Here is a 57,671-nt window from a genome sequence, read left to right as displayed (position 1 = left end):
CCAGCGCTTTGGCAGGCTAATATTCTTTAGCCGACGGAACGCATCCGAGGCTTTTTACAGTTGCCTATAAAAGGAGAAGGGAAAACTATAGTATTCAAACAAATTCAATTATACCAATTCTATTATTAATCTAAAATGCGGAATAAAACATTTATAATTGTTCTGACAGTTATTGTATCGGCACTTTGCCTTTACTACCTGTCTTTCTCTTTTGTTGCCCGCAGTGTGCAGAATAATGCTGAAGCGTATGCTACGGATGCACAAGGCAATTTAAATCCTGCAAAACTGCAGAATTACCTCGATTCTGTTTCGCGGGAGCCTGTTTACATGGGCATGACCTATCAGGAGGTAAAAGAAAACGAACTTGGCCTTGGCCTCGACCTGAAAGGCGGTATGCACGTGGTGCTGGAGGTGTCTCCGGTGGAGATTATCCGCTCTATGTCCGGCAACAGCAAAGACCCTAACTTCCTGAAGGCCCTTAACCGTGCACAGGAATTGCAAAAAAACAGCCAAGCGCGCTTTACAACTCTTTTTGCAGAGGCTTATCGTGAAGTTGAGCCAGATGGCCGCCTGAGCCGCATCTTCTCTAACACTGCGAACCGTGGCAGAATCAGCTACGAGTCTACGAACGAGGAGGTTGTTGAAGTAATTGAAAAAGAGGTTGATGATGCCATTGATCGCTCTTTTAACATCCTGCGCACGCGTATTGACAGATTTGGTGTTACACAGCCAAACATTCAGCGCCTGGAAGGTACAGGCCGTATTCAGATTGAGTTACCGGGTATCGACAACCCGGACCGCGTACGCAACCTGTTGCAGGGCATGGCAAACCTCGAGTTCTGGGAAGTATGGTCTCCACAGGAGTTCAGCCCTTACTTTGCTCAGTTGGGCCAGTACCTGAATGAGCAGCAGCGCGCCGGTAACCTGAACATTGCAACCGATAACACTACTACTCCACAAAATGCTACTGGCAATGCAGCCGTTGTTAGAGACGATACAGATGTGTTGGCACAGGCTGCTGTAACAGATTCTGCCGTTACAGATACTACTGCCATCGCTTCTACACAAACAGACAGCGCTGCAGCAGTTGCGGCAACTTCCACACTTGACTCTTTGGCTAACGCGCAGCAAAATAATGTGCTAGCTAGTCTGTTTACACAAATGCCTAGTGGCATCGGTGCGAACGTACGCGATACAGCCCAAATCAACGATATCCTCAGCCGCCCGGAAGTACGCGGCATGTTCCCTTCTAACATGAAGTTCCTGTGGAGTGTGAAGCCAATTTCAGGTGATAACCGCCAGGATTTTGTGGAGTTCTACGCTATAAAAAGAGGCCGCGGTGGCGACGCCCCATTAACAGGCGAGGCTATCAACGATGCACGTCAGGACTTCGACCAGACAGGCCGCCCGGAAATCAGCATGACGATGAACCCAACAGGAGCTAAGAAATGGGCTCGCCTGACAGGTGATAACGTGGGCCGCCAAGTAGCTATCGTGCTGGATAACTATGTGTATTCTGCACCAGTGGTACAAGGTGAGATTTCGGGCGGTAGCTCTTCTATCTCCGGTAACTTTACTATAGAAGAAGCGCAGGACTTAGCAAACATTCTGAAAGCTGGTAAAATGCCAGCTCCAACACGCATTGTGGAAGAAGCCGTAGTAGGTCCTTCTCTTGGCCAGGAAGCCATTAACCAAGGACTGATTTCTACTTTGGCTGGTTTCGCTATCGTGGTTATCTTTATGATTGCTTACTACAGCCGTGGCGGTTTTATTGCTGACCTGGCCCTTCTTTTCAACGTGTTCTTTATCCTGGGTGTGCTGGCACAGTTTAATGCTGCGCTTACACTACCTGGTATCGCAGGTATTGTGCTTACGTTAGGTATGGCCGTGGATGCGAACGTACTGATATTTGAGCGTATGCGGGAAGAGTCTTTGAAAGGACTGTCGATGCGTGAGATCATCAACAAAGGGTATGACAAAGCTTTCAGTACCATTTTGGATGCGAACGTTACAACATTCCTTGTAGGCTTTATCCTTTATTTCTTCGGTTCCGGTCCTGTTAAAGGCTTCGCTATTACGCTGATGATCGGTATTGTAACGTCGTTCTTTACATCAGTATTCATCTCAAGAGTGTTTGTTGAGAATGCTTTCAAGAGAGGTGGTAAGCTGTCGTTCTCGACGCTGATTTCCGGTAAAATGTTCAGGAATATCAAGTTTGATGTGATGGCGTACAGAAAGCCAGCTTATGCCTTTTCTGTGGCAATATTGGCTTTTGGATTTGTAGCGATGTACATCAACGGTGGCCCTAACCTGGGTGTTGACTTCAAAGGTGGTCGTTCTTATGTAATAGAGCTTGATCAGGCTGTTCCGGCATCTGATGTACGTACTGCCCTGGCAGATGATTTCCAGGAGGCGGGTACTGAGGTGAAAACCTATGACACGCCTAACCGCTTGAAAGTTACAACGAGCTGGTTGGCAGATGATGAAAGTACACAGGCAGATGAGCAGGTAAAAGCAGCTTTGATGAGTGGCCTGGAGGAGTACGGCAATTTGAACCCGGAAATACTAAGTTCTTCTAAAGTAGGTGCCACTATAGCCGATGACATTCAGAACACTGCTTTGATTGCGATGCTGCTGGCCTTGGTAGGTATCTTCCTATACGTAATGCTTCGATTCAGAAAATGGCAGTTTTCCCTTGGAGGCGTGGTAGCCTTGTTGCACGACGCCCTGATGATTATAGCCGTATTCTCTATCCTGGACCTGTTTGGTATCTCTTATGAGATTGACCAGGTGTTCATTGCTGCGGTGCTAACCATTATCGGTTTCTCAATCAATGATACCGTGGTAATCTTTGACCGTGTGCGGGAGTACATGTATGATAATCCACGTGCCCACGTGAGAGAGATAGTGAACCCAGCCCTGATCAGCACCTTTAGCCGTACCATTATCACTTCCCTGACATTATTCCTGGTGGTTGTGATTCTGTTCTTCTTTGGTGGCGAAGTTCTTCGTGGCTTCTCACTGGCAATGATTATCGGTGTACTAGCCGGTACTTACTCTTCCCTGTTTATCGCTACTCCAATTGTAGTAGATACTATGAAGGATGAGGAAACGCCAGTTGCTTCAGCGCAGGTTGCACAGTCAGCTCGCTAAGAGACACAGGTATAAAAACAGAAAAGCCCGGAGCATATGCTCCGGGCTTTTCTGTTTTTATACCTTTCGTGTTACGACAAAACGAGCTGGCACCAGCAAGTTAAACATCGTGCAAAAGAAGAAGCCAGCTCCGTGAGGGGCTGGCTTCTTCTTTTATACTAGTGCTTGTACTTAAACGGTAATACCATCCGCAACAACTTCTCTCACTTCTGGCACCATGCGCTTCAACAGGTTCTCGATACCTGACTTCAGCGTAACAGTGGCAGACGGGCAACCGCTGCATGAACCTTGCAGGAATACAGTTACAACGCCATCGTGGTAAGACTTAAAGGTGATGTTACCACCATCCTGCTCAACAGCCGGACGCACATAGTTCTCCAACAGGTCAATTACTTTCTTAGAGATTTCCGCATCTTCTGCGGATGCTTCGCCGTCAGTAGCGGTAGTCTCTGGCTTGTTAACGGTAAAACCTTCGTTAAATGCCGGCCCGCCAGCCTCTGTATAAGACTTAAGGAAAGTGCGCAATTCCGGTATCAGCTTCACCCACTCTATATCTGAGCTTTTCGTAACCGTAACGAAGTTGCTCGCGATGAAAACACGTGATACATAGTCAAAGTTGAAAAGCTCCTGCGCCAGCGGCGACTCCAAAGCGCTTTCCAAAGTAGGATAATCCACGCTCTGGCCGTCTGGCAACAGTTGCACGTTCATCACAAACTTCATTGACTCAGGATTCGGGTTGGCTTCTGCGTATACAGAAACTACTTTTTCTTTATTTTCTATCATGATATTTCTCTGTTTTATATTAAAACCTAAGGCTATACCTTTAAGTTTCCAAAATTAGTCAATATTTCTGAGAAGTAGCAAAGCAGCACTTGTTGCCCGAACGGCAGTTAACAAACTCAAAGCTGTTGTAGCTCCTGCTCGGGTAATTAATGAAAGCTTCTATCTCAACTGCTAAGCACCATACATTCAGAAAGCAGTACAACTGATTATGCCTGATGATACAGCTTTAGCAACAGTCTGATACATGCAGATTCCTGTTTTCAGCACAAAAAACCTTCTTATTTTCTTAAGTATAAATCTCTGCCAATAAGGTTTAAAAGCTGCGTTTATACGTATAATCACACTTATTTTTATAGTTTCGTCTACTTAAAGCTCTTTTCCCAGTACTATTTTTGACGTATAGCGTATCTAACACCTTATATTGAATTCAAGTTTTAACGATACAACATATCATGGAAAGAGAAGATATAAAGAGAGAAGCAGATAAAGAACAGGTAAAGGAAACTATCTCTGATATCCAGAACAAGTCAAACTCATCAGCAAAGCCCTCAGATGGAAAGAATGATGATGTGGTTAAAGATGAAAACATACCTGTAACTTATATCGACACTGAACCGAAGGATATCCCCATAAAGCATTAGCAATAATTGTACATAAAAGATTGCTTCGGATACACGTAGAACCTGCTCAAGGAGATCGATTTTACGTGTGTCCGAAGCAAAAATCTCTCCTCATACAGGGCGAACTCACTCTTTTACGTTTACTCCAACTGCCAGAAGTATTGGCATCCAGGCCAGAGCGGCAGCTTTCAGCAGTTAGGTTTGATTAGCTAATTACTTCAGAAAACGTATCTTTGCACCGCAAGCAAATTTGAACTGACGTAACACCGCATTTCCTAAACATGCTAACCAATTTCATTCTGCTGGCGCAGGCCCAGCATGCGCTTCCGATTTTCCTGATAATACCTTTCCTGTTTCTGATTGGCATGATAGCCGCCGGCCCTATCTTCTTTGGGCACTTTTGGGAACACAACTATAAGACCGTAGCCGTAGTGCTTGGCTTAACGGTGCTGCTCTACTACCTGTTTGCCCTCGGAGACTATCATATGCCGGCACACACGCTTGCTGAATATATTACTTTTGCAACCCTGCTCAGTTCGCTTTACATAGCCGCAGGCGGTATTTACTTAAACATAAATGCCAATGCTACTCCGGCTATGAATGTGGCCTTGGTGGCAGTGGGAGCTGTATTGGCTAACTTCATCGGTACTACAGGCGCTTCGCTTCTACTTATTCGCCCGTTCATCAGGCTTAACGTGCATCGTATTAAGCCTTACCAGATCATTTTCTTCATCTTTATAGTAAGTAATGCCGGTGGTCTGCTTACCCCGCTTGGCGATCCTCCCCTGTTCATCGGTTTTATAAAGGGTGTGCCTTTCTTTTGGACATTAATTCACCTGTTTACCCCCTGGGTGCTGTCTATAATACTGCTTTGCTTGCTTTTCTTCCTGGTTGACAGGCGCAACAAAGAAACAGCATTTACACCGCGCCCGGAAGTAGTAGCTAAAAACGAGGCGAAAACTGAATTCCACTTTAGCGGCAAACGCAACCTGTTCTGGTTAGCAATTATAATTGGTGCTGTATTTCTGGACCCGAACGTAATAGATGGCCTGCCTCATATTTACTACGACGGCAACAAGTTTTCATTCCTGCGCGAAATCATTCAGTTGACTGCTGCCTTTATGTGCTACCGCTTTTCCAATAAGACGGCGCTGGCTGGAAACAAGTTTAACTTCCACCCTATCCTGGAGGTAGTGTTCCTGTTCTTCGGCATCTTCTTCACAATGATGCCGGCCCTGCAGCTTTCTGCTGAGATTGCCTCTGCACCGCAGTATGCACAATTCATCACACCTAACTTCCTGTACTGGGTAACTGGTTCGCTTTCCGGCTTCCTCGACAATGCACCGACATATGCGAACTTCCTGTCGCTGGCAATGGCTAAATACGACATGGCGCAGAACATGCCGGTAGATGTTAAACAGTTTGCCACAGGCACCTCTGCCGCAGGCCTGGATACGCTTATCGAATTAGAAGCCATTTCTTTAGCTGCCGTGCTTTTCGGAGCCTTTACCTATATTGGTAACGGTCCTAACTTTATGGTAAAAGCGATTGCTGAAAGCGCAGGCATTAATATGCCTACTTTCTTTGGCTATATCCTGCGTTACTCTATCCCGTTCCTGCTGCCAATTCTGGTACTGGTTTGGTTCCTGGTAGTCCATCTCCGGATATTCTAAAAGCACGTACTCATCACACATAAACGCCACGCTGGAAACAGAGTGGCGTTTTTGCTTTAGGCAATTAATTCCAGGATTCTTACTTTTCTTACCTATAGTAACCGCTATTGATGTATGACAAAGCTAAATAAACTTGATTGGGTCCGTTGCAGTACAACCCCATCCTACATGGACCGCTGATGGATGCGAACGACAATGCCAGACATGGTGTACAGCAACAAATGCATCACCTGAATGGCAGGCACATGTTCATGAACAACATCAGGCTTTTTGGGGTACCTATCAGATGAAGCTGCTAAAATGCGAAAAGCCTCCTGCAGGTAAAACACCATGCAGGAGGCTTAAAAAAACCTGTTGCATTTTCTCAGGAGAAACCCACAGCTATACCTTATTTGCCTGCTGCCGCATCAGGAAATCTGCCAGCACAAGTGCGGCCATAGCATCCACGATGGGCACGGCGCGTGGCAACACGCATGGATCGTGGCGGCCTTTGCCCTTCAGGGTGATGTCTTCTCCTGTATCGTTAATGGTTTGCTGTGGCTGCAGGATAGTGGCTACAGGTTTAAAGGCTACATTAAAGTAAATGTCCTGGCCATTGCTGATGCCACCCTGTATACCGCCGGAGTAGTTCGTACGGGTACGAATGTTGCCTTCCTCATCGGTGTAGAACTGGTCGTTATGCTCTGAACCGCGCATTTTCACACCTTCAAAGCCGCTGCCGTACTCAAAGCCTTTCACAGCATTGATGCTGAGCATGGCCTTGCCCAACTCCGCGTGCAGCTTATCGAAAACAGGCTCTCCTAAACCGGCTGGTACGCCCTGTATCACGCAGCTTACTACGCCGCCAATCGTGTCCTGACTGTCGCGTGCTTCTTCTATCAGGCCTATCATGCGGGAGGCTGTGGCACCGTCAGGGCAGCGCACGATATTGGAGTCAATCTGGTTCAGGTCGAGCTCGGTATATGGCTTTTGCAGTTTTATCTTGCCCACCTGCGACACGTATGACTTCACGCTGATGCCGTGCTTCTCCAGTAGTTTGGCCGCCAGAGCACCTGCTGCCACGCGGGCCACCGTTTCGCGGGCTGAGCTGCGGCCGCCACCGCGGTAATCGCGGGTACCATATTTGGCGGTGTAGGTATAATCCGCGTGCGACGGGCGGAAAGCATGCTGTATATGACTGTAGTCGTGGCTGTGCTGGTCCTTGTTGTTCACCACCATCGAAATGGGTGTGCCTTGTGTCCTGCCTTCAAAGATACCGGACTGTACCGTTACCTTGTCCTCCTCCTTACGGGGTGTTGTAATGGCAGACTGCCCCGGGCGCCTGCGATCCAGTGCATGCTGAATTTCCTCCAGGTTCACCTCCAGGCCGGCCGGGCAGCCATCTATAATAACGCCCACAGCCGCACCATGCGATTCACCAAAAGTAGTTATGCGGAAAAGCTTTCCGTACGTGTTGCTCATATTCTATTTCTTTAGGAAAACGAAGGCTGATATCAGAAGTAATATTAGCAGAATAATGGTTGTGTAGCGCTTTATCGTGTCGAAAAAGTGTACATCCACCAGTGTATTGTCTTCGTTCTCGATGATATTATAAAATGATCCTAAATCTCTGGTTAGGACTAACGCATTGCTGCCGTTAGCACCCGTAATCTGCACCTGCAGCGAAGGCCGCAGCGTATCGTAGGCTGCCGTTGTTGGGTTAAAGTAAATCCACTGCAGCATGTTATCTATATTGTATTGCCCCGGCTCCCGTGGCAGTACAGTGTAGGCAAAGGTTTTAGACCCCACCACTCTACCGGAGCGCTTTGTTACATCCTGCCGCACATCGGGCGGGTAAAACTCCAGCCCTGGCGGCACTTCCGGCGCAGGAGGCATGATGGCAGCCAGATTACCCTCTCCGTTTACTTCGAAAAGATAAGTAAAACTTTTGTTTGCAGCCACTCTTTTCTTCGACAGGCTCTCAGTTAAGGTATAGTTACCGACCGGCACGACATCGCGCAGCGGGTGAGGAGGCAGTTCCTTCACTGGTATCATCCGCTCCCGGGAGTAAAATGTCTTATAGCCTTCCTGCCGGTCTTCTGCCAGCAGGCTCGGGTTTTTCGCTACCCTATACTTAATCATCTGCAACTTCAGCTGCGGAAAGCGCAGCGGCTCCAGGTTTAGCGGGTACAGCACCGACTCGTATAATTTAAAGCGAAGGTATGGCTCCCCCTGCACGGTAACGTTTTCTGGAGTAATCTCTGTGAAATCAAACGCCTCCTCCCAGGTATTTGGCTGCTTCAGTTGCCGCACAATTATGGAGAGTTGATTAGCAAAGTCGTAGAAGTCGAGCAGTTGCTGGTCTGTTTCTGCCAGGTAAAAGTACAGCACCACGTTCACGCCCTCCCCCACAAACACCTCCTTTTTATCTGTGTATATGGTCAGGAAAGCATTGTCGTCTTTGTCAATAAATTCAGGTTCATCGGCTGCAACAGGGGTATCATCCTCCGAGATAAGATCAGGCACGTTTACCTGCTGAGGGACATTCAACTGCATTGGAGTCACCTCTATCGCCATTCCCTTCGACTGTACCGTTTGTCCATTCACCTCCATAGAGAAAGGTCTCAGCGCATACTCCCCCTCCTCCAGTGCCGCATAGTTTTGCGTGATGGTAAGAATAGTGGTGGTTTTACCCCCTGTTATAATCGTTTTGGTGGAAGAGTACTTGTTGCTTCTTTTAAAGCCTTCTATTTCCGGGAAAGGAGTGTACTCCTTTAGCTGCTGATCCTGCAGCTTAACAGAGATGGTATAGTATTGGTTTAGGGGTAATGGGCTCTTGCCTAACTCAAGGCTAATCTGCTGCGCCAGGACTGGCACAACAGAGGCAACGCAGAGAAGAAACAAAAGGATAAAGAGCCGCATAAGCAGATGCCGCTGGGGCACAACCAAATTATAATTCACAATAGGCAAATTTAATAAACTAAAGCACTTACAGGTAAGTGTATTCAAAAACTGCACCGCAGTTGGGCCAGATACACCCTGCGTCCGCACCGCAATTTAGTGGCCAAAAATCTAAGTACAGAGAACATTTCTGGCTGATAATGTTTTAAACCTCTTCCCCTTCTTTTGTAGTTCTTCCACCTGCTGGTTTACCCTTCGTCTCTGCTGATATACTCCTTTGATAAAGGCTTATTATAATAATATACAGCTTTTAGGCTAAATCCTATCTTTCTCTATATGAGCGTATTAATGTCTGAACTTCTGCTTAAAATGTTCCTGTTGCTACATATTATCTAAAAAATTTTACATAAATTTGTAAGTGACCACTTACTTTTGTAATTTTGAGACGTATAAATAAGGCACCCGCAAAAAAATACACGTTAACTTAAAGTTTACACATAACAATGCTTGAGTACATTAAGACAATTTTATTAAAAGTAAGTTTTGATAAAATGCTGTTTGAGAAAGAGTTAAGAAAGGCTTTTAAAGTTCTGCCAACAGAAGAACTGCAGCAACTTAAACAGTGGTGCTACGATCAGTTCTCTGGAATGTATCTCGTTATTCTAAACAAGGTATTCACCAGAGCAAAGGTGGCTTAGGCTAAGGAAATCTTAATCTGGTTGTTGCTCCACAAAGTGGATGTTACGCAGCAAACCACTATAACCAGTGCGCTTTACAGCTGACTTCTTAAACAGCTGCGAAAAAACCTCCTGCGTCAGCTCCTGCCAATCATTTACCTTCATTTCTCTCAGGTGAGGATGCGGCGCAAAAGCGGGCTCGTTGTGCGGTTTGCTAAAGCGGTTCCAGGGGCACACATCCTGGCAGATGTCACAGCCAAACACCCAGTTTCCAAATTTTCCATGCATCTCCTGCGGCAATTGGTCTTTTAGCTCAATTGTAAAATAGGAGATGCATTTACTTCCATCCACTACATAAGGCTCTGTAATCGCACCTGTTGGGCAGGCATCCAGGCAGCGCGTACAGGAGCCGCAGTAGTCTTTGATAGGGCCGTCCGGCTCCAGTTCCAGGTCAATGATCAGCTCCGCGATAAAGTAGAAGCTGCCCACTTGTGGCGTGATGAGGTTGCTGTTTTTGCCCACCCAGCCCAGGCCACTTTTCTTCGCCCAAGCCTTGTCCAGCACTGGGGCAGAATCCACAAAGCAGCGGCCGCCTACTTCTCCTATTTCTTCATTTATGTAGTGCAGCAGTTCTTTAAGCTTGTCTTTGATGACGAAGTGATAATCCGTACCGTACGCATACTTGGAAATCTTATAGGTATCCTCCTCCGCCTGTGTCTCCTCTGGAAAGTAGTTCAGCAACAGCGACACCACCGACTTCGCCCCCTCTACCAGAAGGCGCGGGTCCAGGCGCTTGTCGAAGTGGTTCTCCATGTAGTGCATCTGCCCGTGCATGTTCTGGTTGAGCCAGCGCTCCAGGCGCGGCGCCTCCTCCTCCAGAAACTCAGCCCTGGACACGCCACAGTACATGAACCCCAACTCTTTCGCCTTCTGCTTTATCAGGTGCGTGTATTTCTCTTTATTCAAAACGTATCATTCAAATCGGAGCTTCTGTTCCTCAACAAATTTAAGATAAAATAAATCCACAACCTGCAAGCACTTGCAGGAACTGCGCACACTGTAAGGTTTTTAGAGTATGTAGCTGTTGATGAGAACACACAACTACAGCGGGTGAAAGTGAGAGTAGAATAAATACAAAAAAGCAGGCCCAAAGCCTGCTTCTTAAGTAAACATAATCACAAACAACTATTAATTTTCAGCCTGATCAAATAAGCCGCCTCCTGTAACCTGCTGCGGCGGTATTTTGCCTAAGTGTCTGTAAGCGGCCTCCGTTGCCTCACGGCCACGGGCGGTACGCTTGATATAGCCTTCCTGGATCAGGAACGGCTCGTACACTTCTTCGATAGTCTCGGCCTCTTCGCCACATGCCGTTGCAATGGTAGAAATACCCACAGGACCGCCTTTGTATTTATCGATGATACAAAGCAGGATGCGTTTGTCCATGTCATCAAGGCCGTTGTGGTCTACATCCAGCGCATGCAGGGCAAACTTCGCAATGTCTACTGATATGGTTCCATCGCCTTTTACCTGCGCAAAGTCGCGGGTACGGCGCAGGAGGTTGTTAGCAATCCGCGGTGTACCCCGGCTGCGGCGGGCAATCTCGAAGGCAGCATCATCATGTATAGGCGCACCCAGCAACATCGACGAACGCTTCACAATAGATGTCAGCAGTTCAGAGTCATAGTACTCCAGGCGGCTGTTGATACTAAAACGGGCACGTAATGGCGCTGTCAATAGCCCAGAGCGTGTGGTAGCACCAATCAACGTAAACGGGTTCAAGCTGATTTGCACGGAGCGTGCGTTGGGGCCGGAATCCAGCATGATGTCAATCTTGTAATCCTCCATGGCCGAGTACAGGTACTCTTCCACGATGGGGTTCAGGCGGTGAATCTCGTCGATGAACAGCACATCGTTCGTGTCCAGGTTCGTCAGCAGCCCCGCCAGGTCACTTGGTTTATCCAGCACCGGGCCGGATGTCATTTTGATGCCGGAGTTAAGCTCAGCAGCAATGATATGCGACAGCGTCGTTTTACCCAGTCCCGGAGGTCCGTGCAGCAGCACATGGTCTAGTGCCTCGCCTCTGCGCCTTGCTGCCAGCACAAATATCTTCAGGTTCTCCACCACCTTCGCCTGACCGGTAAAGTCGCTAAAGCTCAGGGGGCGAAGCGCCTTATCTATGTCGCGTTCAACTGGCGACAAACTTTCTTTTTCGCCAGTGAGATAATCTTCTCTCATTGTATATGCTCTATTTTTTTGCAGCTTCTGCTCTACTTGATGGTAACAGCTTCGGCTTCACTTTTGCTCCATTTCAGCCTACTAATTTAATCATTTTTGCTAATTATTTTATATATTTTAGTCATAAATCTAATATAATTAGTAATAATGAAGCTTTATCAGACCTGTAGCATCCCAAAACACGCCATTGGGCCTGAGCTAAGGTCTCGCAGCGTGTGCAGCTCCTGTAAGTGTCTGAACGGGCGGGCAGTAGATGGGCAACAGGTCTTGAAAGAAGCTGTGAGGTCAGAGAAGCAGCAAAGGCAGCCACTTCTGTACTGCCTTTGCTGTTTACTCCGAATAACGAGAAACAAGTACAAGTAATGAATAACGACTACTTAAACGCCTGTATACCCGTAATATCCGCACCCGTAATCAGCAAATGAATGTCGTGCGTGCCCTCGTAGGTTATCACCGACTCCAGGTTCATCATGTGGCGCATAATTGGGTATTCTCCTGTGATGCCCATGCCGCCATGGATTTGCCGGGCCTCACGTGTGATGCGCAGGGCCATGTCCACGTTGTTGCGCTTGGCCATGGATATCTGCTGCGTAGAGGCTTTGCCTTCGTTCATTAAGGTGCCTAAGCGCCAGGCCAGCAGTTGCGCTTTTGTAATCTCCGTTAGCATCTCGGCCAGTTTCTTCTGCGTGAGTTGAAAGCCACCGATGGGTTTATCAAACTGGACACGTTCCATACTGTACTTGCGGGCAGATTCGTAGCAATCGATAGCGGCACCGATGGCACCCCAGGATATGCCGTAGCGGGCAGAATCGAGGCAGCCAAGAGGTCCTTTCAGCCCGTCGACGTTCGGAAACAGGTTCTCTTTCGGCACTTTCACGTTGTCGAACACCAACTCGCCGGTGGTGCTGGCGCGGAGGCTCCACTTGTTATGAATTTCAGGCGTAGAGAAACCTTCCATGCCTCGCTCTACGATTAAGCCTTTGATGCGGCCCTCCTCATTCTTCGCCCACACTACGGCTACCTGGCACTCCGGAGAGTTGGAAATCCACATCTTGGCTCCGTTCAGCAAATAGTGGTCGCCCATATCTTTAATGTTAGTGACCATACCGCTGGGGTTAGAACCGAAGTCAGGCTCTGTTAAGCCGAAGCAGCCCAACCATTCGCCGCTGGCCAGCTTGGGCAGGAACTTCTTCCGCTGTTCTTCTGAACCATACTTGTAGATGGGGTACATTACCAGTGACCCCTGCACCGAAGCTGTCGAACGCATACCGGAATCACCCCGCTCTATCTCCTGCATGATGATGCCGTAGCTGATATAATCGAGGCCACCACCACCGTACTCCGTCGGAATAGTAGGCCCGAAGGCTCCCACATCGCCGAACTTTTTTACTATTTCAGATGGAAAGTGCGAATCCTGCGCCCACTGCTCAATATTTGGGGAGATCTCGCGCTTCACAAAATCGCGCATGGTCTGCCGGATAAGTTTATGTTCTTCGGTAAGCAGGTCATCGATGTTGAAATAATCTGGAGCTCCTGCGGATTCGTATGCCATAGTTCTTTTTATAGTTTATGAGAGTGCGTGCTATGCAAATATAGAATTTTCGCCCAAACCTTTGTCAGGACAAAAGAAGTCCTGTTCCGGGCACTTAAATTTATCTACTGAGTTTACGAAAATCAATCTTCATTCGGTTTTTAGTCCCAGCGGGACGACCTGTTCAGATATACGCAACAAGCCGATCCGACGGAGCTATAGATGTTTATGCACGATTAAGCTATCAACAGGTCGTCCCGCTGGGACTATTCTGTAAAGTCAGTTCATAGCAAAGGAAGCGTTATACAGTTTTATTTGAAAAACGAAAAGCCCCACCAGAACGGCAGGGCTTTCATAACATATTGGCGAACTTAAAGTTTAGAAGCTACCTCCGGGAATAAGGGGAAGCGGCATTTGCCTCAACCTTAGAATTTAAGCCCTACCGACAGCAGGTAATTGCGTGTAGCCTGTGGGTAGTAGAAATTTTCCGTGATAGGTGCGCCCCCGGCAATGTAGCTGAAGGTATAGCCATTGGCAGCATACATTTCATTGAACACGTTGTTGATCAACAGTCCCAGTTCCAGATCTTTCAGTACATTTTTGAAGCCGATATTGTAGCGCAGGCGAAGGTCACCTACCTGATAAGCTGGTATAATGCGATTTTCGTTCTCCGTGTTATCCAGGTACTGCTTGCTCACTGACTTGTAAATGAAGGCTGCCCGAAACCCTTTTAGCACCTGCACCTCCAATTGGCTGGTTGTTACCCACTCCGGTGAGAAGGCAATGGTTGTTTGATTATAAGTATTCTGAGCCTGATCTCCGGTATCATAATCATCAATAAACTCACTGAAGCCGTCGATCTTATTCTGGCTGTAGGCGAGGTTGGTGGTGAAGGCAGCACGTTCTTCTAATCGCATCGCTCCGGACAACTCTACCCCCTGGCGGTAGCTGTCGTCGATGTTGGTGCGGGTATAGGCGCCTACATCATTGATTTGTCCGGTTAACACTAACTGGTTCTTGTAGCTCATATAATAGTAGTTCGCCTCCAAATTTGCCGTTAAAGGCTTTCCTGCAAACTCTCCCAAACCTATCACGCCACGATAACCTGCTTCTAAGTTCCGTAATGTTTCATGCTGCGGTCGACTATTTGGCGAAGACTCTGTGAAATCGTTGCGCACGGGCTCCCTATTACCCACCGCGAAAGAGGCATATAGTTGGTGTTCCGGCTGCAGGGTATAAACAACACCTGCTTTGGGGTTCCAAAAGTTGTAGTTTGCCTCCTGCGTAATATTGGTTAAATCATTGTCGAAGCCGAGGAAAGAGTAGCTGACTGAACGAAGTTGCAAGTCACCAAAAACACTAAGCTTCTCAGTAAGGCCATAGCTTACCTTGGCAAAAATGTTGAAATCCGTTTTCACAGCATCGTTGTCGTAGTAGTTATCCCGGATGTTAGAGGTAGAGGCGTAGCGCGCCCAGATAATCTCTCCGAAGTGGCGGCCGTCGTACCTGTTCCAGGCGCCTCCCAGCGTAGCGTTCAGGCGGCTGTTCGGGTTATACTGCAGGGCATAGGTTGCGCCGTAAAAGTCATTGTCCAGCCAGCGGCGGCGAATAAGGTCAGTGGTGGAAATAGTATCGCCGCCAATCATCACATCTGCTAGTCCATAATCCGCCAGATCATCGTCGCGCCGGAATTGCTCATAATATCCCCGCCCATAAGTATAATGCAGTGCACCCGAAAAACTCAGGCTCGGCATAAAATCATGCGACAGGTGCAGCTGGTAATGGTCCTGCTGATAATTGTCGGTCTCGTTGTCGTAGGTATAATAGTTGTAGCGGCGGCCGGAGCGCAGCAAATTCTCCCGGTCAGCGCCCTCAATGTAGTTGCGGTCGATATATGCCTGCAGGTCAGCGGCGTTGCCGTATACCAGTGCCTCCGGGGTGCCGTACCACGCCTGGTAGGTTTGCTCGGTGCCAGAAAAAGAAATAAACTTCACAGAGGTTTTTTCGCCGTAGTAGCCACCTGAAAAGTAGAATGATTTTAAGTCGGAAGAGGCGCGGTCGATGTAGCCATCCGACTTAATACGAGACAAGCGGCCGTCGAAGGCAAATTTGCCGTTGATCAGGCCGGTTCCGAAGCGCACGTTGTTCCGCCAGGTATCAAAGGAGCCATAGGTATGGTCAGTCTCGGCATAGGCCTCGCGTCGCACCTGCTGCGTCTGTATGTTCAGACTGGCCCCAAAAGCGCCGGCTCCGTTGGTAGAGGTTCCTACGCCGCGCTGCACCTGTATATCCTCCACAGAGGAGGCAAAATCAGGCATGTTCACGAAAAACACGCCATGGCTCTCCGGGTCATTTATCGGAATACCATTTACCGTTACATTGATGCGGGTGATGTCAGACCCACGGATGCGGATGCCGGTATAGCCCACGCCTGCGCCGGCATCAGAGTTCACCACCACGGAGGGCACCTGCTCCAGCAGATAAGGCAGATCCTGCCCGAAGTTGCGGGCCTCTATCTCCTCTTGAGTCACATTGGTAAAAGTTGTGCCGGTGCGCGCATCGGCACGGGTGGCCTGTACTACTACCTCGCTTGTCTGCAGGGCCTGCGGCTGTAACACTACCTCTACGCGGCTATCCTGCTGCAGGTCCACTGTTACCCTCTCCTGCTCATAGCCAAGGTAACTCACCTTCAGGCTGTAGTTTCCGGCTGGCAGGTTTTGAAATGAGAAAAAGCCGTTGGCTCCTGCAGACACACCTGTGGCTGTCCGTTCCAGCACGACATTGGCTCCAGCCAGGCCCTCGCCATTGGCTGCATTGGTTACGCGCCCGCTCAGTTGGTACTGGGCAAGCAGTTGCAAAGGCAACAGGATAGCTGCCACTGCGATAAGAAAATTACGCATTTTGAATGAAATGAATAGATGAAACATACAGGTTTGCCAGGGGTTAGCAACCTGTTAAATTTCGTTTACCGTTTTTCCCTTCGCCGGCATTACCCGGATCAGGTTCAATGGGTATGATCTCAGCCCGTTTTATTAAGGCACCCCTAAACTACCCCAAAGGTAAGGGGCTTTTCACTCTCCTGCAAAATTAGATTGATCCGGCGCCGAAAAGTTTTTGACACCGGCTGCTGCACATCTACTTAAAATTTGCTTTTACAGATAACCACAAAGGCCAAAAGTACGTTGTAAAACATACGAAGGCACCTTTCCCCTTACGTATTGAAATTGAAACCTTTGCCGCAGATAAGGGCGGCATAACATTGAATTCTTAATGTATTACCGCGATGATGATTAGCATTATTTATACTGTAGCCCTTTTGACGATATTGGCCTATTATGCATTCGCCCCACGCAATAGATTTAACCGCCCGCCATCTACCGACAACGACGATGACGGAGGTGAACCGTTGGGAGATGATTTACCAGATATTGACCTTCCACCTGGCATTTCGCTGCCCGTCAACGATTTTGAGCCGAAGTATGACTTTAGAAACATAAAGGTTCCTAAGTTCCCGGAACCTTCCGTGCATTAAGTACCTCTTTAAAAAGCAGCGGCCCCAACTGAATAGTGTCTATTCAGTTGGGGCCGCTGCTTTTAGTTTATCTGTGCTGACTTAAAAAATACGCATCACTTTATCAGGACAGTTCTTATAAAAATCAAATCACTGTAACAGTAAAAGTACGCTCAAAAATCTGACCCGGCCTAAGTTCATTTATACCTTCTTTGTCCTGTAGTTCTCCGGAGTCTCCTACCCGACTGGCTATACCACACCAAGGCTCTATGCACACGTAAGGTGCAGGTCCAGGTTTAGCCCATATTCCTAAGTACGGAAATCCTTCAAAAGCCATTTCTATACGGCGCGGGCTTACTCTGCTTGCCAGTGTCACTTTCTCGGAATTCAGGCGCTTCAGCACCACAGCGTCTTTATCAAAAAGGCTATGGTCCAGGGGCAGTACGTTGTTTTGCTCCAACAAGCGCTCTGTATCTCCATTTAAAAGGCCCTGCTCGCTCAGCAGGTAGCGGCTGGCCGTTTCCTCTTCTTCAAATTCGATGTAGTAGTCTTCGTAGCGCTCGTTCGGGTACAGGGGTACGTTAAAACCAGGATGCGCTCCCACCGAGAAGTACATTTTATCATCATCGGGATTTGTCACCTGGTAGGTAATAGAAAGCTTGTTCTGCTTTAGCTGGTAAGCAATGAGAAGCCTGAACTTAAATGGGTACTGCTCCAGGGTCTCCTCATCGTGCTCTAGTTCAAATACAAGTTTATCCTGCTTCACATCTACCAACTTAAACTCTTTGCGCCGCGCAAAGCCATGGCGCTTCATGTGGTAGGTTTTTCCCTCATAGGTATACTGCTGGTTTGGTAGTTCTCCTACTATCGGGAAGAGATTCGGGGCCTGACCGCCCCAGACAGCAGGATCACCCGTCCAGATTAACTCCAGGTTCTCGTCTTTTTTCACAAGATGCTGTAGTTCGGCCCCCAGGCTTTCTATACCTACTTTATATTGGTCGTTTTCTAAGGAATATAACATAGTTTATTTTTTCAGAAGGTGATGTTTATGAAGCAGGGCATCCACGTGGCGGCAGGCCAGCTGCAAACGCTCCTGCTGCTGCCCGGCTATCTCCACAAAAGGCACTCCCAGCGCCTGTAGCTCTCTTTTATACCACTCATAGAAGAAAGCCCGCAAGTGCGGATGTTCGCGCTGTGGGTCTGGCTCCCAGGGCAAATCAACGCCCATGAGCAGGCAAAGGTTATAGTTTTGCTGCTTTAGTTTCTCCTGTATCCAGGCGGGGCAGTGGCCAAAGGCATGCTCGCTCCAGATCTTGATCACCAGCAGGTCGGTATCCGAGAAAATGATACGCTCCGCCTGCTGCTGCATTTCCTGCTCCAGCGCCAGTTGCCCATGCGCTATGGCCTCTAAATCCTCTGGTGTATACGGCCTGCCCAGGTTGCCGACATAGGTACGGGCATACTCCGGCACCCATACCGTATTATACTGCCGGGCCAACTGCTCCGCCAAGGTAGATTTGCCCGTAGACTCAGGTCCGGTAACCGCAACTTTCAGCATGAGGCAAAGGTCGCAAAAAAGCACCACAAAAGAACAGCAAGGCCATGAAAGCAAAAATCGTTGTGCCCAGCATCCTTCTGTGGCTGGGCACAACGATTTTGTACTCCTTACTAATAGGAGTATCTCTGACGGGTAGGTTCAAATTCGGTCAGTTCCGGCGGAGTGCACTAGCTTATAGACAGGTTTTTACCCTGTTCTATGTACTGTCTGTTGGGCAACTGCCTGATTTGAAACATAGATAAATATATAACTAATTTTTTAATAACTATAATTTTACCATTTATAAAAAGCACAGGTATAATTAAAGGTGGTAAAAGTGCTTAAATCAAGAGTGAAGCAGGGGCACCTGGGAAAAAACGAACTGCAAAGGCATGTAAACAGCAAGGGGTGCCGGAACTGACTCCGGCACCCCTTGCTGGCTGCATTTCAGAAATGCGCTAATTCTCAGAAAAGCTGTAGTCGTAAAAGTTGTACACTTCTACTATCCTAGGCTGCTTTTCGCCGTGTTGCTTCAAATGAACCTGCTTTGGGCTTTCATCCGGAGATTCGTAACCCCATTTTAAACGATTCTCAAATTTCAACTCTTCAGGTAACTCCAGTTTACGTTGTCTCATATGCTGCAGGATTGGTGGTGAAACATTCTACGCCCAAAGCGGGAGCGCAGCAATCATACTCGTTCACTTGTACGTGTGCCTACTGCTGTAAGTCTTTCACAATAAGACGAATTAGTAGTAGTATTATGCATTCGCTTCTGCAGGAGCCTGTTTCAGGGCCACCAGGTCTTTTTTCCAGTCGAGGTAGCCTTTTATTGACAATAGCAGGAAAACGAAGTAAAGGAAACTGGTCAGGTAAAGGTCTTTGTAAGTGTACACGCCCACATACACCACATCCACTATCAGCCAGACAATCCAGTTCTCCAGCTGCTTCTTGGCCATCATCCAATAGCCAATCAGGCTGACAGCGGTGGTAGCGGAGTCTGTGTAAGAAAGGTCGGCATCGGTATAATTATCCAGAAAATAGCCCAGGCTTAACGTAAAAACTAGCCCCAGTGCCAGCAGCACTGTCATTTCCTTTTTGCTGACACGCCCTACCTTACGTTCCGAGTGGTTCTTGCCCCCGTAAAGCCATACATACCAGCCATACAAGCTCGTGACAAAGTAAAACGCATTCAGACCCATGTCGGCGTACAGCCGCGCGTCATAGAACACAAACACGTACATGCCTACGCTAATCAGGCCTATTGGCCACGTCCAGATGTTCTGCTTTGCCGCCAGCCATACACAGGCTATACCTGTCACCACACCTATCAGCTCAACCAGGTTCATGGCCTGCAAGGCCTCGACGATACTCTGTAACACATTCATCCCTGCAATTTAAGCGCTCGCAGCACTTTATATAAACAAACACCTGCTTAATTTTGAAATTCAGGCGAAGCAAAGAATCATTTGCCTCGCCACACGTATACCATGCTACCCAAAAAAGAAGCCCTATGGATGAAATTACGGCACAGGAACTGAAAGAGCGGCTGTCGCGCAGCACCAACATACAGCTGGTAGACGTGCGCGAGCCGTCAGAATTCAAAATTTGTAATTTGGGCGGGGAACTGATTCCGATGGGGGAACTGCTTGAACAGGCGAACCGCATCCGGCGCGATGTGCCGGTTGTGATAATCTGCCACCATGGTTTCCGCAGCGCACAGGCCATTAATTACCTCAGCCAGCGCCTCGGCTATGATAACCTCCTCAACCTGAAAGGAGGTATACATGCCTGGGCCACCCAAGTAGACCCGACGATGACAAAGTACTAAACAGGCTCCGGTATAAATTCTGCAAAAATATTACTCTCCTACTTGCAGCATATTCTAAAGAAATTTCCGTAATTTTACGCGGCAAATAACAACCCTTAATTTATTTGCCATGATCTCTGATCAGTCTAAGATATTATTCGAAGCACTCACATACGACGACGTGCTTTTACTTCCGGCTTACTCCGAAGTACTCCCCAACGAGACAGACACTTCTTCGCAGCTTACCCGCAACATACGCATCAATGTTCCGCTTGTATCGGCTGCTATGGACACCGTGACAGAGGCTGACCTGGCAATTGCGATGGCGCAGGAAGGTGGCCTGGGTTTTATCCATAAAAACATGTCTATCAAGAAGCAGGCGCAGCAGGTGCGGAAGGTAAAGCGTTCTGAGAGCGGCATGATCCTCGACCCCATCACCCTGAACGAGAAAGCCACGCTGGGTGATGCCGTGCAGATTATGACCGAAAACAAAATTGGCGGTATTCCGATAGTGAATGATGCGGGTATACTGACTGGCATCATCACCAACCGTGACCTTCGTTTTGAGAAGGACCTGACACAAAAGGTGTCTTCTGTGATGACCACCCAAAACCTAGTGACGGCTTCCAGAGGCACGGACATGGCCAAGGCCGAGGACATCCTGCAGGAATACAAAATAGAGAAACTGCCGGTAGTGGACGAGGAAGGCAAGCTTGTTGGCCTGATCACTTACAAAGACATCCTGAAAAAGAAAGACCGCCCCTTTGCCTGCAAAGACGAGTTCGGCCGCCTGCGTGTAGGTGCCGCCGTGGGCGTTACGCCTGATGTGCTGGACCGCGTGAAAGCATTGGTGGAAGCAGGTGTAGACGTAATAAGCGTAGACACAGCCCACGGTCACTCAAAAGGCGTGCTGGAAGCGGTAAGAAAAATAAAGAACGCTTTCCCTGAGTTAGACCTGATCGCCGGCAACATAGCCACTGCTGACGGAGCGAAGGCGCTGGCTGACGCAGGTGCCGATGCCGTTAAAGTGGGTGTAGGCCCGGGCTCTATCTGTACGACCCGTGTGATTGCCGGTATTGGCGTGCCACAGCTCTCCGCTGTAATGGAAGCGGTGAGAGGCCTAGAAGGAACCGGCGTACCTGTGATAGCAGACGGTGGCATTAAGTTTTCCGGTGATATCGTGAAAGCCCTTGCGGGCGGTGCGAGCACCGTGATGATAGGTTCCCTGCTGGCAGGTACGGAAGAGGCTCCGGGCGAGATGATTCTTTACGAGGGACGCAAGTTCAAGACCTACCGCGGCATGGGATCTGTGGAGGCGATGGAAGAAGGCTCGAAAGACCGCTACTTCCAGAGCAACGAAACTAACGCGAAGAAGCTTGTGCCGGAAGGCATTGTAGGCCGTGTGCCATACAAGGGTTTAGTACAGGAGGTAATCTATCAGTTGGCAGGCGGCATTCGTGCAGGTATGGGCTACTGCGGCACACCAAGCATCGAGAAGCTGCAAGGCGCTAAAATGGTAAAAATCACTGGTGCCGGCCTTCGGGAAAGCCATCCGCACGATGTACAGATTGTACGCGAGGCCCCTAACTACAGCCGCTAACCAGCAGCTAATGCAACAAGTAACGTTCATCAGGCTAACCACCTGGTAGCTGACTTGCAGGAGATGGAACGATAAGGTTCGTGCTGCTCTTATATGTAAAGCGTAAGCGACATATAAATTCTAGTTTCTAACTCTTCACTTCATGTGAACCGGAAGGCGCAGACAGGCCAAAAGCTAACCTACGCCTTCCGTTTTACGTTATGCAAGTTGTTTTCCTATAACTCTACTCTCACACTTTGGCCAAAGAGCGAAAATTTTCATTACCTTTCACTGATTTTACGTCTACTAAAAACAATATACTATCGCAGGAAAATAAAACGGCGGATTCCAGTCCTATGCTTTACAAAACGAATGCAAGATCTTTACTGGTTACTACTGCTGTCGTTAGCTGGGCTCTGCTGTTAGCAAACGTATTATTTTCTGCTCACAGGCTTCGTGAGCAGGGTGTGGCTCAATTGTCGCTGCCCTTTTTAAACAACCTGCTGGTAGTAGTTTTCCTTGTCTCCGTTTTCCTTTTCCAGCGTCTGAGCACAGAGTCACTAAAAGGAGTAGACTTTATCGGCTATCTCTGGAATCTCTTCTCGAAGGCCGCTGTGGCAGCCTATGTGAGTGTGGCCCTTTTTCTGGGCTACAAGGTGATGACCAATTACGCTGACGCGGAGTCGCCTTTGCTGCTGCACCTTGTGTACCAGATCAACTTCGGCTTACTGGTCGTTTTTCTGGCTAAGGCCTTCTATATCTGGCGACAGCTGTTGCTTTACCATAAGAACAAGTTTCTGCAGATAGCCTGGGACTGGTTTGAGTTGCTGTTAGGAGCCATGCTGCTGCTAACCATCTTTAACTTTAAATACGACAGCATCATCTTTATGCCGCTGCTGGCCCTGATAGGCTTTTACATCCTGTTCCTGTGCACGAACCTGAAGTGGGTGGCTTACCTTACATTCAGCAATAAAAGCCGGTCTTTGGTTTTGCTGGGCGCCATTCTGCTCAGCTGCTACATATTCGTGCGCTTTTTCAAGGGCATGGAGAACAACCCGAAACTGGTAGTTGATTATACCGACGTGGGCTTTTTGCTGCTGGCTATGATGTTTGTGGGGGCCTATACACTGGCAGCCTTTCTGGTCTCCCTTTTCAGTTTGCCTACTTCCGGCGTATTTGAGCAGAAGAGTGAAGACCTGCTCAATTTCCAGCGCCTGAGCCAGTCCATACAGCAAGGGCAAAGCGAGGCGCAGGTATACGATATGCTGTTCGAGAGTACGATAAAAGCCTCTGATGCCAGTGCCTCATGGTTTGAGCTTATCCGTAACGGGGAGCCACAGGTAACACACCTGCTCAATATCGATGTTGACCAGATTAAGCGCATCCGGCACCTGCTGCTGGCCTACAACATCCACAACATCGATTACATTAACAACAACCTGAACCGCAACCCAGGCTTCCGTGACCTGATGCTGCCTTGGAAATCGTTGATTATACTTCCTATTAAGTCTAAGAATTATCTGTCGGGAGTGCTCTACTTGCTGAAGGATATTGAGCAGGGATTCGACCGCGAGACGGTGAACGTACTGCGCACTTTCACCAGCCAAACCATATTAACCATAGAAAACCTGCGGCTGATAGCAGAATCGCTGCAGAACGAGCGTTATAAAGAGGAGTTGAAGATTGCCACGCAGGTGCAGGACAGCCTCATTCCAAAGAAGTTCCCGGTCGACAGCTGGTTTGAGATAAGCACGCATGCTATGGCAGCCAAAGAAGTGGGTGGCGATTTTTACGATTTCCTGCAGTTGAGTGAGTCGCGCATCGCCATTATTATCGGCGACGTGTCGGGCAAGGGTATTTCGGCGGCTTTCCATATGGCTCAGATGAAAGGGATTTTCCACGGCCTGATGCAGCAGGATATGCCGCCAAGCGAGTTCATGAAACAGGCCAATAGTGCCCTGAGCCGCTGCCTTGAGAAAACTTCTTTCATTACTTCTGCGCTGTATATTATAGATTATAGCATGAAGGGCTTTATGTTTGCACGTGCCGGCCATTGCCACACATTATACTATAACGCCATGATGGACGACGTCTTCTACTTCCAGACAGACGGCTTGGGACTGGGCATTATCCGGGACAAGAGCTACGCCAACCACATACGGGAAATGTACTACGACTACAATCCTAGCGATGTGATGGTGATTTACACCGACGGCATTGTGGAAGCCCGAAACGAGGCGAACGAAGAGTATGGCGAAGACAGACTAAAGTACATGCTGCAGCAGACGTACCATCTGGAGGCAGAGGACATCAAATACGCTATTATCAACGATCTGGAACATTTCACGGGGCCTGACAATCTTTATGATGACCAGACACTGCTGGTGATTAAGTTCAAGCCTGTTGAACCAAACAAATGAATAAGCCGTAAAGTATGCCGATGAAAATAACGAACGAAATCAAAGACAACACCATCATCATGACGCTTGATGGTGAGCTCGATGCCAGCTCTTCGGTGATGCTGGACGAGGAGCTGTCGGACCCTGAAATAATGGAGTACAGCAAAATCCTGGTCGATTGCAAAAACCTGCATTACATTTCCTCCGCCGGACTTGGTGTGTTTATCTCGCACCTGCAGCGCTTCGAGGATGCTCAGATAAAGCTAATTTTTTACAACATGCAGGATAAAGTGCGCAACGTGTTTGAGATACTTGGCCTCGACCTGCTCATGACCATCGTATCCGACTACGAGGAAGCAAGGAGTATTGCCAATGAATAACTCCATTCGGGTAAACTGTACGAAAAAGAACCTGAAGACAATACGTGACTTCGTCACGGAGTACCTCCATGCCCTTTCCTTAACCGATATTCTGATGAACCAGATTGTGTTGGCTGTAGATGAAATATGCGCCAACCTCATTATCCACGCAAACCACGAAGACCCCAAAAAGCACATTACCCTGACCATTAGCCAGGTGAAAGACATACTTCAGTTCAAGATTTCAGATGAGGGACTGGCTTTTGAGCACGCCAACTACAAAGAGCCGGACATAGAGGAAAATATCCGGCTCGGCAAGAAAGGCGGCGTGGGCATAGCTCTCGTAAACCGCATCATGGACAAAGTAGAATTCCAGAGCGATGGCTCCCAAAACACCTGCATCCTTCACAAGAAAATCAAATAAAGAGACTTACACACTTTACCTGCGCATATTCCGTTATCGGAAACGAAACCAAATGCAATACAATTGTGGTTACACTTTTTGACTTATCTGTCAGAAAAAATAACTAAAATTGCATATTCTGATCCCGATCAGCGAAAGAAAAATTCTGTTTTAAAACTTATGCGCAGTAATCACCTACTTGTTGTGGCTGCTCTCCTGCTATCAGCGGGCTGCACCGCAACCAAGAAGAATGAGAGTAAAGAGCCTACCATCGCGACACTTGGCACGAAACCTGTTTCCATTGAAGAGTTCCGCTATGTGTACGAGAAAAACAACAGCGGCAACGAAGACGCCTATACCCGCCAGAGCGTAAGCGAGTACCTGAACCTGTACACCAACTTCAAACTGAAGGTGCTGGAGGCTGAAGGAAAAGGGCTGGACACCACTACCGCTTTCAGGCGGGAACTGGAGGGCTATAAAGAGCAGCTGGCACAGCCTTACCTCACAGAAAAGAGCGTGACCGACAAGTTGGTAAAGGAGGCTTACGAGCGCATGCAGCAGGAAGTAAATGCATCCCACATCCTTATCAGCCTTGCACCGGATGCGGCCCCTGAAGATACCTTAGCGGCCTATAACCGCACTATGGATTTGCGCAGGAGTGCTCTCGCTGGTGAAGATTTTGGTAAACTGGCGCAGCAAAACTCCCAGGATCCGTCTGCAGCTGACAATAAGGGAGACTTGGGCTATTTTACGGCGCTCCAGATGGTATATCCGTTTGAGGATGCTGCCTTCAGAACTGCTGTCGGAGATATTTCGATGCCGGTGCGTACCCGTTTTGGTTACCACCTGATAAAAGTAAATGACAAGCGCCAGGCCAAAGGCGAAGTGCGGGTGGCTCATATTATGGTGCGTGCCACACCGGGCATACCAAAAGCCGACTCGCTGGCTGCAAAGCAGCGTGTAGACGCCATCTATAAGCGGGTGCAGCGCAAAGAGAACTGGGAAAAACTTGCTGAAGAATTTTCTGAGGATGCCAATTCCGCCAACAATAGTGGTGAGCTGCCATGGTTTGGCACTGGCCGCATGATACCTTCTTTTGAGGATGCCGCCTTTAACCTTCAAAATACGGGCGATGTGGCGCAACCGGTTCTAACACCCTATGGCTGGCATATTATTAAGCTACTGGAAAAACGTGGCTTGCCTGCTTACGAAGACATGGAGCAGAACCTGCGCAACAGAATTGCAAAGGACTCCCGCTCCGAATTGAACAAGACTGCCTTCATGAAGCGCATTAAGGCAGAGAACAGCTTCACAGAAAATGCTGAGGCCAAGGCAACCGCGATGAGCAAAGCCTCCAACGAACTGCTACAGGCAAACTGGACCTACGACGAAGCTGACAAAGACTTGGAGCAAACCTTGTTCACCATACAGGGCAAGCCTTATACCATTGGTGATTTCTGGAAGTATGCCAAAGAAACGCAGCAGCCACGAGCCACAAGTTCTGCGGCGCATGCCATGAACCTGCTCTACGAGGCCTATGTAGATAAGAGCCTGGTGGAATATGAAAAGGCAAACCTGGAGAAGAAGCACCCCGACTATAGAATGCTGGTACAGGAGTACCACGACGGTATCCTCCTCTTCCAGATGATGGACGAGAAAGTATGGTCGAAGGCGGTGGAGGACTCTGTTGGCCTGAAAGCATACTTTGCCCAGAACAGGGAGAAGTATACGTGGGGCCCGCGCGTGCAGGCAATCATTATAAGTGCTGCCAACAAAGAGCTCCTGCAGAAAGCACAGGAGCAACTAAGCGAACGTCGCTACCCGGTAAGCTTTGCGAAGCTAACAGACATCCTGTTTGAGCAGAACAAGCCCACGCTGACGCAGGAAGGCACAGCCAAACTAAATGAACTCGCCGAGCTACTAAAAAGCAATGAGAGCCTTACCGTAGACATTAACGGCCACACGGATGCCCGCGAAGCTTCTGCCAGTAAAACCCTGGCAGCTGAGAGAGCAGACAAATCCAAGGCATACCTGATCGCTCAGGGGGTACCGTCTGATCAGCTAAGCACTAACACCCTTGGGGCAACAAACCAGGCAGGTCCGGATAACTCAGAGACTGGCCGCCGCCGAAACCGCCGTGTGTCTTTCGTGCTGTATACCACAGAACGCAGTGCCCTTGCAGATAACCTGAATGCACAGAGCAACAACCCGCTTGGCGTGCAGATATCAGAGAAGAAGTTCCAGAAAGGAGACAACAAGGCTTTGGATATGGTAGCTTGGGAGAAAGGCACTTACAACGTGCAGCAAAATGGCCGCGAATACCTCATCATCATCGAAGAGGTACTGGAGCCCGGCTATAAAGAACTGGACGAAGTGCGTGGCCTGGCTATATCTGATTACCAGAACTACCTGGAGCAGCAATGGGTAGACCAACTGCGCCAGAAATACCCGGTAACCGTAAGGCAGGAAGAGGTAGACAAGCTGATAAAGCAATAGTTCATTCTGGTACCTTTTTTGCAACGAGCTGATAATTCAGTTTATTCAGAATAAAGACGTAAATTGTGCGTTTTACATAATAGTCTGTCTGAATTTTAAGTTCAGGCTGCAAAGGAATGCTATAGAAACTAGATAGCTGCTGTTTTAGGTATATAGCCCCGGCTGTGGACCTGCAAGCAAGTTTATTTGAGACGCAGATGCATTTCTTTGAGCCCTGAAACAGAGGATTTAACAGGCGCCAAGCGCACACAATCATATCAATTATTACAACCTTGGAAAAGATACATCATTTTGCCAGAACGGCCTTTGCGGCAATTTGCCTCATTGTAATTTCCTCTACGGCTTTTGCCCAGGCACCTGTGCAGCGATCGGTGGATGGTATCATAGCAAAAGTAGACAACTACGTTGTTTTACGCTCTGACGTAGAGTTTGGCTACCTGCAGTACCTTCAGCAGTCTAAACAGCAGCCAAGCGAAGAAATGAAGTGCCAGATATTCACCTCTCTGCTGCAGGACAAGCTGCTCCTGGCTCGTGCCGAGATAGACTCTATTGTGGTAGAGGAACCACTGGTGGCCAATGAACTGGACCGCCGTATACAGTACCTAGCCGGCCAGGTAGGCGGCGTAGAGCGACTGGAGCAGTACTACAACAAAAGCATCACACAACTGAAAGAAGAGCTGCGCCGCACCGTGCGTGAACAGATGGTGATGGAGAACATGCAGCGGGAGATTACAAGCAAAGTAACCGTTACCCCGAAAGAAATCAAAAGGTACTTCAACAATATACCATCAGACAGTCTTCCTTATTTTTCAAGCGAGGTAGAACTTGGCCAGATTATAAAATACGCCACTGTAAGCAAGACGCAAAAGCAGGCGGCCCGGGAGCAACTGGAGGCCCTGCGCAAGCGTATACTTGCCGGTGAAGACTTTGCCACACTGGCAACACAATATTCACAGGACCCAGGCTCGGCACAGGCCGGCGGGGAACTGGGCTTCTTTAAGAAGAAAGAATTGGTGCCAGAGTATGAAGCTGCTGCTTTGCGCATGGAGCCCGGCGGAATTTCCAGTGTGGTTGAGTCACAGTTCGGCTTTCACCTTATTCAGTTGATCGAGCGTCGTGGCCAGGAATTTAACACGCGCCACATTCTTATCAAGCCAGCCACAGCGACGGTAGACATACAGGAGGCCGTTACAGCACTGGACAGTATCCGGACGAAGATACAGAACGACAGCCTGCTGACGTTCCCTAAAGCGTCCAAAGAGTACTCTGATGATAAGGCCACAAAAGACAACGGCGGCATGATGTCAGGCCGTGACGGCAGCACTTATATTCCGATGGACCAGGTCGATCCATCTATCTTCTTCGTGATTGACACGATGCAGGTAGGGGATATTTCGAGGCCGATTCCGTTTACGACAGAGGATGGCAAAGAAGCGGTGCGCATTATCTACCTGAAAGGTAAATCAAAACCACACCTGGCTAACCTCCAGGACGATTATCAGCGGATTTCTAATGCTGCGCTCGCTGAAAAACGCAGCAAAGCCGTGGACGAGTGGTTCCGCAAGAATATTGACACCGTGTTTATTGAAATTGATCCGGAGTACCAGGAATGTGGTGGACTCCAACAACTAATGCAATAAAAAAATGAAGCAGTTCACCTCTGACAAAGAAGCAGCCGACGCGCTACACCACGTTTACCGGGAGTTAACTTCCGAAATATCAAAAGTGATTGTAGGGCAGGAAGAAGTTGTAAAATTAGTACTTACAGCTGTTTTTTGTCAGGGGCACTGCCTGCTGGTGGGGGTGCCGGGGCTCGCCAAGACGCTCCTCATCCAAACCATCGCCTCCTCACTGGATATGTCGTTTAACCGGGTGCAGTTTACGCCCGACCTGATGCCGTCTGATATTGTGGGCGCTGAGACACTGGACAACGAACGCAACTTTAAGTTTGTAACGGGGCCGGTGTTTGCCAACATTGTGCTGGCCGATGAAATCAACCGCACGCCCCCAAAAACACAGGCAGCGCTCTTAGAGGCCATGCAGGAACATGCCGTTACAGTGGCCGGACACAAATACAACCTGCCAAGGCCTTTCTTCGTGCTGGCAACCCAGAACCCAATTGAGCAGGAAGGAACTTACCCCCTGCCCGAGGCACAGCTGGACCGCTTCATGTTCAATATTACGCTCGACTACCCAAGCTACGAGTCGGAGCTGCAGATTGTAAAGAATACAACAGGCGCTTCTGTGAACTCTCTGAACAAAATCCTGCATGCCGATGACATTATTGCCTTTCAGCAGCTGGTGCGCCGTGTGCCTGTGGTAGACAATGTGGTGGAGTATGCGGTAAAGCTGGTGCACAAAACACGTCCTAACATGCCCATGGCCTCCACGCAGGCAAATCAGTACCTGGAGTGGGGTGCAGGCCCAAGAGCTTCTCAGCACCTGATTGTAGGCGCTAAATGCAATGCCATCCTTAACGGAAAATACAGTCCTGATATTGAAGACGTGCAGGCAGTGGCATTCCCTATCCTCCGGCACCGCATTGTGCGCAATTTCAAAGCCGAGGCAGAAGGCATTACTGTAGAAAGGATTATTCAGGAGCTGCTGTAATTGTTGATTGTTTGATGTTAATTGTTAAATAAGATTATTCAATATTATAGTCATCAAGTAATTAGCAATCAACTATCAACAATATAACTATCCAGCCTCAGCGTATTGTTAGTACGCTAAATTGGTGTAGTTTTGCACCCAATCACTTTACCAACATCTCCCTATACATTTATGGAAGCGGCTGCTTTATACCTGCACTTTAAAAAGAACCTAACCACTGTAGTTGGTGCTTTTAACAGTCCTCTTGAATTGCGTTCGATGCCTTACAACACCTCTCTTCCACTGGAAGTAAACCTATTGGCAGATGTGCTGCGCCTGCATGGGCTGGAGTTTAACTCTGCTACAACAGGTGCCGAACGCGTGCAGGATTTCCAGCAGTGGTACCTGCAGCACGAGGAGCATGTAAACGAGGTGTTGCACCGCGTGCTGGAGGATAAAAAAGCCTATATGAAAACGGCAACGGGTGTCGTATTACAAAAAGAGATGCTGTACCGCCGGCTGGAGTACTTCAAGGAGGCGGCCCACACGCTGCAGGTGATGATGGCCCAGCAGAAATTACACAGCCCCAAGCACTTTAACTATCCGTTCCTGAACGCATAGAGCGGCAGAAACACACTGGTAGATATATAAAAGAGCCAGCGCTACCTGAGAGTATCGCTGGCTTTTTATATATTGGCATTCCTCAGGAGCAAAAGCAGCACGTGGCAGTCTCCGGAAGTAATCAGAAACTGCTTATTTCCGGATAGAAGTGTGGCTGTCCTTAGAATGCTCCAGGTTCAGGTCTTTTTTAGGCTGCTTTTTCATGCTGTCAGCTGCCATGTCGCCGGCAGGGCCTTTGGCTATGAGCGTGCCGCCATCAACAGGCCAAACGGCTCCCGTTACATAAGAGGCCTCGTCAGATGCCAGGAAGAGGTATACATTGGCTACCTCTTCTGGTGTACCTCTGCGCCCCATCAGCGTTCCCTGCGTCACCATCTTCTCCATCTCGCTGTCCATTGGGCCGGTTTCTTTGTGCGTCCAGCCAGTGTCTATAGGGCCGGGGGCCACTATGTTGCAACGCACGCCTTTTTGCGCCTGCTCTGCCGCCAGCCCCTTCGTGAAAGCATGGTTAAAGCCTTTGGTGCCACCATACGGCGCATTTTGGGCAATGCCGAGCACACCAGACTCAGAGCCGGCTGTAACTATATTGCCTTTTGTTTTCTGCAGTTCCGGCAACGCAGCCTTACTCATGACAAAAGTAGTCTTCACATTATTTTTGATCATATATTCAAACGCCTCTTCTGAATACTCCGACAGCATATTTGTTTCAGGAAAGGTACCGGCGTTGTTAATCAGGATGTCCAGTTTCCCGAACTGCTTCACGGCCAGTTCTACACAACTGCTGGCATTGGCAAGGGACGACAAATCAGCAGTGAACGGAATGGCTGTGCCTCCCTCCTCCTGTATTTTTTTCACCACGTCCTCTACCGGGTCTTCCGGAAAGCCGGCTACCACTACACTTGCCCCTTCTTTGGCGAACTTTTTACTAATGGCTTCGCCTATTCCTGCGCCACCGCCTGTCACGATAGCTACTTTTCCTTTAAGTCTGTTTCCCATTTTGTTTTCAGATTTTGTTTGGTTTACTATTTAGCTTGCTCATTTTTAACGACAAAAGCAGCAGCACAGTTGGCACTTGCACTTATGTGGCCTATGGCATCACAATCTTTTTCTTTCACGTATGAACAAGTAAGGCACCCTCTCAAAAACCATATAAGGGACAAACCATGAATTTTTTATACAACACTTTACCTGATTCTTATGAGGAACAGCTGGATACAGAGCACCTGACATTAAGGCCCTATGAGGAAGGCGATGAAAGTAACTTTATGCGTCTGCTTCAGGAGAATATACCCTATTTAATTCCTGCTTTTGCCGGTCGGTTAGCACGCGTGCGTGTGCTGGAAGATGCGAGAACGCAAGTGCGGCAACTGCGCACAGAGTGGGACAATCGCCGCACCTTTGACTTTGGTGTCTGGCAAACAGAAGACAATGCCTACATCGGCAATATTGCGCTGAAGAATCTAGACCGCACGATACCCAAAGCAGAACTGGGACTGTACTTCACGGAGTGGCCCAACAGTAAGGCCCTGGTACAGGAGGCACTACAGGCAGTGCTTCAGTTCGCTTTCGATTCCCTAAAGATGAACAAGGTATACATGCGCTGCACCAACGCCAACGAAAGCTATGGCGCCTTAGCTGAGAAAAACGGCTTTTTAAAAGAAGGGGTACTTCGCAACGACTACCGGGGTGCCGACTCGGATGAGCTACTGGACTTAAGCTACTATGGCCTGACGCGTGAGGACTTTGAAGCCAAGCAACTGGAACAGGAGCAGGCTAACGCTGCCGCCATGGTGTAACTAATTCTGAATAATTGAATAACTCAATGAGTAGTGGGTACAGGAGGTAAGTAACATGTGCTACCTCCTCGGCTTGGCCACAAAGAACTCTGTATCAAAAGTAAGGTAGAAGGCGTTGGAGAACTCCAACTTCGGGTTGTCCAGGTCTACTACTGGTTCCAGGCGTATCGTAAGGTGTAGGTTATCGATTATTTCAATATCCTTCATCAGCCGCAAAATTAGTAGCTGCCGCTCCTCCTGAAGGTAGTCCGGGTTCTTAAAAGTAGTGGAGGCCGATTGGTACAGCCTCCCTCCCAACTCCGCTATGTAGCTATCACCGCGCCAGTAGCTAAGCATCACGTCCTGGTACTTTGTATCGATACCGGCATTCAGGTAAATGCCATAGCCCTGCGTGTACGGCAGTTGAAACTCATTTGAAAAGTCTTTGAAGCCCACAAGGTAATTTTTTGTATAAAGCCTGTGTAATACCTTGCGGCTATACCTCTTCTCCAGTTCGAAGCCTATGGCAGCGTTTGCCACAGTTGTCAGCGGCAGTGGTGAAGCGTCTATCTGCCCCCCTTTGTGCTGGGCGGTAAACTGTATGGGTATAGTTAGGCGCAGACTATCCGCAGTGATACCCCTCCCCGCCTGTTCCAGCAGCAAAATATCTACCGCTGCCCCACCGTTTACTTTTTCCTGGTCATCTTCCCCTCTATACAGCATGTGGTTCCAGTCTATCCAGGCATCTAATGCTACACGGTGTGTGTTGAGCTGGTATTGCAGGCCGTTCTCGAGCCGGTTCGTAATCACGCGCTCGAAGTCGTAAAGCGGCTCAACGTAGCCGTGATTCAGGTTACCCTCCAGTGCACCGAAGAACAGCGCCCAGTTCTCCTTCTGTATCTTAGCTGTAAACGTGGGGGCGATGTCCTGATATCCTGCGCTGCCAAAGTCTTTCCAGAGGAAAACGCCAACCTCCAGGCGCACGAATGATGCCGGATAATACACCAGTTCAGGGTTGAGGTGATAGCCGAACAAAGTATAGCCATCTGCAATCTTATTGAAGTACTCATTGTTCTTAGAGAAGCCAAAGGCATAGACTCCAATTCTAACCTCATTAGCATTTTGAGCTACTACGGGCATCTGCTGCCGCAGGACATTATTGTTTAGCTGTGCCTTGGCAAAGCAGCTATAAACCAACAGAAAACAAAGCAAACAGAGCCTACAATAGCTCATAAATAAGTGTAAAGGATGGCACAAAAAGGAGTGATGTTCTGTTATAATCAGGCGCCACAGGGTGGCTAAAATATTTAGCAAAATACCTGATTACTTTTTTGCAAGTTGGCTCCAAAAGTAGTAATTTCACCTTCAATATAAAGCTAAATAAAATAAACACATGAGTCTAAGCAACGAAAAACTTAAAGCGCTACAGCTAACCATGGATAAGCTTGACAAGACATACGGCAAAGGCACCGTAATGAAGTTGAGCGACAACAAGGTAGAAGACATACCTGCTATATCCACTGGCTCGCTTGGGCTTGATATTGCTTTGGGTATTGGTGGTTTGCCACGTGGCCGTGTCGTAGAAATCTATGGTCCGGAATCATCTGGTAAAACTACTCTTACAATGCACTGCATTGCCGAAGCACAAAAGAAAGGCGGCATGGCTGCGTTTATCGATGCGGAGCACGCCTTTGACAGAACCTACGCCCAAAAGCTTGGCATTGACACTGAAAATTTATTAATCTCTCAGCCAGACAATGGGGAGCAGGCACTTGAAATTGCTGACCACCTGATTCGCTCAGGCGCTATAGATATTATCGTAATTGACTCCGTTGCCGCTCTTGTACCGAAAGGTGAGTTGGAAGGTGATATGGGTGACAGCAAAATGGGTCTGCAGGCACGTCTGATGTCTCAGGCACTGCGTAAGCTAACCGGTACCATCAACAAAACAGGATGTACCTGTATCTTCATTAACCAGCTGCGTGAGAAAATTGGTGTGATGTTCGGTAACCCTGAGACAACCACTGGCGGTAACGCCCTTAAGTTCTACGCTTCTGTGCGCTTGGATATCCGCCGTATTGGCCAGATAAAAGAAAGCGCTGATAATATTACAGGTAACCGTACCCGTGTGAAAGTGGTGAAGAATAAAGTAGCACCTCCTTTTAAAGTGGTAGAGTTCGACATCATGTATGGCGAAGGTATTTCTAAAGTAGGTGAGATTCTGGACCTGGGCGTGGATTTGGGCATTGTGCAGAAGTCTGGCTCCTGGTTCTCTTATGACGGCAACAAATTAGGCCAGGGTCGTGACGGTGTAAAGCAGATCCTGCTGGATAACCCGGAACTGATGGAAGAAATTGAAACCAAAATCAGAGCCATTGTAAAAGGTGAGCCTGAAAAAGTAGCCGCAGCGCTGGACGATTCAGCCGCCAAGGCCACTGAAGTTGAATGAACATTGTTTCCTGAACAGAAATAGCAAAAAAGGCGTTGTATAAAAGCAGCGCCTTTTTTTATTTATTTTGAATTGATCAGGCACTTAACTATGTTTAACTTAATACGGCAAGATCAACTTTCTATTAAAAAAGCTGAAATGGATGATATCAGGTTCTGGAAGCACGCATTAGCAAATTAGAATATAAAGTTTGAAAGCTAAAGGTATAGTTGGTACAAAACTTGAAGTGATCAGGAATTAAGAACTGTTCATCCCAACAAGAAGGAAATTTATGAAGAAGTTTTTCCCTGCGCTCCTGATACTAGCATTAGTACTAGTTGGCTTTGTCTCTAAAGACAGAATGCGCAGCGTCCGGAATGAAAGCTTCTCTACAGGGGAAGTACTGAAGTATAAGGTGCATTATGGCCTTATTACGGCAGCAGATGCAACTATAGAGACAGCCCCTGACCTGCATTACATTAATAACCGGCCGTGTTACCGCACAACAGTAACCGGAAAAACGAATAGCTCCTTCGACTTCTTTATTCGGGTACGCGACACCTGGCAGTCTTATATAGACACTGCCGCCATAGTGCCACAGCGTTTTTACAGAAACATTGAGGAAGGCAACTATCGCAAGCGAGAAACAATTGATTTTAATCATTACAGGAACACCGCGTTTGTAGAGTCTAAGAAAAGAAACAGGCAAAAGAAAACGGGTAGCTATAAAATTCCTGAAAATGTGCAGGATATTGTCAGCGGCTTTTATTACCTGCGCACCCTGGACTTCGACAGAATGAATGTAGGCGATAAGTTAAACCTGCAGGGCTTTTTTGACGAAGAGACTTTTAATATGCAGGTAACCTATAAAGGCCGTGAGGTAGTGAGCACAAAAGCGGGCGACATAAGGGCTATAAAGCTTATCCCAAAGATGCCTAAGAACAAGTTGTTCGATGGTGAGGATGCTATTACCGTATACCTCTCTGACGATAAGAACAAAATCCCCGTGCTGATACAAGCTGAAATGTTTGTAGGTTCCCTGAAGATAAACCTCTACGAGTACAAAAACCTCAAACATAAAACATCCCTGTTAGCGCAGAAATAATCAGAGCCGGCTATATAGTCGGCTTTTTTATTGCCGTTCAGAAGAAAGCCTACCTGTGTTAAGAAAATATTATGATTTAACAAGCAGATGTTTAATTGACTTAAGGAATGATATATTTACATCAGGAAATGGTAACGCAGCAGGAATCTATAGGCTGGTTAAGCAACAAAAGAAGCTTTACTTGGCGCTGATGTTTTTAGCTGCACCACTCCTACTCAAACTCTAATGTTATTGTACCGTGCAAACTGCAACAAACTATAAGATATTAGTAGTAGACGATGATCCGGATATCGTTGAAATGCTACAGTACAACCTGACACGCGAAGGGTACGATGTAACTGAAGCAGAAAACGGCAAGAAAGCCATAACAGTAGCACAGGCAGTAAAACCAGACGTTATCCTGATGGACGTGATGATGCCTGTGTTAGACGGAATCTCAGCCTGCCGCCAGCTGCGCGAAATGGAAGATTTCCGCAACACGCACATCATCTTCCTGACAGCCCGCGCAGAGGAGTTCTCAGAGGTTGCTGCCTTCGAGGCAGGCGCCGACGACTTTATCACCAAACCCATCAAGCCACGGGCGCTGTTGAGCAGGCTGGCCGCTTATACACGCCGGGATTCGCTCCACGAAGAAGAGAACCAGATAATAGAAGCAGGCGACCTGCGCATAGACCGCACCAGCTTTGCTGTTTACAAAGGCGACGAAAAAATCACTTTACCTAAAAAAGAATTCCAGCTGCTTTCTTTCCTAGCAGCCACTCCCAATAAAGTATATACCCGCGAAGAGTTGCTTAATAACGTATGGGGGAACGATGTGTATGTAATTGCCCGCACCGTAGATGTACACATCCGGAAAGTACGTGAGAAGATTGGGGAAGAAAACATTAAAACCATAAAAGGCGTGGGCTATAAGTTCAACAATGATTAGTGAATGAATTTTACCTCCCGTACGCTTGCCTTATTTATTTCACTGGCGGTAGCACTTGTGCTCACCGCCTTTCTTGCTTTAGCCACCTACTTTTCTTGGCAGGGCTTTATTGTGGCACTGGTCATCGTGTTCATCAGTTGCTTTCTGTTGCTTTACTTTTCTTACGAGGCGCTGGTGTTTCGGGAAGTTAAAAACGTGTACTCCAGCCTGGAAAAGCTAAGGCGGCAGGACTTCAAGCAAGTAGGAAGCAAGTCGACCTTAACAGCAGATCCGCTGAGGAAGATCAAAGAAGACATTTACATGATTGCGGCGGGGAAACAGCAGGAAATTGACGAGCTGAAACAACTGCAATCGATGCGCCGCGAATTTCTTGCAGATGTGTCGCACGAACTGAAGACTCCGATCTTCGCAGCGCAGGGATTCATACATACGCTGCTGGACGGGGCAGTAGACGACCCGAACGTGCGCGATAAGTTCCTGCAGAAAGCAGCCAAAAGCTTGGATAGCCTGGATGCCCTTGTGCAGGACCTGATCAGCATATCACAGTTCGAGAAGGGCGTGGTAAAAATGCAGAAGCGCAACTTTGATGCAGTGCCGCTGGTGCAGGAGGTGTTTGAGCAACTGGAGCAAAAAGCCGCACAGCACGAAATTAACTTTCACTTAGAGGTTGCCCCGGATGAAAAGGTCATTTTGTTTGCCGATCCGAATCGCATCCGGCAGGTGTTCATCAACCTCATGGACAATGCCATCAAGTACGGCCATAAGGGAGGCAATATATGGGTATACTTTGACGAAGGCCGTAAGAAGTTTACTGTTACCGTGAAAGACGACGGAAAAGGCATCGGACAGGAACACATTAACCGCATTTTTGAGCGCTTCTACCGCATTGACAAAAGCCGCGCCCGCGACACAACCAGCACCGGCCTCGGCCTGGCCATCTGCAAGCATATTGTGGAGGCCCACCGCTCTGTGATAGCCGTTAAAAGCGAGATAGGCAAGGGCACCACTATCCGCTTCAAGTTGCAAAAGGCGAAGTAGAGTTGAAAGAAAAAATCAGAGCTATACCTGCAACTGCTGCATGTAAGATGCTCCAACAGGCACGCATTGTCCTTTCACACAAACCTGATGGCGCTCTATCTTATCAATCCTATCTTTGGCCACGATATAGGAACGGTGTACACGGGTAAACTTATCGGCGGGCAATAGTTCGCTTAGCTCGTTTATCGTCATCCGCGACAGCAACTTGCTCCCCTCCAGCACAAAGGTGACATAGTTGCCTGCAGCCTCCATGTATAGTATCGCATCATAGTGCACCTTTACCTGCTCATAGCCTGTTTTTAAGAATATGTAATCTTTCGGAGCAACCATACCATTACGCAACTGCAGCAGTTCCTGCGCCTTGTTGCAGGCTTTCAGAAACCTAACAAGTGCGAAAGGCTTTAGCAGGTAATCGACGGCATCCAGCTCAAAGCTGGTGACAGCATGCTCTGAGTAGGCAGTTGTAAAAATAACAAGTGGCTTTTTCTGCAGACTGGTCACAAACTCCAGCCCGTTGATGTCGGGCATTTTTATGTCCAGGAAAAGCAGGTCCACCGCCTCATGCTGCAGGTACTCCATCGCCTTAAAGGCATCTGTGAAGCAGGCCGCCAGTTCCAGGAAAGGCACTTTAGCCGCATGAGAGCGCACTACCTCCAGCGCCATCGGTTCATCATCTATTGCAATTGCCTTCATACTACCTGCTTCTGTAATTCATACATAAGATACCTGTTTCCGGAAAATAAACCATACAACTGCCCCTGGTTTACAATTGGAGTGTCAGGTGTACAAAAAACTCCTCCAATGTCTCTCTTATCACCAGTTCGTGCCTCTCCGGGTATAGCAGGGCCAGGCGCTGCCTTACGTTCTCCAGCCCCACTCCCGACTTGTTTTTTTCCGGGTCCTGATCCTGCTTGGCGTGCGTGCTGTTATAAACATCAAAGTACAACTTGTTCTGCTCGTAATATAAGGTTACCCTGATCCAGGATTTGTGCTTCAGGCTGATACCGTGCTTAAAGGCATTTTCCACGAAAGGGATGAGCAGCATAGGTGCAATAAATTTCTCGGCCAGCACATCTTCTATCTTTGTCTGGATTACAATGTCAGGTGATGTGGAAGTCCGCAGCGACTGCAACTCTATGTAGTTGCGCATGTATTCAATTTCGCGGGCCAGCAGTATCTTTTGCTGGTGGTTTTCGTGCAGCATAAAGCGCATCATGTCGCCGAGCATCTGTATGCCCTGCGCAGTGCGTTCGCTGTTTTCCTGCAGGGCGGTGCCGTAGAGGGTGTTAAGGGTGTTAAAAAGAAAGTGCGGGTTTATCTGGGAACGAAGAAAATCCAGGTTAGCATTAGACCGCCCCAATTCATTTTTCAAAACAAATAGTTCTTCTTTTCCCTGCATCTGCCGTTTAAAAAGCACCCACGATAAAGGCACTGTGATAAGTAGCTGGAAGAAGACGTTGAACACAGAAATGCCAAAAGCAGCGTCTTCATAATGCGTGAGTAGCATGGCCATCAGGCTTATTGGTATCACTGAGATGATCAGTATGACCACGACTCGTAAAAGGTAGGCAATAAAAGGCCTCTTTTTACTCAGAGAGTTAGGAATAAGATTATAGAAGGAATAACAGTATAATAGTATGCCACATGGTCCTGCAAATCCCCAAAACACAACTATCTCCACTTCTGCGTCTACAATCAATAACAGGAACATACTTACCATCCATAGTACAAAAGCGGCAAGGCCGTCCCGGGTTATCATTCTGTATTTAGACTGGATAGCCTCTGAATTAGTCAGAAGATAGACAGCGCTGTATTTGATAACACAATAAAAGCCAAACATGAGCAGCAGCCAGAAAGCGTGATGGAAGCTATTCTGAAAAATATATTCATATGTCTGCTGCTGGGTTTCAAACCTGGTAAACTGGTAATTTTTGGTATAAGTATCTATCGTTCCGATCGCAATGCCCATTAATAGAAACAGGACGACTATCAAGAGGATATTCAGAAACAGAGCTTCCTTCTTTATCAGCTTAGGAATTACAATAAAATTAAGCACTAAAAAAGACAGGTAAAGTAACGTGTACCGGATTAGCTGAGGAAAGAAATAATTCTGATAATAGTAGAAAGAAATGTCGGCCTCATCAAAAAAGACTTTGTTTGGGCTGTCTGCAGTTAAAAGAGAAAGCACCGCAAAAACGAAGATGGTGGTAGCTGCCCAAAATTCTACTTTGCTGAAATGAATAGGTTTATCCACGAAATTTTTCAGAGAGAGATCATTCATAAAACAATTATAATTTAAAGCTTTGAGGAAAGATATAAAATGAGATGAAAGCTTCAGAAAAAGTGACAGAAACAAGTAGCTCAGTTTTGAAAGCGTGCATAAGCGTTCAGGTGCATAGAGCCAATTCTTGTATGACCTGAAACATCAGGAAGCAAAGCCGGCTTTCTGATGTTAATAACCGTTGTTTTTCGGAGTTCTGTTTCGCCGGAGTCACCTCTCAACTGCACGCTTGAATAGTGAAGCCCAAGCTCGATCGGCTGAGGCTGCTCAAGTTCCATGATATCATCGTAAGGAGTTCCCGTTACCCTTCCCAGGATTTCGCTCAGTAAGGTGTAGGCTATATCATTGTAGTTATATTTCTCCGCCTGCAGAGAAACACTACCTGGTACACGTGCTTGCGAAGCGAGGCCCATCATTGTTAACATGCTGATTGAGAAAGCGATACAGCCACGGATACCCGCTAACAATATTCTTTTTAATACAGAAGCTCTCATAATAGTAAAGTATAAGCTATGTGATACTCAGACTTAATATGAGCAAGGTTAGTCAACGTTTAGAGCATTAAAAACTAAATGTGATGAACACCTAAAAAGATGTGACGAATTGAATCCGGGGTCCTAGAAGAAGGGGTAACCAGAACATAAGCGGCAAATAACCACCCTTTACAAAGTACCTCACCTGCCGTACACGCACACAAAATACAGCGCACGTCAAATTTCCGTATCTTTGCAGCACGCACAGCTGTACACTATAGCTGTACCTGATTTTATAGTATAACACACATGAAGTACCCGGTTTTTAAAGACCTGATTATATTCGAGAACGAGGATTTTATTGTGGTAAACAAGCCACCGTTTCTATCGACGCTGGAAGACCGCACACCCAATACCACAAACCTACTCAAGATTGCCCGCCAGTATAGTCCTGACCTGCAAGCCTGCCACCGCCTGGATAAAGACACATCGGGCTGCCTGGCATTTGCAAAGAACCCGGAAGCTTACCGCCACCTCTCGATGCAGTTCGAGGCGCGCGAGGTGTACAAAGTATACCATGCCGTAGCCTGGGGTACACATAAGTTTGAGGAGCAGTTGGTAAACCGTTCCATTTCGCCAAGTGCTAAAGGAGTAGCCAGGTTATCGCCAGAGGGCAAACCTGCTGAAACGTACTTCAACACCCTAGAGATTTTTAACCGCCATACCCTTGTAGAGTGCCTTCCGATTACTGGCCGCCTGCACCAGATACGGGTGCACCTGGCTTATCTGAAGGCCCCTATAGTGAACGATGCTTTGTATGGAGGTGAACCCTTATACCTCAGCAGCCTGAAGCCTAAAAAGCATTATAACCTGAAGCAGCAAACAGAGGAGCTGCCCCTGATCAAACGTTTCGCCCTGCACTCGTTTAACCTGGGTTTTGTGCTGATGAACGGGGAGCCCGTGAAAGTAGAGGCGCCGTACCCGAAAGATTTTGCTGTGCTGGTTAAGCAGCTTCGAGCACATTGATGTGTGGACTATTGGACAAAGGATAAATAGACAAAGGACAAAAGAATTAAAGTAGCTGTGCTTGGTATAAGTGCACCTACACTCCTCTAGTCTTTTGTCCTTTTTCCTTCATCTAACAGTCCTTTATCTAATTAATCCGCAGCACAATTTTACCGATGTTCTTGTTTTCCTCCATGTAGCGGTGTGCGTCTGCTGCCTGCTGCCAGTCGAAAACAGTGTCGATAACAGGCTTTATCTGGCCACTCGCAAAGTGCGGTTTGGCAAAGCGCCACATCTCTTCCGTCAGCTTCATCTGGTACCCAAGCGTGCGGGAGCGCAGGGTGGAGCCCATGATGTGCAGGCGCTTCATTAGTATTGTGCGCAGATCAAGCTCATCTACTTTGCCGCCGCCCAGGCTGGCAAGCAGCACCAGGCGCCCGTCCAGGCGCAGGCATTCAATGTTGGGTTTAAAGTATGGCCCTGCAATGAAATCCACAATCACATCTACACCTTCACTGTTAGTATGCGCCAGCACGGCATCCTTGAAATCGACTTCTTTGTAGTTGATGGCTTTGTTTGCTCCCAAATCAAGACAAGCCTGCAGTTTCTGCTCCGATGCCGTTACCAGTACCTCCGCCTTTAGCGCCCGCGCCAGCTGTATGCCTGCCGTGCCCACACCACTTGCTCCCGCATGAACTAGCACCCGTTCTCCGGGGTGTAGCCTGCCCAGCCACACCAGCGCCTGATAGGCTGTTAGAAACACCTCTGGTATGGCTGCGGCTTCTTCCATGCTTAGGTTCTCCGGCACAGGCATGGCCATTTCTTCGTGTATGATGGCATACTCGGCATAGCCGCCGCCTGGCAACAAGCCAAATACTTTATCACCCTTTTTGAACTGCTTGCAGCTAATGCCAGCTTCTACTACCTCACCCGCTATCTCCAGGCCCAGTATAGAACTAGCGCCCTTGGGAGGCGGGTATTTCCCCTGCCGCTGCAGTGTGTCGGCTCGGTTTAAAGCGGTGGCATGCACCCGCACCAGCAGCTCGTACGGGTTTGGCAGTGGCTTTTCGTATTTTCCTATATACAGTTGCTCTGGCCCTCCCGGCTCTTTAACAAGTATTGCTTTCATCGTAAACAGGTTCAGGTTTTTAAAATAACTACTCTCTTCTGATGGCTTCTACAGGATCCAGCTTTGCGGCCCTAGTGGCAGGATAAGTTCCGAATACTACTCCTACGATAATAGCAATGACTGAAATAATCAGGAAAGTATCTATTGTGTAAGCCGCCTGAAAAGGAACGTCTGCCAGTGCCTTGATGATTGGTACGATAGCAAGTGTAGCCAGTATACCGAGCATCAGCCCCAGCAAGCTACCAAGTAGTGACACCGTAACGGACTCAGCAAGAAACTGCAACAAGATGTCTTTCTTCTTGGCGCCCATTGCTTTTCTTACACCAATCTCGACGGTACGTTCTGTTACAGATATCAACAGTACATTCATCACCCCTACGCCACCTACCACAACAGATATTCCTACAATCAAGCCCATCACCACCCTAAAGAGCATAAAGCCCCTGGCTGCCTGCTTTACTCTGGCTTCATTTGTTGCAACATTAAAATCATTTGTATCACCAGCAAGGTTTGCTTTCAGCCAGCTCTCAGCCTGCCCCTTTAAGTCCTGGACATGCTCCACATTGTCTGCTTCCAAAACACAGAGCGGCGGGTTTTCTTTTAACTCCTCCTGTGAGAACAGGGTAATAGGGATAAACAGCTCAGGAGCCCGTGACTCATCCTGCTCCAGGACGCCTACTACTTTTAATGCTTTGTCTTTGTAGGCTATTGTTTTTCCGATGAGTTGCGTTGCAGCATCTTCACCCATTGCCTGCTCAGCAAAAAGATGATTCACAAAACCCACCTGGCTTTGTCTGTTCACATCATCTGCTGTGTAAAATTCACCATGCGCTATGTGCATATTGGGCGGAAAACTGGCCATTGAACCTATTACAGAGGCACCCATAGTGGCACCATTATCAAGAATCTTTACCTCACTTGCCTGCTTCGTCTGCATATAAGCTTTCGCCGGATGTGTGAGCGCTGCAGCCAGTTTCTTGAATTTTTCGTGATCTAAATAAGCATATGTCTCCTTCTTGAGCCGCAGATTATTGACAAGCCTGGTGGTTTCTGTTCGAATGAAGATGGCTTTAAGTGAAGTGGTATTCGTGATTTGCTCCTGTGCATACTTCTCCATACCGTCTATTAGGGAAAGCACGGTAACCAGGGCAGCAACGCCTATCACAATACCGAGTATGGACAGCAAAGTATGAAACAAACGCGAACGTATGTTCTGGACTGCCAACGAGAAGGAGAGGTAGATTTTCTTGAGCATAATATTTTTCAGCGTCATAGTTATATTCAGGATATTTCTGATAAAATCCTAATATCCTTTATTCTACACCTTATGCCACCACTTTTTATAATCAACGATTAGCTGCTTTCACCTTTTAATGTGCTTTAGTTTCCACCGATAATCACGGCTAAGTCGCTTTTGAACACATCTTGAAAAATATATCAAGTAATTTGCTTACTTTAATTACGATACTTTCGTAAGTATACGAAAACATCGTAATTATATGGAAAAGCTAACGCAGCAAGAGGAGGAGGTCATGCAGGTAATATGGGCATTGAATGGCGGCTTCATAAAAGATTTCCTGGAGAAGCTCCCGGAACCCAAACCGCCCTATACTACCCTCGCCTCCACGGTAAAGAACCTGGAGAAGAAAGAATATCTCTCAAGTGAAAAGCTGGGAAACACCTACCGCTATGCTCCCCTTATAAAGGAAGAGGATTATAAGAGAAAGTTTATGAGAGGCTTTGTAGGAGACTATTTCAAAAGCTCCTACAAGGATTTGGTGGCGTTTTTTGCGAAGGAAAAGCAGATAAGCGCAGAGGAACTGAAAGAGATTATAGACATGATCGAGAACAAAAAATCAGAATGATATGCCAGCCCTGATCCTATACCTGCTTAAAGTAAACATAGCACTGCTGCTCTTTTACCTGGCCTACTACTTCGTGCTGCGGCGGCTGACCTTCTATCATCTGAACCGCCTGTTCCTGGTGTTTGGTATGCTTTTCTCTTTCCTGTACCCATTCATCAATATGTCTGTGCTGCTCAGCCAGCGCGAGGAGCTAATGGTAAGCTATAAGTATGCTGCCATACCCTCCTGGGCTCCCACCATTACCGCCACACCTGAGCAAACTACAGCGTTTGACTACTGGCTCATACCAGTCATGCTGTTCTGGTTTGGCACCGTTGTAATGGCAGGAAGGTTAATACTGCAGTTTCTATCGCTCTCCGCTATACACCGTGCTTCTGAACCTGCCTCTTATCAGGGAATAGACTTTAGAAAGATCAGCGGCATCAGGGAAGCCTTTTCTTTCTGGCAAACCATTTACCTGAACCCGGTACAACATAAAGCAGAAGAATTAGAATCTATACTCCGGCATGAGCAAATCCATGTGAACGGGTGGCACACCCTGGATGTGCTGCTGGCGGAGCTGAGCACACTGCTTTACTGGTTTAACCCTGGAGGGTGGCTGTTGAAAAAGGCTATAAAAGAAAACCTTGAGTTTATTGCCGACCAGCATGTCATGAGCGCCGGAACAGACAGAAAGAAGTATCAGTACCTCCTCCTGAAAGCTGCAGGCACATCTGAACCGCAGCTCGCCAATCAGTTTAATTTTCCATCATTAAAACGAAGAATTATTATGATGAACAAAAGGCCGAGTACCAGAACACATCTGCTGAAGTTTCTGACAATAATTCCGGTTGCAACTGCTCTTCTGCTGTTCTCTACTGGTGCTGCACAAAAGCAAGCCACAACCATCAAACGGGTAGTTACGGAAGTCAGAACAGATGAACCTGCTCAGAACGAACCTGACTTACCAGAAGACCAAAAGACCTTCTTAAAACGGAATCCAACCGTAAAGAGCGTAAGCTGGATGCCCCATGACATAAATAAGATGGTCATCTCCCTGAAATCCGGCAGCGCCGAAGTGTATGACTTGAACGATAGCAGAAGTGTAGCTGCAGCCAAAGGCAAGTACGGTGAACTGCCTGCGCTACCGCCGCCGCCGCCACCTGCTCTTGTAGGGCAACAGTTGCCACCAGAAGTAATTCCTGATGTCCATGTGTATGTACCTGATGCATCCACTGCCCCTGAAGATTATAAAAACTTCCTAAAACGGAACCCTGAGGTGGAACATGTGAGATGGGAGATAAAAATAACAGATGGCTCTCCAGAAATTCAAATTTTTATGAATTTCAAATCTGGAGAAATAGACGCGTATGATTTAAATGATGAAAAAAGCGTTTCCGCTGCTGAAGCCAAGTATGGAGAGCTTCCAGCGCCGCCATCACCTGCTCCTGCCGGGCAACAATTGCCACCAGAAGTAATTCCTAGTGTTGAAGTATATGTACCTGATGCATCCACTGCCCCTGAAGATTATAAAAACTTCCTAAAAAAGAATCCAGAGGTGGACCGTGTAGGCTGGATTATAAGAGAAAAAGGTGACTCTCCAGAAAACACTATCATCATGTTTTTCAAGTCCGGTGGCTCGGAGATTTATGATTTAAATGATGAAAAGAGCATTTCCACTGTCGAAAACAGGTACGGCAAACTGCTTAAGCTTCCTCCTCCACCTCCGCCAGTAAGAAGCGATGGTAACTAATATATATTACAGCAGAAAGGCTAATGAACGAACTGATTCATTAGCCTTTCTGCTGTAACTTTAATTTATATACCCTCCTACAGCTCTTACTATTTGCCTGTTACACAGCATATTTCTCACAATCTATTGCATATACAAATATTAACTTCTATCTTTGTGTCCATTTTTCAATGACTGAAGAATCATAATTAAATAAATAAATCGCTTACAACCACCAAAAATGGATCATTTAAGTTATAAAACTCAGTATGTCAACAAGAAGACAGCCAACAAAGGCTGGGTGATTGTGGATGCTGGGCAAGGAAGCTTGGGTCGTGTAGCATCGGAAGTTGCTAAGATCCTCAAAGGCAAACACAAGCCTTCGTATACTCCTAACACTGACTGCGGAGACAACGTGATCATCATCAATGCGGATGACACTCGTTTTACAGGCCGCAAGTGGGACCAGAAGTACTACCTGACACACACTGGTTACCCAGGCGGTCAGAAGAAAACTTCTCCACGCGAACTGAAGGCGAAGTCGTCTACACTGTTGGTAGAGCGTGCTGTACGAGGCATGTTACCTAAAAGCAGATTGGGCAGTGAGATGTTCCGCAATCTGCACGTATTTGCTGGAGGCGAGCATCCTTTTGCCGCACAGCAACCAAAAGAACTAACCCTCAATATTTAATTTAATGGAAGTTATCAATACATCTGGTAGAAGAAAAACCTCGGTGGCGCGCATATACCTGACGCCTGGGCAAGGGAATATCACTATTAACGGTAGAGATATCAAGGAATACTTTCCGAGTGAAGTACTTCAAACTATTGTGAATCAGCCCTTTAAAACCTTGGATTCAATTGGCAAATACGATATTAAAGCCAATATAAAAGGTGGTGGTGTAAGCGGCCAGGCTGAAGCACTTAGACTTGCTATCTCTAAAGCACTGGTAGAAGAAAACGGCGAGAACAAGCCAGCTCTGAAGGCAGAAGGTTTCATGAAGAGAGACCCTCGTATGGTAGAGCGTAAGAAGTTCGGTAAGCGTAAAGCACGTCGTTCATTCCAGTTCAGTAAACGTTAATTTTAAAGGTGTATCTACAACATGGCTAGTACTAATTATAAAGAATTACTTGAGGCAGGTGTGCATTTCGGCCACCTTACCCGCAAGTGGGATCCGAAGATGGCACCGTACATCTTCATGGAGAAAAACGGTATCCACATTATTGACCTGAACAAAACGCTGGTTGCTCTTGATGAAGCTACGGCTGCTATCAGGAACATCGCGAAGTCTGGTCGTAAGATTTTATTCGTAGCTACTAAAAAGCAAGCGCAGGAAATTGTATCTGAAGAGGCGAAACGCCTGAAGATGCCCTACGTAACTGACCGTTGGTTAGGTGGTATGCTGACGAACTTCGCCACTGTGCGTAAGTCACTGAAGAAGATGTCTACCATCGACAAAATGATGAAAGACCCTGAGCAGTCTAAAGCCCTTGCAAAGCGTGAAAAGCTAATGCTTTCCCGTGAGCGTGAGAAGCTTGATCGCGTACTTGGTGGTATCACTGACTTGTCAAGACTGCCTGCAGCGCTGTTCATCGTGGACGTAAAGCGTGAGCACATTGCGGTAAAAGAGGCTCAGAAATTGAATCTACCGGTTTTCGCTATCTGCGATACAAACTCTAACCCAGAGCTGGTAGACTTCCCAATCCCTGCAAATGACGATGCTTCTAAGTCTGTGTCCCTTATCGTATCACTAGTAGGTAAGGCAATTGAAGAAGGTTTGTCTGAGCGTAAAGTGGACAAAGAGGAAACTGAGCGTAAGCGTTCTGAAGAAGAAGGCATCAAAGCAAAGCAAGAAGCTGACGAGCAATAAGCTTAAAGTTCATATTGCACTATACTAAACTGAACATTGAGCCCAGCTGCTTCAATGTTCAGTTTGTTTTAGGGGTTCAGGCTCCAACACAGGAATAATTTTAATTACTAATTCATAATTCTTAATTATAAAATCATGGCTATTACAGCACAAGATGTTAACAAACTCCGTCAGGAAACCGGAGCAGGTATGATGGATTGCAAGAAGGCACTTACAGAAGCGAACGGCGACTTTGAAGCTGCTAAAGATATTCTGCGTAAGCAAGGTCAGAAAATTGCAAACAAGCGTGCCGACAACGCTACTTCTGAAGGTATGGTTCTGACGCAGGTAAGCGAAGACGGTACGACAGGTACAGTAGTAGCAGTAGCCTGCGAAACGGAGCCGGTATCTAAAGTAGAAGATTTCCGCAAGCTTGCGAAGCAGGTGCTGGATGTTGCCGTTTCTACAAAAGCAGCTTCTAAAGAAGAACTTTTGGCAGCTCCTCAGGCTGATGGCCGTCCGCTGCAGGACCACATCACAGACCTGATGGGTAAAATTGGTGAGAAAATTGATGTAGTTTCTTACGAGACTGTTTCTGCTGAGAAAGTTGTTTCTTACGACCACTCCAACGGTAAATTAGGTGTGTTGGTAGCCTTAACAAACACGGGTGGCAAAGAAGAAGTAACGGAAGTTGGTAAAGACGTAGCAATGCAGATTGCTGCCATGAAGCCAATTGCAGTTGACAAAGATGGCGTTGATGCCGCGACTGTACAGCGTGAAATAGAAGTTGGTAAAGAGCAGGCACGTGCCGAAGGTAAGCCGGAAGCCATGCTTGAGAAGATTGCGCAGGGTAAGTTAAACAAGTTCTACAAAGAAAATACTTTGCTGAACCAGGAGTTCGTAAAAGACTCTTCTCTTTCAATTGCCCAGTTGCTTGACAAAACCAATAAAGGCATGACTGTAACTGAGTTCAAGCGTGTAGCTATCGGTTAATTATAACCAAACCATTATAATAGAAAAGCCCACTGTTAAGGTGGGCTTTTTTTATGGTTTTTCGGCTGAAGTTACAGTCTTTCAGGAAAGCTTCATTGATTTCAGACAGGCTTACCTATAGAGATCTAAAATCCAGGAATCTCTACCTGCTTCTTTTCCATTTAGGCTTATCTTTTCTACTTCAGTAATACTCGGGCAACATTCTGAGGCGGCTCTACGAAAAGACTGAATGCTTAAAGTATCTGTTTTATCTAATGCACGAACAAAGTACTCCTGTACATCATCATTCAGATTAACCACAATGTACTGAGGTTGAAACTGAACATGAGCAGGTTCCTTAGTACCATTGACCATATAAAACACTTCTACATCGTCCTTAGAAATTTGCGGGTCGTCCCCAAACAGCAAATCTTCTCCATTATCTTTTGACTTAAAAGTGAAGGCGAAGGCATCCTCTGATAAGCATTCTAAATCTTCACAGGGATCTGCACAGGAATAAAGAAATAGCAAGAGGAAAACCAGGTTCAGCTTTTTCATATAAGTCTCAGGCTGTGTATCATATATTACCCATTCCGCCTTACTGTCAAAACAAAAGCATCCCGCATATCTGTAAAGCGATTCATCGCTGCCTCCAGAAACTCCTCGTCCAGAAGCTCTTTGGCGCCTTCATCGCCCATGATGTCCATTTCGCTTATTTTATAAGTCTGCTCAAAGTCTCCTTTTTCCAGTTTAATCAGGTATTTCCCGTTCCAGGCCATCAGCGTGACCTTCATGTTCGGGTTTGGTATATCGGCTACTGTTCTCATATTAATGTGGTTAATGTGCTAGTATGCTAATTAAGAAGAATAAATTATGTGGAGGTATTGCCCAGCAAGGTCGTTTGTCCTTTGTCAAAGAGTCCTTCGTCCAGGACTTCTCAAACTCATACCCTCTCTTCTGCAATGTCGATGCCCATGAGTTGCATGAGCTTGCTGGCATTAAAGCTACGGCAGATGCCTGGCGTTAATTTATAATCAAACCTGATTTCATCGCCTATAATGTCGCTGTTAAAGCTGTAGTTCTGCACGCTTCCCGGCAGTTCCTCCTCCATGGCGCCCAGTTCTAAATCGTGGGTAGAGATAAGCCCGGAGGCATTGCGGTGGTGCAACTGCCGGATAAGCGACATAGCCCCAAGGTGCCGGTCACGGGAGTTGGTGCCTTTCAGAATTTCATCCAGCAAGTAGAAGACGGGCTGCCCCTGCTCCGTTAGTTCAAGCAGCATGCGCAGGCGCTTTAACTCGGCATAAAAAGAGGACGTGTTCTCCGCTAGGTTATCTGCTGTGCGCATGGCAGTATACACCTGTGCCGGAGCAACCACCATACGGGCTGCGCATGCCGGAGCGCCCATCAGGGCCATGACCATGTTGATGCCCACCGTACGCAGGAAAGTTGTTTTACCGGACATGTTAGAGCCCGTAATCACCATTGTATGGCCGGTACCTTCTGTCTCAAAATCATTGGCAACGGGCATCACTGAGAAAATCAGGGGGTGCGCCAGGGCCACTGCTCTATACTCGAAAGGATGCTGACTTAACTGCGGCACTGCGTACTCCGGATGCGCATGCTGGAAAGCGGCTACACTTGTCAAAGCCTCTATCTCCGCCAGAATATCTAACGACTCCTTCAGCTGCGGTAGGAACTTGTCCCGCCAGCTTTCCAGGCGATACATCCATATAAAATCCCACATCAGGAGATTGTTCAGGAAGAAAGCCATGAGCGTGCTGAGGCGCCAGGAGAAATAGTCGATGATGTTGGCCAGTTTGTGTAGGCTTGCCGAGGCTGTAGTACCGGATTGATGCAGGCCCTGCCGCAACTGCTGTAGCTTAGGAGCCGAAAACTGGTGCTGCTCTATATGCTCCAGCTGCTTGGTATAGCTGCGCATGGCCTCATATATACCAATACTTTTCTCATAGTACTCGTCCCGCTCTACCCGAAACTTATACGCCACCCAAAACTGCGCCAGCAGGAAAGCCACGGCTATCCAGCCGCTGAACCCGTAAAACCAGGCCACAATGGCCGCCAGCGTTAAGAGCGGAAGCACAAACAGCAGCACCTTTACCCAGGGATGCTGCCTGAAAAAAGTCTTATCAGAAAACCAAGCAATAAAGCCATCGGCTGGCTGCTGGTCGTGCTTGTAGTGCATCGGGAGGGCTAGCAAAGCCTGTAGCCAGTCTAACTGCTCAGGCTGGGCCAGTTCCGCCACGGCCTCCTGCCGCAGGGCCACCTCTGATGGAGAAGACGCCGCGCGGAACCAGGAGGCTAAGCGGCTTTTTCCAATGTCTGTCACGGAGCGGTTCATCAGTTGGAACAGCGAATTCTGCCCGAATATGTCGAGGTCAGAAGTATACGGATGCTGATCGTTGATGAAAGCATGACCGCCATCAAAATTGGCTAATTTACCTTGCAGCCGCTCCACCTCCTGCTCGTTTACACGCCGCAGCAGTACCAATTGCTGGTGTTTAAAGTCGAGGCGGCTATGCCAGCGCAGCACAAAGATAAACAGGGCATAGAACAGCAACACAGCAATGGCTCCCTCCGCCATTTGGTAATTGCTGAAAAAATACCAGGCGACAGCAACACCGGCTAAAAAAACGGCTACCCGAAGCCAGGACACCAGACTTGATTTAGATGCTGCTTTACTCTCTTCTCCGGCAATTGCTTCGGCGCGGGATGTATATAAGTCTTTTCTTGTTTTGCTCACAAAATTAAGGGTTATGCTGCCTCTTCCTTCTCCGGCGCTCCAATGGTGGCGATGCACTTCAGTTCAATAGCAATAGGAGTTGGCAGCCTGTTTACCTCCACCGTAGTACGGCAAGGTTGATTGTCTTTAAAATACTCGGCGTAAATTTGGTTATAGATTGTAAAATCAGCCTGCATGTTTGTCAGAAACACGGTCACGTCCACTAAGTTTGCCCAACCGGAACCGGCTTCTTCCAGAATATACCGCACGTTCCGGAACACAGCGTGGCACTGCGCTGCAATGTCGTAGGCCACAATGTTACCTGCCTCATCCAGCTCCATGCCCGGTATCTGTTTTGTACCCCGTTCGCGCGGACCTACACCCGATAGAAACAGCAGGTTTCCGACGCGCCGCGCATGCGGATACAAGCCAACAGGCTCAGGTGCTTTAGATGATGTGAAAGGCTCTTTTTTGTTCGCCATAGTCAAAGATAAAGATAATGGTGGATTATCCCCTCTGTACGTCTAAAAGCAAAAGAGCTGACATACTGCCAGCTCCTTTTTCACCTTAAACAAACTAAGTTACAACAAACAATATCTATGGATGTTTCAGATCAGCTTACTTCATAAACTTCACATCGCCGTATTTCGAGTTTACGCTTACCAGACCTTTAGGCGATGCTCCTCCGTAAGCTCCTCTATACTCTGCTGAGGTATGGCCTTTCTCCAGGGAGGTGATATTGACCAAAGACTTATCGTATCTGAAATCACCGAACTGCACGTTCACATCAAAATTGAAGGCGGTATTAGGGTCAAACGTCAGGTTGATAGGTGTAAAGCCGCTTGATAGCGTAATCTTTCTGATGTTTTTACTGATGTTGTTTACTGCAAATGTGCCATACTTTATATCCATTTCCATGGTCTCTCCCAAGCTGCCAATTTTAAAATCGCTGAACTTGGAAGAGCCTTGCAGGCCATTAACTCCTTCTACATTCATGTTCCCGTAGGACACATCCATGCTGCCCCCGTTAAAGTAGCCGCAGGAGCCAGAGCCATAAGCCAGCGTCAAGGTGTTTCCTGGGTTGCTCAGCCTGTCGCACTTGAGCGCACCGTACTTCACATTAATATCGGCTTTGCCTTTCAGAGCGGCTAAGTAAACATCGCCAAAACTATTTTTCACTGTCAGCGCGTTTTCTTCCGGCATGCTGATGGTATAGTTTACTTCGAAGCTCTTGTTGTTATTACCCGAGACGCGCATCGGTTCAATGTGTGTTCTAAAGGATATGGTGCTTCCCTCGCGGCTCTCCATTACCTTTATCTTGTCAAGTATTTCCTGAGCCATGCTTTCAGTGACGCAACGCGCAATAATATCCACCTTTACGTGTACCTCATTTTTGTTCCAGGTATTGATGTGGATCTTGCCAAACTTATTCTCGATGTTGAGCATATCGTTTCTGCTAACTTTATACGTCTTATCAATCGTCTTGCGCTTTTCAACATCATAAGCAGCTACTTCTGCCGTTACATCACCTGTTTGGTAGTGTGCAATCTGCTCATCCAGGTCTTCGAGATGCTCTAAACTTTCAAGGCTTTCAAATACAGCCAATTCAATCTGTTCTGTCAGGCCTTCCATATTTTCCAGCTTTGCAAGCTTTATCTCCGAAAGGGCGCTCAGGCCAGAGAGGTCTACTGAGATATCAGGACATGGCCCCTGGTTTTTATCTTGCGACAAAGCCAGTGTAGGTACCAGTGTAAGCACCAGCGCGTAGCGTAGAAATTTATACATTCGTGGTCTCATCTTTTTGAGGTTCTAGGTCGGGTTGTTCATTTATTTGTTCTAACCGCTGGAGTACTTCCAGTTGTCGGTTCAGCACCCGAATCCGTATCTGCAGGTTCTGGATCAGGGCACCAACTATTTCGTCCGTATTTGGAGTTGTGTATAGTTGCTTTTTAAGTTGAACATAGCTGCTGTCGAGGCGGGCAAGCTCCTGGTCTATTTCCTGCTGGTCATCCAGCCCCAGCACCTTCAGGTCATATTCGCTCAACTTGCTCTTCTTTTCTTTGATTTGGCTCACGTAGTAGGCCTCCACCTCAGCCAGTTCAGGCGCAATGTTGTTGACAGGAGGTGCCGTGGTAGCTGCTATCGTATTGCCGGCCTCCGGCGCATTACTCTTCATCAAAAACAGCGTGAGGCCGCAACCTACCAGCAGCACAATGGCCGCTGCAATACGCATGAACATGGAGTTGGCACTGAAACTGGCGCTGTCCCCAAACTTAATGCTGATTACCTTTGCTGTTTTGCGCTTCTGTGGCAGCTCTTCGCAGATGTTCTGCCACAGCTCCGTCCGGGGCTCGAACACATCGAACTCATCCCGGTGCTCGTCTACAAACTTCTTCAGTTTATCTTCCATGGTAAAGTTCTCTTCATATTCTTTATTTCAAACCGCAAACTGCGGCTCTTTCATTATCTCCAGTAATTTCTTTTTAGCCCGGCTGTACTGCGATTTTGAAGTGGATTCTGTTATTCCCAACACCTCGCCAATCTCAGCATGGTCGTAGCCTTCCAGCAGGTATAAGCTCAGGACTACCCGGTAGCCATCCGGCAACTGCTGTATGGCCCGCCGCACCTTTTCCACCTGCCACTCCGAGTCATCTTCATATGCCTCGTCAGCCACTTCGCCAACAACGCGCTCATCCATGGGCACCAGTTCGGAGCGCCGCTTCCGGATGGCGTTGATGGAGGCATTTACCACAATTTTCTTGAGCCAGCTCCCGAATGAAGCTTCTGCTTTGTAGGACTGAAGGTTTTTGAAGGCACTCAAAAAAGCTTCCTGCAGCACATCCTCCGCCTCTGCATAGTCGTTGATGATGCGCATGCTCACGTTGAACATTGCCTTGGAGTAAAGCTTATACAGCTCATACTGGGCTCTGTTATCGCCGCTCTTGCAGCGATCAATCACGTGGTGATTTACGTCCTGATAACTGAGTTTCTCCAAGGTGTTATGTTTTAGCGTTAGCAATTCATTTGCTGCGCCCTTACGACTTTTATTCTTTCATCCTTCTCCTTCCTACTTCTGCACTAAAGACAAAGCCAGTGGCCCGAGGTTGCATTAAGTTGCAAAATAATTTCAAGAATTTTTACTTGTCCACTTTTCCACATTATCCACAGCCAGATGTGTATAACATAATGTGAACGTATCTACTTCATCTCCTTCATGTTGAACACAAGAATATACTTTTTATATATTAGGAAGTATACCTATGCGCCTTATACAGCACCGAAAACCCAATACTGAATTTTGTTTTTCCACATATCCACATGTAGTATATGCACAATTGTGGATAACTTCGACTAAAGTTGTTAGTTCTTGAATGAAGCAGAAACAGAAAGAGCCAGCCATGTTCCCATAGCTGGCTCTTTTCTGCCTTAATATGTATAACAGGTGTATAAACCCTCGTAATCTATACATCAAATGGCGTAATTTCAGTGAAATTATTTAAACCCGTTGCACAAACTGATTTTATCCACTTATCCACGCCTGTATTCTGAAGTAAAGTGAATCCTAAATCCCGCCGGGACTTTGCGTAGAGTCAAATCAATCCATCACCTTAAACTGAATGCCCTGCGCCAATGGCAGTTCGCGGCCATAGTTAATGGTGTTGGTCTGGCGGCGCATGTATACTTTCCAGGCATCGGAGCCGGATTCGCGTCCGCCCCCTGTTTCTTTCTCACCGCCAAAAGCGCCGCCTATCTCAGCACCTGAGGTGCCGATGTTTACGTTGGCAATGCCGCAGTCGGAGCCCCAGTGGCCCAGGAAGGTTTCTGTTTCTATCAGGTTGGTGGAGAAAATAGCCGATGACAATCCTTGCCGCACACCATTCTGAATCTCGATGGCGTTTTCCACGTCGCCGCTATACTTAATCAGGTACAGGATGGGCGCAAAAGTTTCTTCCTGCACCATTTCATAATGGTTTTCTGCTTCTACAATGGCAGGCTTAACATAAGTGCCTGTTTCGTAGCCCTCGCCACTCATCACCTCTCCTCCTGTTAGCAGGATGCCTCCCTCCTGCTGCACTTTATCCAAGGCCTCGGTAAAAGCAGTAACAGCGTCCTTGTCGATGAGCGGGCCTACCAGTGTGGTGCTGTCCAGTGGGTGGCCAATCGGCAGGTTGGGATATATCTTCAGCAGGCGCTCTTTTACCTGCTCGTAACGGTTCTCATGTATAATGAGGCGGCGGGTAGAAGTGCAGCGCTGGCCGCAGGTACCAACGGCACCAAACACAATAGCATTTAATGCCATCTCCAGGTCTGCGTTTTCGGTTAGGATGATGGCATTATTGCCTCCTAACTCCAGTAGCGATTTACCTAGACGAGCCCCTACAGCCTCTCCTACTTTTTTACCCATGCGGGTGGAGCCTGTTGCTGAAATCAGCGCCACGCGTTTGTCGTGGCTCATCAAGCTACCAATCTCAGCATCCCCGATGATAAGGTTGAAGACGCCTTCCGGTATTTCGTTTTCGGCCAAAGCATCCCGGATAATATGCTGACAGGCAATGGCCGTCAGGGGTGTTTTCTCAGAAGGTTTCCAGATAACTACATCACCACATACAGCGGCCAGCATGGTATTCCAACTCCAGACAGCTACCGGAAAGTTAAAAGCAGAGATAATACCCACCACACCCAGCGGGTGGTACTGCTCATACATACGATGCTCCGGGCGCTCTGAATGCATGGTAAAGCCATGCAGTTGGCGCGACAGGCCTACAGCAAAGTCGCAGATATCAATCATCTCCTGCACCTCACCCAGGCCCTCCTGCAGAATCTTGCCCATCTCGTAACTCACCAGTTTGCCCAGAGCTTCTTTATGCTCGCGCAACTTGTTTCCTATCTGGCGCACCACCTCACCCCGTTTCGGAGCGGGAACTTTGCGCCATACTTTAAAAGCTTCCTGCGCAGCCTCCACTACTTTATCATAACCCTCTGCCGTGGCCATGTGCACGGTCGCAATCAGGTTGCCATCGGCCGGGGAATGGATGCTGCGGGTAGCGTCGCCCTCCTGACCACCCCAGGAAAGGCCGGTGCTATAGGCGGGGTTCTTGTCTTTTACGCCAAGCTGCTGCAGTATGTCTGCTATTTCTTTGTTCAGCGGTAGTTGGTCTATTGTCTGTTTCATGCGTTTTATCTGTTATTTTATGGAAAGGGGACTTATACAAAGCTAAAAAATAAAAAAGCTTCTGCAAGGTGCAGAAGCTTTCTGTAGGTTTAGGTTATACTGGACTTACTCTTTCCCGATTGGGTAGTACGCTCTCAGACCGTCAGGGTAAACACCTTCGATGTATACTACTCCACTGTCAATGTTTTTCAGGTGTCTCTCCACATCAGCTGGCTCTTTCACCTGGAATCTGTCGATTTTAGTGATGATGAACCCGTCTTTCATACCTGTATCACGGAACTCACTGTCGCTTACGTCTGTGATTTTAGCACCACCCGTAATGCCCAGTTTGCTTAATTCCTGTCT

General features: G+C 47.6%; 53 protein-coding genes and 1 riboswitch (1 of these 54 only partly in view). Of the genes, 25 read left to right on the top strand and 28 right to left on the bottom strand.

The window, feature by feature from the left end; translation table 11 throughout:
* Nucleotides 1-135 precede the first annotated feature (135 nt).
* Entirely contained in the window at nucleotides 136-3,153 is a 3,018-nt protein-coding gene (secDF, locus tag E1919_RS02345; protein ID WP_162051714.1) for a protein translocase subunit SecDF, read from the top strand.
* Between the two features lie 171 nt (nucleotides 3,154-3,324).
* Here the strand turns inward: secDF and E1919_RS02340 are convergent, their stop codons facing one another.
* Entirely contained in the window at nucleotides 3,325-3,936 is a 612-nt protein-coding gene (locus tag E1919_RS02340; protein WP_162051713.1) for a NifU family protein, read from the bottom strand.
* A 452-nt stretch (nucleotides 3,937-4,388) separates the two neighbouring features.
* Between E1919_RS02340 and E1919_RS02335 the strand changes: the two genes are divergently transcribed.
* Complete coding sequence (locus tag E1919_RS02335; protein ID WP_162051712.1) at nucleotides 4,389-4,577, top strand: hypothetical protein; 189 nt, start codon at nucleotides 4,389-4,391, stop codon at nucleotides 4,575-4,577.
* A gap of 260 nt (nucleotides 4,578-4,837) precedes the next feature.
* The gene (locus E1919_RS02330) at nucleotides 4,838-6,229 is read left to right on the top strand and encodes a sodium:proton antiporter (protein ID WP_162051711.1); all 1,392 of its coding nucleotides are present in this window, start codon (nucleotides 4,838-4,840) and stop codon (nucleotides 6,227-6,229) included.
* A 164-nt stretch (nucleotides 6,230-6,393) separates the two neighbouring features.
* Here E1919_RS02330 and E1919_RS02325 read toward each other — a convergent pair whose 3' ends face one another.
* From E1919_RS02325 to E1919_RS02295, 7 genes are all read right to left on the bottom strand, one after another.
* Nucleotides 6,394-6,561 (bottom strand): hypothetical protein, encoded by a 168-nt coding sequence (locus E1919_RS02325; RefSeq protein WP_162051710.1) that lies wholly within the window; start codon nucleotides 6,559-6,561, stop codon nucleotides 6,394-6,396.
* A gap of 49 nt (nucleotides 6,562-6,610) precedes the next feature.
* The gene (gene aroC / locus E1919_RS02320; RefSeq protein WP_162051709.1) at nucleotides 6,611-7,690 is read right to left on the bottom strand and encodes a chorismate synthase; all 1,080 of its coding nucleotides are present in this window, start codon (nucleotides 7,688-7,690) and stop codon (nucleotides 6,611-6,613) included.
* 3 nt (nucleotides 7,691-7,693) lie between these two features.
* Nucleotides 7,694-9,130: a BatD family protein gene (locus E1919_RS02315; protein ID WP_162051708.1), complete on the bottom strand. Its 1,437-nt coding sequence runs from the start codon at nucleotides 9,128-9,130 to the stop codon at nucleotides 7,694-7,696.
* Nucleotides 9,131-9,819: 689 nt separating this feature from the next.
* A complete protein-coding gene (gene queG / locus E1919_RS02310) occupies nucleotides 9,820-10,752 on the bottom strand; it encodes a tRNA epoxyqueuosine(34) reductase QueG (protein WP_162051707.1) in 933 nt (310 codons plus the stop codon).
* A gap of 222 nt (nucleotides 10,753-10,974) precedes the next feature.
* Complete coding sequence (gene ruvB / locus E1919_RS02305; RefSeq protein WP_162051706.1) at nucleotides 10,975-12,021, bottom strand: Holliday junction branch migration DNA helicase RuvB; 1,047 nt, start codon at nucleotides 12,019-12,021, stop codon at nucleotides 10,975-10,977.
* Between the two features lie 373 nt (nucleotides 12,022-12,394).
* Nucleotides 12,395-13,573 (bottom strand): acyl-CoA dehydrogenase family protein, encoded by a 1,179-nt coding sequence (locus E1919_RS02300; protein WP_162051705.1) that lies wholly within the window; start codon nucleotides 13,571-13,573, stop codon nucleotides 12,395-12,397.
* Nucleotides 13,574-13,977: 404 nt separating this feature from the next.
* Entirely contained in the window at nucleotides 13,978-16,452 is a 2,475-nt protein-coding gene (locus E1919_RS02295; RefSeq protein ID WP_162051704.1) for a TonB-dependent receptor, read from the bottom strand.
* A 57-nt stretch (nucleotides 16,453-16,509) separates the two neighbouring features.
* Nucleotides 16,510-16,607, bottom strand: a riboswitch (TPP riboswitch).
* Between the two features lie 228 nt (nucleotides 16,608-16,835).
* Between E1919_RS02295 and E1919_RS02290 the strand changes: the two genes are divergently transcribed.
* Complete coding sequence (locus E1919_RS02290; RefSeq protein ID WP_115565560.1) at nucleotides 16,836-17,084, top strand: hypothetical protein; 249 nt, start codon at nucleotides 16,836-16,838, stop codon at nucleotides 17,082-17,084.
* Nucleotides 17,085-17,208: 124 nt separating this feature from the next.
* Here the strand turns inward: E1919_RS02290 and E1919_RS02285 are convergent, their stop codons facing one another.
* From E1919_RS02285 to pnuC, 4 genes are all read right to left on the bottom strand, one after another.
* Entirely contained in the window at nucleotides 17,209-18,084 is an 876-nt protein-coding gene (locus tag E1919_RS02285) for an aldose 1-epimerase family protein (protein WP_162051703.1), read from the bottom strand.
* Nucleotides 18,085-18,087: 3 nt separating this feature from the next.
* Nucleotides 18,088-18,621: an AAA family ATPase gene (locus E1919_RS02280; RefSeq protein ID WP_162051702.1), complete on the bottom strand. Its 534-nt coding sequence runs from the start codon at nucleotides 18,619-18,621 to the stop codon at nucleotides 18,088-18,090.
* A gap of 437 nt (nucleotides 18,622-19,058) precedes the next feature.
* Nucleotides 19,059-19,235: a hypothetical protein gene (locus E1919_RS02275; RefSeq protein ID WP_162051701.1), complete on the bottom strand. Its 177-nt coding sequence runs from the start codon at nucleotides 19,233-19,235 to the stop codon at nucleotides 19,059-19,061.
* Nucleotides 19,236-19,358: 123 nt separating this feature from the next.
* Entirely contained in the window at nucleotides 19,359-19,985 is a 627-nt protein-coding gene (gene pnuC / locus E1919_RS02270) for a nicotinamide riboside transporter PnuC (RefSeq protein WP_162051700.1), read from the bottom strand.
* 125 nt (nucleotides 19,986-20,110) lie between these two features.
* Between pnuC and E1919_RS02265 the strand changes: the two genes are divergently transcribed.
* The 9 genes from E1919_RS02265 to E1919_RS02225 all read left to right on the top strand — a co-directional run bounded on the left by E1919_RS02265 (nucleotide 20,111) and on the right by E1919_RS02225 (nucleotide 30,853).
* Nucleotides 20,111-20,428 (top strand): rhodanese-like domain-containing protein, encoded by a 318-nt coding sequence (locus E1919_RS02265; RefSeq protein WP_162051699.1) that lies wholly within the window; start codon nucleotides 20,111-20,113, stop codon nucleotides 20,426-20,428.
* 109 nt (nucleotides 20,429-20,537) lie between these two features.
* On the top strand, nucleotides 20,538-22,007 hold the full coding sequence (guaB, locus tag E1919_RS02260) for an IMP dehydrogenase (RefSeq protein ID WP_162051698.1): 1,470 nt from the start codon (nucleotides 20,538-20,540) through the stop codon (nucleotides 22,005-22,007).
* Between the two features lie 446 nt (nucleotides 22,008-22,453).
* Complete coding sequence (locus E1919_RS02255) at nucleotides 22,454-24,406, top strand: GAF domain-containing SpoIIE family protein phosphatase (RefSeq protein WP_237143956.1); 1,953 nt, start codon at nucleotides 22,454-22,456, stop codon at nucleotides 24,404-24,406.
* Between the two features lie 14 nt (nucleotides 24,407-24,420).
* A complete protein-coding gene (locus tag E1919_RS02250; protein ID WP_237143955.1) occupies nucleotides 24,421-24,765 on the top strand; it encodes an STAS domain-containing protein in 345 nt (114 codons plus the stop codon).
* Nucleotides 24,758-25,168 carry an ATP-binding protein gene (locus E1919_RS02245; RefSeq protein WP_162051697.1) on the top strand — a complete coding sequence of 137 codons (411 nt, stop codon included), beginning with the start codon at nucleotides 24,758-24,760 and terminating at the stop codon, nucleotides 25,166-25,168. The genes E1919_RS02250 and E1919_RS02245 overlap by 8 nt, the downstream gene beginning before the upstream one ends.
* Nucleotides 25,169-25,327: 159 nt before the next feature.
* Nucleotides 25,328-27,643, top strand: coding sequence for a peptidylprolyl isomerase (locus E1919_RS02240; protein ID WP_162051696.1), 2,316 nt, complete (start codon nucleotides 25,328-25,330; stop codon nucleotides 27,641-27,643).
* Nucleotides 27,644-27,915: 272 nt separating this feature from the next.
* Nucleotides 27,916-29,283, top strand: coding sequence for a peptidylprolyl isomerase (locus E1919_RS02235; RefSeq protein ID WP_237143954.1), 1,368 nt, complete (start codon nucleotides 27,916-27,918; stop codon nucleotides 29,281-29,283).
* Nucleotides 29,284-29,287: 4 nt separating this feature from the next.
* Nucleotides 29,288-30,253, top strand: coding sequence for an AAA family ATPase (locus tag E1919_RS02230; RefSeq protein WP_162051695.1), 966 nt, complete (start codon nucleotides 29,288-29,290; stop codon nucleotides 30,251-30,253).
* Between the two features lie 171 nt (nucleotides 30,254-30,424).
* A complete protein-coding gene (locus E1919_RS02225) occupies nucleotides 30,425-30,853 on the top strand; it encodes a hypothetical protein (protein WP_162051694.1) in 429 nt (142 codons plus the stop codon).
* Between the two features lie 132 nt (nucleotides 30,854-30,985).
* Here the strand turns inward: E1919_RS02225 and E1919_RS02220 are convergent, their stop codons facing one another.
* Nucleotides 30,986-31,849, bottom strand: coding sequence for an SDR family NAD(P)-dependent oxidoreductase (locus E1919_RS02220; RefSeq protein WP_162051693.1), 864 nt, complete (start codon nucleotides 31,847-31,849; stop codon nucleotides 30,986-30,988).
* A 167-nt stretch (nucleotides 31,850-32,016) separates the two neighbouring features.
* Between E1919_RS02220 and E1919_RS02215 the strand changes: the two genes are divergently transcribed.
* Entirely contained in the window at nucleotides 32,017-32,649 is a 633-nt protein-coding gene (locus E1919_RS02215; RefSeq protein WP_162051692.1) for a GNAT family N-acetyltransferase, read from the top strand.
* A gap of 60 nt (nucleotides 32,650-32,709) precedes the next feature.
* On the opposite strand, the gene E1919_RS02210 is transcribed toward E1919_RS02215, so the two are convergent.
* Nucleotides 32,710-33,768: a hypothetical protein gene (locus tag E1919_RS02210; RefSeq protein WP_162051691.1), complete on the bottom strand. Its 1,059-nt coding sequence runs from the start codon at nucleotides 33,766-33,768 to the stop codon at nucleotides 32,710-32,712.
* 253 nt (nucleotides 33,769-34,021) lie between these two features.
* Here E1919_RS02210 and recA point away from each other — a divergent pair, with 253 nt between their 5' ends.
* From recA to E1919_RS02190, 4 genes are all read left to right on the top strand, one after another.
* Complete coding sequence (recA, locus tag E1919_RS02205) at nucleotides 34,022-35,077, top strand: recombinase RecA (RefSeq protein WP_162051690.1); 1,056 nt, start codon at nucleotides 34,022-34,024, stop codon at nucleotides 35,075-35,077.
* Between the two features lie 271 nt (nucleotides 35,078-35,348).
* Entirely contained in the window at nucleotides 35,349-36,161 is an 813-nt protein-coding gene (locus E1919_RS02200) for a DUF3108 domain-containing protein (RefSeq protein ID WP_162051689.1), read from the top strand.
* A gap of 238 nt (nucleotides 36,162-36,399) precedes the next feature.
* Nucleotides 36,400-37,089 (top strand): response regulator, encoded by a 690-nt coding sequence (locus E1919_RS02195; protein ID WP_162051688.1) that lies wholly within the window; start codon nucleotides 36,400-36,402, stop codon nucleotides 37,087-37,089.
* A 3-nt stretch (nucleotides 37,090-37,092) separates the two neighbouring features.
* Nucleotides 37,093-38,127 carry a sensor histidine kinase gene (locus E1919_RS02190; protein WP_162051687.1) on the top strand — a complete coding sequence of 345 codons (1,035 nt, stop codon included), beginning with the start codon at nucleotides 37,093-37,095 and terminating at the stop codon, nucleotides 38,125-38,127.
* Between the two features lie 21 nt (nucleotides 38,128-38,148).
* Here E1919_RS02190 and E1919_RS02185 read toward each other — a convergent pair whose 3' ends face one another.
* The 3 genes from E1919_RS02185 to E1919_RS02175 form a co-directional block, all read right to left on the bottom strand.
* Nucleotides 38,149-38,820 carry a LytR/AlgR family response regulator transcription factor gene (locus E1919_RS02185; protein ID WP_162051686.1) on the bottom strand — a complete coding sequence of 224 codons (672 nt, stop codon included), beginning with the start codon at nucleotides 38,818-38,820 and terminating at the stop codon, nucleotides 38,149-38,151.
* A 70-nt stretch (nucleotides 38,821-38,890) separates the two neighbouring features.
* Nucleotides 38,891-40,408, bottom strand: a complete 1,518-nt coding sequence (locus E1919_RS02180) for a sensor histidine kinase (RefSeq protein ID WP_162051685.1) — start codon at nucleotides 40,406-40,408, stop codon at nucleotides 38,891-38,893.
* 80 nt (nucleotides 40,409-40,488) lie between these two features.
* On the bottom strand, nucleotides 40,489-40,902 hold the full coding sequence (locus E1919_RS02175) for a serine hydrolase domain-containing protein (RefSeq protein WP_162051684.1): 414 nt from the start codon (nucleotides 40,900-40,902) through the stop codon (nucleotides 40,489-40,491).
* A 288-nt stretch (nucleotides 40,903-41,190) separates the two neighbouring features.
* On the opposite strand from E1919_RS02175, the gene E1919_RS02170 reads away from it, so the two are divergent.
* Nucleotides 41,191-41,907 carry an RluA family pseudouridine synthase gene (locus E1919_RS02170; RefSeq protein ID WP_162051683.1) on the top strand — a complete coding sequence of 239 codons (717 nt, stop codon included), beginning with the start codon at nucleotides 41,191-41,193 and terminating at the stop codon, nucleotides 41,905-41,907.
* Nucleotides 41,908-42,034: 127 nt separating this feature from the next.
* Here E1919_RS02170 and E1919_RS02165 read toward each other — a convergent pair whose 3' ends face one another.
* Both E1919_RS02165 and E1919_RS02160 read right to left on the bottom strand, forming a co-directional pair.
* Nucleotides 42,035-43,015, bottom strand: a complete 981-nt coding sequence (locus E1919_RS02165; protein WP_162051682.1) for an NAD(P)H-quinone oxidoreductase — start codon at nucleotides 43,013-43,015, stop codon at nucleotides 42,035-42,037.
* A 28-nt stretch (nucleotides 43,016-43,043) separates the two neighbouring features.
* Nucleotides 43,044-44,288 (bottom strand): ABC transporter permease, encoded by a 1,245-nt coding sequence (locus E1919_RS02160; RefSeq protein ID WP_237143953.1) that lies wholly within the window; start codon nucleotides 44,286-44,288, stop codon nucleotides 43,044-43,046.
* A 226-nt stretch (nucleotides 44,289-44,514) separates the two neighbouring features.
* Here E1919_RS02160 and E1919_RS02155 point away from each other — a divergent pair, with 226 nt between their 5' ends.
* The 6 genes from E1919_RS02155 (at nucleotide 44,515) to tsf (ending at nucleotide 49,434) form a co-directional block, all read left to right on the top strand.
* Nucleotides 44,515-44,880, top strand: coding sequence for a BlaI/MecI/CopY family transcriptional regulator (locus tag E1919_RS02155; RefSeq protein WP_162051681.1), 366 nt, complete (start codon nucleotides 44,515-44,517; stop codon nucleotides 44,878-44,880).
* Between the two features lies 1 nt (nucleotide 44,881).
* A complete protein-coding gene (locus tag E1919_RS02150; protein ID WP_162051680.1) occupies nucleotides 44,882-46,612 on the top strand; it encodes a M56 family metallopeptidase in 1,731 nt (576 codons plus the stop codon).
* A gap of 220 nt (nucleotides 46,613-46,832) precedes the next feature.
* Complete coding sequence (gene rplM, locus E1919_RS02145; protein ID WP_162051679.1) at nucleotides 46,833-47,282, top strand: 50S ribosomal protein L13; 450 nt, start codon at nucleotides 46,833-46,835, stop codon at nucleotides 47,280-47,282.
* Between the two features lie 4 nt (nucleotides 47,283-47,286).
* Nucleotides 47,287-47,673, top strand: coding sequence for a 30S ribosomal protein S9 (gene rpsI, locus E1919_RS02140; protein ID WP_162051678.1), 387 nt, complete (start codon nucleotides 47,287-47,289; stop codon nucleotides 47,671-47,673).
* A 21-nt stretch (nucleotides 47,674-47,694) separates the two neighbouring features.
* Nucleotides 47,695-48,462, top strand: a complete 768-nt coding sequence (rpsB, locus tag E1919_RS02135; protein ID WP_162051677.1) for a 30S ribosomal protein S2 — start codon at nucleotides 47,695-47,697, stop codon at nucleotides 48,460-48,462.
* Nucleotides 48,463-48,597: 135 nt separating this feature from the next.
* Entirely contained in the window at nucleotides 48,598-49,434 is an 837-nt protein-coding gene (gene tsf, locus E1919_RS02130) for a translation elongation factor Ts (protein ID WP_162051676.1), read from the top strand.
* 111 nt (nucleotides 49,435-49,545) lie between these two features.
* Here tsf and E1919_RS02125 read toward each other — a convergent pair whose 3' ends face one another.
* The 9 genes from E1919_RS02125 to E1919_RS02085 all read right to left on the bottom strand — a co-directional run.
* On the bottom strand, nucleotides 49,546-49,971 hold the full coding sequence (locus E1919_RS02125) for a hypothetical protein (protein ID WP_162051675.1): 426 nt from the start codon (nucleotides 49,969-49,971) through the stop codon (nucleotides 49,546-49,548).
* Nucleotides 49,972-49,997: 26 nt separating this feature from the next.
* On the bottom strand, nucleotides 49,998-50,240 hold the full coding sequence (locus tag E1919_RS02120) for a hypothetical protein (RefSeq protein WP_162051674.1): 243 nt from the start codon (nucleotides 50,238-50,240) through the stop codon (nucleotides 49,998-50,000).
* A 116-nt stretch (nucleotides 50,241-50,356) separates the two neighbouring features.
* Nucleotides 50,357-52,174, bottom strand: a complete 1,818-nt coding sequence (locus E1919_RS02115; RefSeq protein WP_237143952.1) for a MutS-related protein — start codon at nucleotides 52,172-52,174, stop codon at nucleotides 50,357-50,359.
* Between the two features lie 11 nt (nucleotides 52,175-52,185).
* Nucleotides 52,186-52,635: a RidA family protein gene (locus E1919_RS02110; RefSeq protein ID WP_162051673.1), complete on the bottom strand. Its 450-nt coding sequence runs from the start codon at nucleotides 52,633-52,635 to the stop codon at nucleotides 52,186-52,188.
* Between the two features lie 136 nt (nucleotides 52,636-52,771).
* Entirely contained in the window at nucleotides 52,772-53,938 is a 1,167-nt protein-coding gene (locus E1919_RS02105) for a DUF4097 domain-containing protein (protein ID WP_237143951.1), read from the bottom strand.
* Nucleotides 53,931-54,563, bottom strand: a complete 633-nt coding sequence (locus E1919_RS02100; protein ID WP_162051672.1) for a flagellar basal body-associated FliL family protein — start codon at nucleotides 54,561-54,563, stop codon at nucleotides 53,931-53,933. Before E1919_RS02100 ends, E1919_RS02105 begins: the two co-directional genes overlap by 8 nt.
* Before the next feature lie 27 nt (nucleotides 54,564-54,590).
* On the bottom strand, nucleotides 54,591-55,148 hold the full coding sequence (locus E1919_RS02095) for an RNA polymerase sigma factor (protein WP_162051671.1): 558 nt from the start codon (nucleotides 55,146-55,148) through the stop codon (nucleotides 54,591-54,593).
* 600 nt (nucleotides 55,149-55,748) lie between these two features.
* Nucleotides 55,749-57,326 (bottom strand): L-piperidine-6-carboxylate dehydrogenase, encoded by a 1,578-nt coding sequence (gene amaB, locus E1919_RS02090; RefSeq protein ID WP_162051670.1) that lies wholly within the window; start codon nucleotides 57,324-57,326, stop codon nucleotides 55,749-55,751.
* Nucleotides 57,327-57,431: 105 nt separating this feature from the next.
* Nucleotides 57,432-57,671, bottom strand: partial view of a Do family serine endopeptidase gene (locus tag E1919_RS02085; RefSeq protein ID WP_162051669.1) — the final stretch only. Its footprint extends 1,257 nt past the window's final position; the window shows 240 of its 1,497 coding nt (coding positions 1,258-1,497); the start codon falls outside the window, past its right edge; it ends in the stop codon at nucleotides 57,432-57,434.

The organism is Pontibacter pamirensis (assembly GCF_010015475.1).
Lineage (GTDB): Bacteria > Bacteroidota > Bacteroidia > Cytophagales > Hymenobacteraceae > Pontibacter > Pontibacter pamirensis.
This window is presented reverse-complemented; position numbering and strand designations above follow the sequence as displayed.

What these genes read in the sequence shown, in the direction of transcription:
- E1919_RS02240 (WP_162051696.1), top strand. Translation starts at nt 25,328, where the DNA reads ATGCGCAGTAATCACCTACTTGTTGTGGCTGCTCTCCTGCTATCAGCG.
- E1919_RS02125 (WP_162051675.1), bottom strand. Translation starts at nt 49,971, where the DNA reads ATGAAAAAGCTGAACCTGGTTTTCCTCTTGCTATTTCTTTATTCCTGT.
- E1919_RS02265 (WP_162051699.1), top strand. Translation starts at nt 20,111, where the DNA reads ATGGATGAAATTACGGCACAGGAACTGAAAGAGCGGCTGTCGCGCAGC.
- E1919_RS02230 (WP_162051695.1), top strand. Translation starts at nt 29,288, where the DNA reads ATGAAGCAGTTCACCTCTGACAAAGAAGCAGCCGACGCGCTACACCAC.
- E1919_RS02325 (WP_162051710.1), bottom strand. Translation starts at nt 6,561, where the DNA reads ATGGTGTTTTACCTGCAGGAGGCTTTTCGCATTTTAGCAGCTTCATCT.
- ruvB (WP_162051706.1), bottom strand. Translation starts at nt 12,021, where the DNA reads ATGAGAGAAGATTATCTCACTGGCGAAAAAGAAAGTTTGTCGCCAGTT.
- E1919_RS02300 (WP_162051705.1), bottom strand. Translation starts at nt 13,573, where the DNA reads ATGGCATACGAATCCGCAGGAGCTCCAGATTATTTCAACATCGATGAC.
- E1919_RS02175 (WP_162051684.1), bottom strand. Translation starts at nt 40,902, where the DNA reads ATGAGAGCTTCTGTATTAAAAAGAATATTGTTAGCGGGTATCCGTGGC.
- E1919_RS02215 (WP_162051692.1), top strand. Translation starts at nt 32,017, where the DNA reads ATGAATTTTTTATACAACACTTTACCTGATTCTTATGAGGAACAGCTG.
- secDF (WP_162051714.1), top strand. Translation starts at nt 136, where the DNA reads ATGCGGAATAAAACATTTATAATTGTTCTGACAGTTATTGTATCGGCA.
- E1919_RS02200 (WP_162051689.1), top strand. Translation starts at nt 35,349, where the DNA reads ATGAAGAAGTTTTTCCCTGCGCTCCTGATACTAGCATTAGTACTAGTT.
- E1919_RS02165 (WP_162051682.1), bottom strand. Translation starts at nt 43,015, where the DNA reads ATGAAAGCAATACTTGTTAAAGAGCCGGGAGGGCCAGAGCAACTGTAT.
- tsf (WP_162051676.1), top strand. Translation starts at nt 48,598, where the DNA reads ATGGCTATTACAGCACAAGATGTTAACAAACTCCGTCAGGAAACCGGA.
- guaB (WP_162051698.1), top strand. Translation starts at nt 20,538, where the DNA reads ATGATCTCTGATCAGTCTAAGATATTATTCGAAGCACTCACATACGAC.
- rpsB (WP_162051677.1), top strand. Translation starts at nt 47,695, where the DNA reads ATGGCTAGTACTAATTATAAAGAATTACTTGAGGCAGGTGTGCATTTC.
- E1919_RS02105 (WP_237143951.1), bottom strand. Translation starts at nt 53,938, where the DNA reads ATGTATAAATTTCTACGCTACGCGCTGGTGCTTACACTGGTACCTACA.
- E1919_RS02250 (WP_237143955.1), top strand. Translation starts at nt 24,421, where the DNA reads ATGCCGATGAAAATAACGAACGAAATCAAAGACAACACCATCATCATG.
- E1919_RS02150 (WP_162051680.1), top strand. Translation starts at nt 44,882, where the DNA reads ATGCCAGCCCTGATCCTATACCTGCTTAAAGTAAACATAGCACTGCTG.
- E1919_RS02225 (WP_162051694.1), top strand. Translation starts at nt 30,425, where the DNA reads ATGGAAGCGGCTGCTTTATACCTGCACTTTAAAAAGAACCTAACCACT.
- E1919_RS02120 (WP_162051674.1), bottom strand. Translation starts at nt 50,240, where the DNA reads ATGAGAACAGTAGCCGATATACCAAACCCGAACATGAAGGTCACGCTG.
- aroC (WP_162051709.1), bottom strand. Translation starts at nt 7,690, where the DNA reads ATGAGCAACACGTACGGAAAGCTTTTCCGCATAACTACTTTTGGTGAA.
- E1919_RS02160 (WP_237143953.1), bottom strand. Translation starts at nt 44,288, where the DNA reads ATGACGCTGAAAAATATTATGCTCAAGAAAATCTACCTCTCCTTCTCG.
- E1919_RS02245 (WP_162051697.1), top strand. Translation starts at nt 24,758, where the DNA reads ATGAATAACTCCATTCGGGTAAACTGTACGAAAAAGAACCTGAAGACA.
- E1919_RS02315 (WP_162051708.1), bottom strand. Translation starts at nt 9,130, where the DNA reads ATGCGGCTCTTTATCCTTTTGTTTCTTCTCTGCGTTGCCTCTGTTGTG.
- E1919_RS02210 (WP_162051691.1), bottom strand. Translation starts at nt 33,768, where the DNA reads ATGCCCGTAGTAGCTCAAAATGCTAATGAGGTTAGAATTGGAGTCTAT.
- E1919_RS02340 (WP_162051713.1), bottom strand. Translation starts at nt 3,936, where the DNA reads ATGATAGAAAATAAAGAAAAAGTAGTTTCTGTATACGCAGAAGCCAAC.
- amaB (WP_162051670.1), bottom strand. Translation starts at nt 57,326, where the DNA reads ATGAAACAGACAATAGACCAACTACCGCTGAACAAAGAAATAGCAGAC.
- E1919_RS02330 (WP_162051711.1), top strand. Translation starts at nt 4,838, where the DNA reads ATGCTAACCAATTTCATTCTGCTGGCGCAGGCCCAGCATGCGCTTCCG.
- E1919_RS02100 (WP_162051672.1), bottom strand. Translation starts at nt 54,563, where the DNA reads ATGGAAGATAAACTGAAGAAGTTTGTAGACGAGCACCGGGATGAGTTC.
- E1919_RS02285 (WP_162051703.1), bottom strand. Translation starts at nt 18,084, where the DNA reads ATGTTATATTCCTTAGAAAACGACCAATATAAAGTAGGTATAGAAAGC.
- E1919_RS02275 (WP_162051701.1), bottom strand. Translation starts at nt 19,235, where the DNA reads ATGAGACAACGTAAACTGGAGTTACCTGAAGAGTTGAAATTTGAGAAT.
- E1919_RS02185 (WP_162051686.1), bottom strand. Translation starts at nt 38,820, where the DNA reads ATGAAGGCAATTGCAATAGATGATGAACCGATGGCGCTGGAGGTAGTG.
- E1919_RS02170 (WP_162051683.1), top strand. Translation starts at nt 41,191, where the DNA reads ATGAAGTACCCGGTTTTTAAAGACCTGATTATATTCGAGAACGAGGAT.
- recA (WP_162051690.1), top strand. Translation starts at nt 34,022, where the DNA reads ATGAGTCTAAGCAACGAAAAACTTAAAGCGCTACAGCTAACCATGGAT.
- pnuC (WP_162051700.1), bottom strand. Translation starts at nt 19,985, where the DNA reads ATGAATGTGTTACAGAGTATCGTCGAGGCCTTGCAGGCCATGAACCTG.
- E1919_RS02335 (WP_162051712.1), top strand. Translation starts at nt 4,389, where the DNA reads ATGGAAAGAGAAGATATAAAGAGAGAAGCAGATAAAGAACAGGTAAAG.
- E1919_RS02290 (WP_115565560.1), top strand. Translation starts at nt 16,836, where the DNA reads ATGATGATTAGCATTATTTATACTGTAGCCCTTTTGACGATATTGGCC.
- E1919_RS02280 (WP_162051702.1), bottom strand. Translation starts at nt 18,621, where the DNA reads ATGCTGAAAGTTGCGGTTACCGGACCTGAGTCTACGGGCAAATCTACC.
- rplM (WP_162051679.1), top strand. Translation starts at nt 46,833, where the DNA reads ATGGATCATTTAAGTTATAAAACTCAGTATGTCAACAAGAAGACAGCC.
- E1919_RS02190 (WP_162051687.1), top strand. Translation starts at nt 37,093, where the DNA reads ATGAATTTTACCTCCCGTACGCTTGCCTTATTTATTTCACTGGCGGTA.
- rpsI (WP_162051678.1), top strand. Translation starts at nt 47,287, where the DNA reads ATGGAAGTTATCAATACATCTGGTAGAAGAAAAACCTCGGTGGCGCGC.
- E1919_RS02295 (WP_162051704.1), bottom strand. Translation starts at nt 16,452, where the DNA reads ATGCGTAATTTTCTTATCGCAGTGGCAGCTATCCTGTTGCCTTTGCAA.
- E1919_RS02110 (WP_162051673.1), bottom strand. Translation starts at nt 52,635, where the DNA reads ATGGCGAACAAAAAAGAGCCTTTCACATCATCTAAAGCACCTGAGCCT.
- E1919_RS02155 (WP_162051681.1), top strand. Translation starts at nt 44,515, where the DNA reads ATGGAAAAGCTAACGCAGCAAGAGGAGGAGGTCATGCAGGTAATATGG.
- E1919_RS02180 (WP_162051685.1), bottom strand. Translation starts at nt 40,408, where the DNA reads ATGAATGATCTCTCTCTGAAAAATTTCGTGGATAAACCTATTCATTTC.
- E1919_RS02220 (WP_162051693.1), bottom strand. Translation starts at nt 31,849, where the DNA reads ATGGGAAACAGACTTAAAGGAAAAGTAGCTATCGTGACAGGCGGTGGC.